General features: G+C 70.8%; 30 protein-coding genes and 2 pseudogenes (1 of these 32 running past the window's edge). 15 read left to right on the top strand and 17 right to left on the bottom strand.

Going from position 1 to position 44,176, the window contains the following annotated elements:
* Positions 1–98: 98 nt before the first annotated feature.
* Together ACFUNE_RS22800 and ACFUNE_RS22795 are read right to left on the bottom strand one after the other, a co-directional pair.
* Positions 99–2,057 (bottom strand): acyl-CoA dehydrogenase, encoded by a 1,959-nt coding sequence (locus ACFUNE_RS22800; RefSeq protein ID WP_383570924.1) that lies wholly within the window; start codon positions 2,055–2,057, stop codon positions 99–101.
* An 82-nt stretch (positions 2,058–2,139) separates the two neighbouring features.
* Positions 2,140–2,553 (bottom strand): hypothetical protein, encoded by a 414-nt coding sequence (locus tag ACFUNE_RS22795; RefSeq protein ID WP_383570921.1) that lies wholly within the window; start codon positions 2,551–2,553, stop codon positions 2,140–2,142.
* A gap of 296 nt (positions 2,554–2,849) precedes the next feature.
* Between ACFUNE_RS22795 and ACFUNE_RS22790 the strand changes: the two genes are divergently transcribed.
* Entirely contained in the window at positions 2,850–4,073 is a 1,224-nt protein-coding gene (locus ACFUNE_RS22790) for an alginate lyase family protein (RefSeq protein ID WP_383570918.1), read from the top strand.
* Between the two features lie 271 nt (positions 4,074–4,344).
* On the top strand, positions 4,345–5,787 hold the full coding sequence (locus tag ACFUNE_RS22785; RefSeq protein WP_383570915.1) for a glycoside hydrolase family 76 protein: 1,443 nt from the start codon (positions 4,345–4,347) through the stop codon (positions 5,785–5,787).
* A 229-nt stretch (positions 5,788–6,016) separates the two neighbouring features.
* Here ACFUNE_RS22785 and ACFUNE_RS22780 read toward each other — a convergent pair whose 3' ends face one another.
* Positions 6,017–8,251, bottom strand: a complete 2,235-nt coding sequence (locus ACFUNE_RS22780; RefSeq protein WP_383570912.1) for a serine/threonine-protein kinase — start codon at positions 8,249–8,251, stop codon at positions 6,017–6,019.
* A 240-nt stretch (positions 8,252–8,491) separates the two neighbouring features.
* Between ACFUNE_RS22780 and ACFUNE_RS22775 the strand changes: the two genes are divergently transcribed.
* Positions 8,492–9,679 carry a PP2C family protein-serine/threonine phosphatase gene (locus ACFUNE_RS22775; RefSeq protein ID WP_383570910.1) on the top strand — a complete coding sequence of 396 codons (1,188 nt, stop codon included), beginning with the start codon at positions 8,492–8,494 and terminating at the stop codon, positions 9,677–9,679.
* A gap of 124 nt (positions 9,680–9,803) precedes the next feature.
* Here ACFUNE_RS22775 and ACFUNE_RS22770 read toward each other — a convergent pair whose 3' ends face one another.
* Positions 9,804–11,369, bottom strand: a complete 1,566-nt coding sequence (locus tag ACFUNE_RS22770) for a DUF2207 family protein (protein WP_383570907.1) — start codon at positions 11,367–11,369, stop codon at positions 9,804–9,806.
* Positions 11,366–11,989, bottom strand: coding sequence for a LemA family protein (locus ACFUNE_RS22765; RefSeq protein ID WP_383570904.1), 624 nt, complete (start codon positions 11,987–11,989; stop codon positions 11,366–11,368). The genes ACFUNE_RS22770 and ACFUNE_RS22765 overlap by 4 nt, the downstream gene beginning before the upstream one ends.
* Positions 11,990–12,248: 259 nt before the next feature.
* On the opposite strand from ACFUNE_RS22765, the gene ACFUNE_RS22760 reads away from it, so the two are divergent.
* A complete protein-coding gene (locus ACFUNE_RS22760) occupies positions 12,249–12,422 on the top strand; it encodes a CsbD family protein (protein WP_383570901.1) in 174 nt (57 codons plus the stop codon).
* A 666-nt stretch (positions 12,423–13,088) separates the two neighbouring features.
* Here the strand turns inward: ACFUNE_RS22760 and ACFUNE_RS22755 are convergent.
* A complete protein-coding gene (locus ACFUNE_RS22755) occupies positions 13,089–13,529 on the bottom strand; it encodes an ATP-binding protein (protein WP_383570898.1) in 441 nt (146 codons plus the stop codon).
* Positions 13,530–13,703: 174 nt separating this feature from the next.
* On the opposite strand from ACFUNE_RS22755, the pseudogene ACFUNE_RS22750 reads away from it, so the two are divergent.
* Together ACFUNE_RS22750 and ACFUNE_RS22745 are read left to right on the top strand one after the other, a co-directional pair.
* A pseudogene (locus ACFUNE_RS22750) lies at positions 13,704–13,937 on the top strand (alpha/beta fold hydrolase); the annotation flags it as partial.
* A gap of 307 nt (positions 13,938–14,244) precedes the next feature.
* Positions 14,245–15,465: a metallophosphoesterase gene (locus ACFUNE_RS22745; protein WP_383570895.1), complete on the top strand. Its 1,221-nt coding sequence runs from the start codon at positions 14,245–14,247 to the stop codon at positions 15,463–15,465.
* A 157-nt stretch (positions 15,466–15,622) separates the two neighbouring features.
* Here the strand turns inward: ACFUNE_RS22745 and ACFUNE_RS22740 are convergent, their stop codons facing one another.
* From ACFUNE_RS22740 to ACFUNE_RS22730, 3 genes are all read right to left on the bottom strand, one after another.
* Complete coding sequence (locus ACFUNE_RS22740) at positions 15,623–17,482, bottom strand: NAD(P)/FAD-dependent oxidoreductase (RefSeq protein WP_383570892.1); 1,860 nt, start codon at positions 17,480–17,482, stop codon at positions 15,623–15,625.
* Positions 17,482–18,795 carry a diaminopimelate decarboxylase gene (gene lysA / locus ACFUNE_RS22735; RefSeq protein ID WP_383570889.1) on the bottom strand — a complete coding sequence of 438 codons (1,314 nt, stop codon included), beginning with the start codon at positions 18,793–18,795 and terminating at the stop codon, positions 17,482–17,484. The genes ACFUNE_RS22740 and lysA overlap by 1 nt, the downstream gene beginning before the upstream one ends.
* A 162-nt stretch (positions 18,796–18,957) precedes the next feature.
* Complete coding sequence (locus ACFUNE_RS22730; RefSeq protein WP_383570886.1) at positions 18,958–20,169, bottom strand: MFS transporter; 1,212 nt, start codon at positions 20,167–20,169, stop codon at positions 18,958–18,960.
* 346 nt (positions 20,170–20,515) lie between these two features.
* On the opposite strand from ACFUNE_RS22730, the gene ACFUNE_RS22725 reads away from it, so the two are divergent.
* From ACFUNE_RS22725 to ACFUNE_RS22710, 4 genes are all read left to right on the top strand, one after another.
* Positions 20,516–22,114 (top strand): alkaline phosphatase D family protein, encoded by a 1,599-nt coding sequence (locus ACFUNE_RS22725; RefSeq protein WP_383570884.1) that lies wholly within the window; start codon positions 20,516–20,518, stop codon positions 22,112–22,114.
* Positions 22,115–22,124: 10 nt separating this feature from the next.
* Positions 22,125–23,063, top strand: a complete 939-nt coding sequence (locus tag ACFUNE_RS22720) for a discoidin domain-containing protein (protein WP_383570881.1) — start codon at positions 22,125–22,127, stop codon at positions 23,061–23,063.
* 503 nt (positions 23,064–23,566) lie between these two features.
* Entirely contained in the window at positions 23,567–25,078 is a 1,512-nt protein-coding gene (locus tag ACFUNE_RS22715) for a DUF4246 domain-containing protein (RefSeq protein WP_383570878.1), read from the top strand.
* A gap of 282 nt (positions 25,079–25,360) precedes the next feature.
* Positions 25,361–25,792, top strand: a complete 432-nt coding sequence (locus tag ACFUNE_RS22710) for an ATP-binding cassette domain-containing protein (protein WP_383570875.1) — start codon at positions 25,361–25,363, stop codon at positions 25,790–25,792.
* Here ACFUNE_RS22710 and ACFUNE_RS22705 read toward each other — a convergent pair.
* Positions 25,713–29,477 (bottom strand): S8 family serine peptidase, encoded by a 3,765-nt coding sequence (locus ACFUNE_RS22705; RefSeq protein WP_383570872.1) that lies wholly within the window; start codon positions 29,475–29,477, stop codon positions 25,713–25,715. The two genes, ACFUNE_RS22710 and ACFUNE_RS22705, sit on opposite strands and share 80 nt — an antisense overlap.
* A gap of 401 nt (positions 29,478–29,878) precedes the next feature.
* Here ACFUNE_RS22705 and ACFUNE_RS22700 point away from each other — a divergent pair.
* Positions 29,879–30,090: pseudogene (locus ACFUNE_RS22700) on the top strand (MBL fold metallo-hydrolase); the annotation flags it as partial.
* A gap of 75 nt (positions 30,091–30,165) precedes the next feature.
* Here the strand turns inward: ACFUNE_RS22700 and ACFUNE_RS22695 are convergent.
* The 4 genes from ACFUNE_RS22695 to ACFUNE_RS22680 form a co-directional block, all read right to left on the bottom strand.
* On the bottom strand, positions 30,166–31,074 hold the full coding sequence (locus tag ACFUNE_RS22695) for a class I SAM-dependent methyltransferase (RefSeq protein WP_383570869.1): 909 nt from the start codon (positions 31,072–31,074) through the stop codon (positions 30,166–30,168).
* Positions 31,075–31,261: 187 nt separating this feature from the next.
* On the bottom strand, positions 31,262–32,365 hold the full coding sequence (locus ACFUNE_RS22690; protein ID WP_383570866.1) for an NAD(P)-dependent alcohol dehydrogenase: 1,104 nt from the start codon (positions 32,363–32,365) through the stop codon (positions 31,262–31,264).
* Positions 32,366–32,367: 2 nt separating this feature from the next.
* Entirely contained in the window at positions 32,368–33,807 is a 1,440-nt protein-coding gene (locus tag ACFUNE_RS22685) for an aldehyde dehydrogenase family protein (protein WP_383570863.1), read from the bottom strand.
* An 8-nt stretch (positions 33,808–33,815) separates the two neighbouring features.
* The gene (locus ACFUNE_RS22680; protein WP_383570860.1) at positions 33,816–34,583 is read right to left on the bottom strand and encodes a (5-formylfuran-3-yl)methyl phosphate synthase; all 768 of its coding nucleotides are present in this window, start codon (positions 34,581–34,583) and stop codon (positions 33,816–33,818) included.
* 586 nt (positions 34,584–35,169) lie between these two features.
* Between ACFUNE_RS22680 and ACFUNE_RS22675 the strand changes: the two genes are divergently transcribed.
* The 3 genes from ACFUNE_RS22675 (at position 35,170) to ACFUNE_RS22665 (ending at position 38,174) form a co-directional block, all read left to right on the top strand.
* Positions 35,170–35,703, top strand: a complete 534-nt coding sequence (locus ACFUNE_RS22675) for an EF-hand domain-containing protein (RefSeq protein WP_383570858.1) — start codon at positions 35,170–35,172, stop codon at positions 35,701–35,703.
* Between the two features lie 194 nt (positions 35,704–35,897).
* A complete protein-coding gene (locus tag ACFUNE_RS22670) occupies positions 35,898–36,551 on the top strand; it encodes a hypothetical protein (RefSeq protein ID WP_383570855.1) in 654 nt (217 codons plus the stop codon).
* Between the two features lie 357 nt (positions 36,552–36,908).
* On the top strand, positions 36,909–38,174 hold the full coding sequence (locus ACFUNE_RS22665; protein WP_383570852.1) for a DUF6357 family protein: 1,266 nt from the start codon (positions 36,909–36,911) through the stop codon (positions 38,172–38,174).
* 330 nt (positions 38,175–38,504) lie between these two features.
* Here the strand turns inward: ACFUNE_RS22665 and ACFUNE_RS22660 are convergent, their stop codons facing one another.
* Positions 38,505–40,382, bottom strand: a complete 1,878-nt coding sequence (locus tag ACFUNE_RS22660) for a hypothetical protein (RefSeq protein ID WP_383570850.1) — start codon at positions 40,380–40,382, stop codon at positions 38,505–38,507.
* A 162-nt stretch (positions 40,383–40,544) separates the two neighbouring features.
* Here ACFUNE_RS22660 and ACFUNE_RS22655 point away from each other — a divergent pair, with 162 nt between their 5' ends.
* Positions 40,545–41,549, top strand: coding sequence for a helix-turn-helix transcriptional regulator (locus ACFUNE_RS22655; protein ID WP_383570847.1), 1,005 nt, complete (start codon positions 40,545–40,547; stop codon positions 41,547–41,549).
* A 224-nt stretch (positions 41,550–41,773) separates the two neighbouring features.
* Here ACFUNE_RS22655 and ACFUNE_RS22650 read toward each other — a convergent pair whose 3' ends face one another.
* Positions 41,774–43,258, bottom strand: a complete 1,485-nt coding sequence (locus tag ACFUNE_RS22650; RefSeq protein WP_383570844.1) for a phytoene desaturase family protein — start codon at positions 43,256–43,258, stop codon at positions 41,774–41,776.
* A 97-nt stretch (positions 43,259–43,355) separates the two neighbouring features.
* Positions 43,356–44,176 carry the 3' portion of an ABC transporter ATP-binding protein gene (locus ACFUNE_RS22645; protein ID WP_383570842.1) on the bottom strand. It continues 1,033 nt past the right edge of the window, so 821 of the gene's 1,854 nt are visible here — the last part of the coding sequence; the start codon falls outside the window, past its right edge; its stop codon occupies positions 43,356–43,358.

Below are 44,176 nucleotides of genomic sequence, written 5' to 3'. Positions count from 1 at the left end.
GCTGTGCCCCACCCCTCCGGTGGGGCACAGCGACCGGCCCAGGCATTCGTGAGGCTCCCGGGCGCGCGTCCCGGCTCGGCCGGTCCGGTCGTGCCGGATCAGCCCACCAGGTCCGGCGCGCGCAGCATCTCGGGCGGGATGCCCCAGGCGTCGACGAACTCGACGGCGAGGGGCCGGATCTTGCGGCAGAGGTCGTTCACCTCGCGGCTGATCGCCTTGGACCGCTGGACGGTCAGCCGTCCGTGCTCCATGAACCAGGCCCGGTCCGCCTCGATCGTCGACAGGGCGAACAGGTCGCACAGCAGGCCCAGCGCGACCTTGTTGCCGCTCTCGGGCAGCGCACCCAGCTTGTCGACGAACGCCTCCAGCACCAGCCGCTCGACGTGTGCGTGGGCGACCGCGATGACGTGGTCCTGGACCTGCGAGAAGACGACGCCGGGATTGCGCTTCTGGTCGATCCCGCGCTTGAGGCGCCGGGCCACTCCGGCGAGCATGTGCTCCTCGCGGTAGCGAAGCATGGCGAGGTGGTACTCCGAGTCGAGCAGCCCTGCCTCCTGGTCCCACTCGTCACCGCCGGGCAGCAGGTCACGCACCCGTTCGAGCAGCTTGTGGGCCGACGTCTTCTCTATGACCGTCTCGACGGCGAGGCCGGTCACGTAGCGGACCATGCCGAGCTGGTCCAGGTCCTCGAACTCGCTCGCGTAATGGGTGAGCAGGCCCTTGGCCACCAGCTGCAGCAGGACGTGGTTGTCGCCCTCGAAGGTGGTGAAGATGTCGCTGTCACTCTTGAGCGCGGCGAACCGGTTGACGGCGAGGTAGCCGGCGCCGCCGCACGCCTCCCGGCACTCCTGGACGACCCGGGTGGCGTGCCAGGTCCCGAGCGCCTTGGTCCCGGCGGCACGTGACTCCAGCTGGCGCCGTGCGTAGGCGTCGTCCTTGATGCCGGAGAAGACCTCGTGCAGCTGTGTGCGCACGACGTCCTGCGCGAAGTGCAACGCGTACGTACGGGCGATGAGCGGCAGCAGGCGCCGCTGGTGGAGGCCGTAGTCGAGGAGCAGTTGCTCCTCCGCGTCCGGGGCCGCTTCGAACTGCCGGCGCCGCACGGCGTATTTCGTGGCGATCGCCAGGGCGACCTTGGCGGCGTTGACCCCGGCCCCGCCGACGCTGACCCGGCCCTGCACGAGAGTGCCGAGCATGGTGAAGAAGCGCCGGTTCGGGTTCTCGATCGGGCTCTCGTAGACGCCCTCGGCGGTCACGTCGGCGAAGCGGTTGAGCAGGGCCTCTCGCGGCACCCGGACGCCGTCGAACGACAGGCGCCCGTTGTCCACTCCGTTGAGACCCATCTTGCGGCCGTCGTCCTCGATCAGCACACCGGGCGCCACCTCACCCCCGGCCCGGATCGGCACCACGAACGCGTGCACGCCCTCGGACTTCCCGCCCACCTCCAGCTGCGCGAACACGACGGCCAGTTCGCCATGACGTGCCGCGTTGCCGATGTAGTCCTTGCGCGCCTGGTCGCCGTGGGTGGTGATGACGAACTCCTGGCCCGCGGCGTCGTACCTCGCGACGGTGCCGAGCGCCTGCACGTTGGAGCCGTGCCCCGTCTCGGTCATCGCGAAGCAGCCCATCAGCTGCCCGGTGATCAGGTCCGGCAGATACGCGTCGTGGTGGCGTGCGGTGCCCAGATGCAGGATCGCGCCGCCGAAGAGTCCGAACTGCACGCCGACCTTGACCAGCACCGAGAGGTCCCCGAAGGCGAGCGTCTCGAACGCGGCGATCGAGGCTCCGATGTCGCCGCCACCGCCGTACTCGCCCGGGAACCCCATGCCGGTCTGCCCCGTCGCTGCCATCTCGACCACGACCTCGCGCACCCGCTCACGGAACGCGTCGAAGCCGAGCTCGTCGGCCTCCTCGAGGACGGAGGCGTAGGTCGCCAGGTTGGTGCGGACGAGGTCGCGGATCTCGGCGTACTCGCCGTCGAGCACGTCCGTCAGTGCCCGGACGTCGACTTCGGGCTGCACGTAGCCGCTCGCAGCAGTGGATCTGTCGGTAGCCATGCACGTTCGCTACCCCGCCCGGGGACGATCAAGCAGGTACCCCGCACCCCCGGAGAGCGACGGTGTCCGCGACGCCCGGCGGTCAGGCCTTCTTCGGGCGGGCCTTCTGCCGTGCGCGTTCCTCGGAATCCTGCATCTCGAGGATGCGGAAGACATGGCCGCTCACCCGCTTGCGTGCGCTCCCGCTCACGAACAGGGCCGCGCCCGCCACGGCCGGCGGCACGGCGAGGGCGCCGAGCGCGAGCAGCTCCGGCCAGTCGCGCTCGGCGACGCACAGCTTGGGCGTGCTCTGGCTGTACGGCGTGGCCTCGCTGTCGTAGAACACCGGTGCGTCGCAAGCGATCTCACCGAAGGAGTCACTGTCCACACTGAACGGCATCAGCAAGAGGTAGCCCAGCCAGAGGAACAGGGCCGCTGCGACGGCCATGAGGCCGAGGCCCCAGCCCTGCTGCCGTCCGGCCCAGCGGTCGAATTCCTGGCGGGCGGTCCACTGCATGAGAAATCCCCGTTCGTCCTGTCCGGCTCGCTTGCTCCGGCGAGGATCGTACGTGCCCGGGGACAGCGGCACGAAGGCTTCGGCACTCCGGACCGGCCGGTCGTCGGCCGGGAACCACCGCGGGACCCGACGGGGGTTCGATCCGAGGGGCTCCCGGTCGGTGATGTGCGGTCACGCAGGTCTAGACCTTGACGCGCACATGGCATGCCGTTAGCTTCCTGAAGGCATCGACCATTCACGTCCGCAGGAAGTGTTCACATACAGGAACGTCCTCTCGGTAGAAAGGCACACCCCCCATGCGAAGCGGATTCCTGAGATCGACCCTGACAGCAGTGCTGGGCGGGCTGCTGGCCGGCCTCCTCGCCCTGCCGGCCTCGGCGGCGCAGCCGGATGCCGCGCGCGCGGCATCCGGCGCCGTTCCGGCCTCGCAAGCCGCCCCCGCCGCGTTCACCCACCCCGGCGTCGGCGTCAGCCGGGCCCAGTTGGACACCATGCGCAGCCGCGTCAACGCGGGCACCGCTCCCCAGGCAGCCGCCTACGGCCAGATGATGGCTTCGCGGTACGCCTCCCTCTCGTACACCCCCCACCCGCGCGCCGTCGTCGAGTGCGGTTCGTACTCGAATCCCAACTACGGCTGCACGGACGAGCGTGAGGACGCGATCGCGGCGTACACCCACGCCCTGGCCTGGTACGTCACCCGCAATGCCGCTCACGCCGCGAAGGCGATCCAGATCATGGACGCCTGGTCGGCCACCGTCCGGGACCACACCAACAGCAACGCGCCGCTGCAGACCGCCTGGGCGGCCTCCTCATGGCCCAAGGCCGCCGAGATCATCAAGCACGTCTACGGCAACTGGCCCAACTCCGGCCGCTTCGGCACCATGCTGCGCGACGTCTACTACCCGGAGATCCAGAACGGCTCGAACTCCAACGGCAACTGGGAGCTGAGCATGACCCAGGCCATCATCGGCATCGGGGTCTTCCTCGACGACAAGGGCATCTACGACAGAGCGGTGTCGCTCTACCGCAACCGGGTGCCCGCCTTCGTCTACCTCGCCTCGGACGGTGCCCTGCCGCGCACGAAGCCGGGAGACGGGCGCGACACCCGCGACGAGATCATCGGCTACTGGCACAACCAGACCACATTCGTGAACGGGCTCGCCCAGGAGACCTGCCGCGACTTCGTCCACACCGGCTACGGCATCGCAGCCATGTCCCAGGTGGCCGAGACCTCTCGCATCCAGGGCCAGGACCTGTATCCGGAGTTCGGTGAACGGATTCGGCACGCTCTGGGCTTCCACGCCACGTACGAACTGAACAGCCCGCCGTCCTGGCTGTGCGGAGGCAGCATCAACCGCGGGCTCGGCCCCGTCACCGAGGTCGGCTTCAACGCGCTGCACAACCGGCTCGGAAACGCCATGAGCAACACCGAGGCCTACACCCTGGCCGGGCGCCCGATGGGGACGAACAACCTCTTCGTGGCCTGGGAGACCCTGACCCAGGGGGACAACGCGTCCTGAGGCGTCACACGACGCCGGGCGTCGGGGAGCAGGGTGGTGCTGTCACACTCTGCTCCCTCATCGCTTCCGGGCCACTGGCGTGGCCTCGGCGTTCTCCGCTCGCCCGACACTCGGCGGCACGGACGTGCCGTCCGGGCTCCAGTCACGACGCGACCACCCGCCGTCGGCCCAATCCGTTGACGTGGCCATGCCGCTTGGCTAACTTCTGAGAGCGCTCTCCTGCACCCGCACGGCATCCCCCACCGCGACCAGACGTATCGGGAGCTCCCCCATGAAGTCACTGAGATTCACCTCGGCCGCCGCTCTGACAACGTTGTCTGCCCTTCTCGTCGGCGGGTTGCCGTCACCTCCCGCCGCCGCGGCACCGACGGCCGTGTGCAACAGGTACTGCGACGCACGGGACCCGGCGCTGAGCCCACAGGACCGTGTACCCGTCACCGCCACCGTCTCCTCGCGATCGGTCGCCCTGCACTTCGACGACACCGACGCGATGGGCTGGGCGTCCATCGACAACGGAGGGCCCGACGACCGGGTGTGGCTGGACCGGTCCATGGACGGCGGCCGGACCTGGGCCGCGGGGAGCCGCCTCGGCGACACCGCGGTGCCCTCCGGGGGGCGAGGCTGGCGCACCCAGATGTACAACGTCGACGACTGGAACACCCAGGGTGTCGGGGCACTGCGGGCCTGCGGGCAGCCGGCCGGCGGGGCCATCGCGTGCACGCCCTGGGCACGGACGACCTGGAACGCCGGCAGCCGGAGCACCGCGGCGGCCACCGCGCTGATGATGTCGTTCGACCGGAGCAGCAAGCTGTTCGGCGGCAACGGCTGGTGGACCGGCGCCAACGCGCTGACCGCGATCATCGACAACAGCCGGATCAGCGGCATGGGCAGCTACACCTACGCCGTCGCCGCGACCTACGACAAGAACATCAACGCGCAGGGAGGCCAGTTCCGCAACGAGTACCTCGACGACACCGGCTGGTGGGGCCTGGCCTGGATCGCCGCCTACGATCTCACCGGCGACCGCCGGTACCTCGACACCGCGCGGGCCGACGCGGACCACATGTACGCGAACTGGAACAACACCTGTGGTGGCGGGGTCCGCTGGAGCACGAACGGCAACTACAAGAACGCCATCACCAACGAGCTGTTCCTCCAGCTCACCTCGGCCCTGCACAACCGCATCGCGGGAGACACCACGTATCTGAACCGGGCGAGGAGTGAATGGGACTGGTTCCGCAACAGCGGCATGATCAACGGTGACCACATGATCAACGACGGTCTCGATGACGCCTGCGCGAACAACGGCCAGACGACCTGGACCTACAACCAGGGCGTCATCCTCGGCGCGTTGACCGAATTCCACAAGGCCACCGGTGACTCCGGCCTCCTGACGACGGCGCGCGGACTGGCCGACGCCTCCACGGTACGGCTCCAGACGGACGGCGTACTGCGCGAGCCCGGCGAGGGCGACAGCTGCACGGGCGACGGTCCGAGCTTCAAGGGCGCCTACGTCCGCGGCCTCGGCGCGCTCAACCGTCAGCTGTCCGGCCGCCCTTACGCCCCGGCCCTCACCCGCTGGGCGAACAGCGCCTACGACCGCGACCGCAACGCCCTCGACCAGTACGGCCCGCACTGGAACGGCGGGAACGGCACCACCGACTACGGCTGCCAGCAGAGCGTTCTCGACCTCCTCAACGCCGCCACCGGCTGACGAGGCCAGGACGCCCGCAAGAGGCGGGCGCGTCCGCCGCCACGTCTGCTGTACTCGACGGCCCGCCGTCCTGGCCGGCCCGGACGGCGGGCGGCCGACACACGACGGCCGCTCGCCGGCTCATCCGGGGGCCTGTGGGCGGCCTCGTCGCCGGCTGCGCGGGCGGCCGGGTGAACCGCCGGGACGACCGCACCGCCAGGAAGGCGGCCGGACTCCGGGGCCCGCCCGGTCAGCCCGACTTCGGCGGCTTCTGCGCGTCGAAGGCGAAGAGGGTGTTCTTGGCCGCGGCCACGATCACGGCACCCCCCGCGACGGTCACCCGCGGACTTGCGCCCTGCTCCCCCGTCAGGCCGTCGGCCTGCGGATCCGTCGTCCACAAGGTGCTGCCGTCGGAAGGCGACAGCGCGACGACCCGGCCGGTGGCCGAGCTGAAGTACAGTGCGTCGGCGCCCTCGACAGGGCCCGACGCCCCCTCCACGCCCGTCTGCCGAGACCACTTCTTCCGGCCGCTCGCGGGGTCGAGCGCCGTGACGAGACCGGTCTGCCCGCTCACGTAGACGGTGCCGTCCGCCATACCGGGCGTCCCCGCGTACGTCCTGGCCAGCCGGGAGTACGTGACCTTCCGTGAGTCCGGGTCGACCCGCGCCACTGCGTCGTAGCCGGCCAGAGCCGGTCCCTCCCGGTGTTCCTGAAGGAGTACGAGCCTGCCGTCGGCGACGCCCATCGGCACGGCGGGGCCGTCGACCGCGATGGGCCTGCCGAGTGTCCCCGAGGCGCGGTCGACCGCGTACAGGGTGGGGTGGCGCACCTCCAAGGCGTCCACCTCCGCGTGGGTCGCGCACATCGCGAGGAGCTGAGGGCCGACCGGAACGGGAGCGCACTGCGTATCCGCCGGGAACGGCGTCGTCCAGGTGACCTCACCGCTGTGCGCGTCCCGGGCCTCGAAGCGGGAGTTGGAGGCGTCGACCGTCACGACGGCGGAGCCGACCACGAGCGCGTCCTGACTCCGGCCCGTGACAGCCGCCGACTCGGCGCCGGACGGCACGGACCACAGCTCCCGGCCGCTGTCCGCGTCGATGGCCACCACCTCGCTGGGGGCGCCCTGCGGAGCGTCCTGTGCGGCGAAGCGGTAACCGAGGACCGTGTCGTCGGTGGCTCCCACCAGGTGCATGCCCTGGACGGGGACGCCCGGGCTCTTCGCCGTCCACACCCGCGAGCCGTCCCCGGGCCTGATACGGGTCGCGAGGACGCTTCCGCCCCCGCAGAACAGCGCGTCGCCGCGCGCGACACAGCGCAGCTCGTCGGGGATGTCCTCGCGACCGCCCGGCACGGTCGTGCGCCACGGCTCGAAGCCCGCCGGAAGTGCGGCACCCGGCGCCGCGACGCTGTTGCCGTCGTCGTTCCCCCCGAAGCCGCCCGCCGTCAGCGCGGCGACTCCCCCGCCGATCGCTGCCACCGCGACCGCGGTCGCGAGCACGGGACGCCAACGACGGCGCAGACGGCGGCCGACGGGGGTGCCGGTGCTCCCCGCACCGGGAGCGGCCGGGGCGGTGGCAGGGGCAGCCGGCGCCGGCGTGTCCGGCGTCGCGAGGTGCTGTTCGGTGATCATGTCGCGGGTGCAGCCCGCGCCGGCCCCGCCCGGGCCGGCTCCACCGAGGTCGGCAGGCAGGTCCCGCAGCAGCACCAGGAGTTCGTCCGCCGAGGGACGCCCCTCGGGCTCCTTGTCCAGGCACGATTCGACGACCGCGCGCAGCGCCGGCGGCACGGCGCCCAGGGAGGGTTCCTCGTGCACCACCTGGTACGCCGTCATGTACGGGCTGTCCGCGTCGAAGGGCCCGTGGCCCGTCGCGGAGTACACCAGCAGCGTCCCCAGCGAGAAGACATCGGACCGCGGCCCCACTCCGCGCGGCGCCTGCAACTGCTCCGGCGACATGAAGGGCGGCGTACCGATGACCCGCCCGGTCATCGTCAGTGTCTGCTGGTCCGCGGCGCGCGAGATGCCGAAGTCGATGACGCGCGGGCCCTCCGGCGAGAGGACGACGTTCGAAGGCTTCAGGTCGCGGTGGACGACCCCGGCCCGGTGGATGTCGCGCAGCGCCTCCGCCAGCCCGATGGCCAGCCGTCTCAGCTCCGCTCCGTCCAGCGGGCCCTCCGCGGCGATGCGCTGGGCGAGCGTGTGCCCCTCGATGTAGGTCGTCGCCATCCACGGCTGCTCGGCCTCGGGAGCGGCGTCGACCACGGCGGCGGTGAACGCGCCGCTCACCCGCCTCGCCGCCGCCACCTCCTGCCGGAAACGGATGCGGAACTCTTCGTCCCCCGCGAACTGCTGGTGGATCAGTTTGATCGCGACGGGCCGCCCCGAGCTCGTACGGGCCAGAAAGACCGTGCCCATGCCACCCGAACCGAGCCGCGCCTCGAGCGGGTAGCCACCGATCTCGGCTGGGTCACCTCCGCGCAGCGACACTCTTCCCGACCTCCCGTCCCCCGTGCACCTCTGTCACCACGGGCCTGCGTACCTGTCCTGCACACAAACTAGCCGCAGTGCAGTACGGCGGGGCGAAGCGGGTGACGAACAGGGAGCCCGGGCGTGCTCCCAGCCGCGCACGAGGAGGTTTGGAGGGCACTGCGGAACGGCGGGAAGAACGTATCGGGTGAGCTCGGCGAAACCCGGGGAATAAGTGGCGACAGATGATGGGAGGTTGCCATGGATGGCAGAGATCTGGAACTCGGCGAGCTTCTGGCCGCCGCTGAGTCCGCGCCGCCCGGGGAGTCCGTCGGCGTGATCGCGCACGATCTGCGCAAGCGCTTCGGAGCGGAGAGCGTGTCGTTCCTGTTCGTCGATCTCATGGGGCAGCGCCTGCTGCGCCTGACCGCACCCGCCGAGGGTGACATGACGGACACTGCGGAGCAGATCTGCTTGCAGGACAGTATTTACGACACGGTTCTCCGCAGCCAGCGCCAGCACGTGGAGCCGGACAGTCAGGGCGGACGGCGGGTGATCTCGCCGGTGAGCAATCGCGGTGACTGCATCGGTGTGCTGGAGGTGACCCTGCAGTCCGCCGACGACACCGTGCTCGGACAGATCAGCGAAGCGGCCCACGCGCTGGCTTACATCATCGTGACGGACCGCCGCTTCACGGACCTGTACCACGCCGGCCGCCGCACCACCCGGACCAGTCTGGCCGCCGAGATCCAGCATCAGCTGCTCCCTTCGGCCTCCTGCTGCGAGGCCCCCCAGTTCACCCTCGCCGCAGGTCTGGTCCCGGCGGACGACATCGGCGGTGACACCTACGACTACACCCTCGATCAGGACACGCTGCACCTGTCCATCACCGACGCCATGGGCCACGACACCGATTCCGCTCTGCTGGCCACGCTGGTCACAGCTGCGCTGCGCGGCGCCCGCCGCACGGGGTGCGACGCGCTGCACCAGGCCCATCGCGCTCACGAGGCCCTGCTGACCCACAGTCGTGGACTGGCCACCGGACAACTGATGTGCATCCGTCTGGAGACGGGCACCTGCGAACTGGTCAACGCCGGACACCCCTGGCCGCTGCGTCTGCGGGCCGGTGCCACCGAGGTCGAGGAGGTCCAGCTCGCCGTGAACCTGCCGTTCGGAGTCGCCGCGCCCACCTCCTACCAGCTCCAGGAGCTTCAGCTGCACCCCGGCGACCGCCTGGTCCTGCTCACCGACGGCATGCAGGAACGTGGTGCCGCGGTCGTCGACCTGGCCTCTCTCCTGGTCGACACCCGCGCCTCGCATCCCAGGGAAGCCGTCCGCGCCCTGACCACAGCGGTACTGGACGCCTGCCGGGGCAACCTCAAGGACGATGCCACTGTCGTCATACTGGACTGGCACGGCGCCGAGGGGCGCACCGGCTCCGCTGGATGAGTGGGGCTCCGGAGCCCCGACGGCGAACCAGCCGTCGGCACTGCTCTTCGGACTGCCGGCCCTCCCACCCGGGCAGGCTTCCGGAGCGCCTCACCACGGAGGCGCTCCGGAAGCATCCTGCTGCTCAGGACTTGCCCGGCTCGGCGGCCTTCGCCCGGTCGCCCTCCGGCATCGCGGCCCTCACCAGCTCCGCGGAGCGGACGGTGCGGGTGCCCCGGGAGACCCTCAGCCGCACCTGGGCGCCGGTCGCGATGCCCTGCGAGGCCGCGGGCAGCGCCCATGCGATGGTCAGGTCCGTCCTCCCCTCGTCCAGGGCCAGGAACCGAGCCGCGTTCCTGCCCTTGCGCGACTCCATCCGCAGCACCTCACCGGTGATCGTGTCGGGCTCCCGCCGTTCCAGACAGGCGAGTGCCAGGAAGTAGACCGCCACCGCACCGAAGACCGTGATCACCGCCAACTCGGCAGGAACAGGCCCCTCGTGGACCGCCGTGTCCCTGAACCATCCGTGGCTGCCGCTCGCGAAGTTTCCGGGCATCGTCGCCAGGAACGCGACGAACAGTGTCCACAGGCGGAACAGGTCGGCCACCACGAGGGCCAGCAGCGCCACGCCCACCCAGACGGCGCTCAGCACCACCCCCGGCCTGCGCAGCGAGCCCTCGTCGACCGCGACCACCCAGTCGGGCTGCCTCAGTACGGCGAAGGCGCAGAAGCCCACCGCGACCACGGCCGCCGCTGCCGCCAGATGCAGCAGCCGGCGCGTCGAGACACCGAAGCCGGGGCGCAGCCGCGGGTAGCGGATCCGCACCGGGCGCCAGGTCCCTCCGTACGAGGACCAGACGCGTCGCCGGTCTCCGGAGTCGAAGCCGAGGAGCCGGCCGGTCAGGGTGGTGACGCCGAGCGCGGTCCCGTACGCCAGATAGCGGTCCCACACCGTCACGGATGCGGGCGGCAGCTGGGCGAAGTCCTCGTGCGCCGTCAGCCAGGTTCGCAGTCCGGCCCAATGCCCGGCACGTTCGAGCCCCTTCGGTGTCGCCCGTTCGCCCAGGGACCTGCCGAGCAGGAAGATCAGTGCGACGAACGGAGCCGCGCCGACGCAGAGTGCGGCGCGCACGCCGTGCCCTCCCATGATCGCGGCCACGGCGAACAGCGCGCCAGGCCCGAAGGCCAGGAACATCAACGCGCTGACGAGCAACGGAGCGAACCGGTACCGGGACAGGCCGCGCAGCCGGGCGTCGGTGACGACCTCCCGGCGCAGCTCCGCGTTCCAGGCGGCGGCGCGCTTCTCGTCGCGGAAGGCGATCGCCCCGATGGGTGCGCCGCCGTTCGCCGCCCTGGCGGTGACGCGGTCCAGGACCCGCTGCTCGTAGGGCATCAGCACCGGCGCCGCCCGGCCGGCCTCGGTGACGTGAACGGTGCCGCGGGCCGGGTCGTCGCCCGGTTGCCGCAGCTCGACCAGTCCGCGGGCGGCGAGGTCCAGCAGGGTGGCCGCGGCGGCATGCTCAACGCCCCGCCAGTGATTGCCGAGCAGGGCGACCACGGCGGGCGGTTCGGGGTCGGTCCCGAACTCCTGGGTCGCGGGCTCCGGGGTGACCGCGCCGTTGCGGGTGGCGGTCAGCGCGATCCCGAAGGCGACGAGCCAGAGCACGATCAGGCCGGCGCCGCCCCAGTAGAGCTGTTCGGTGAGCGTCACGCGAACCTCACCCGGACGGCATCCTGCGCCACACCGGCGGCCTCGAAGTACTCCCGCCGCTCATGCGCGCCGCCCAGCCCGGCCACGACGTTCCCCGGGAAGCTCTCGAGGGCGGTGTGGTAGCTCTGCACGGCGCTGTTGTAGAACTGTCGCGCGTACGCGATCTTGTCCTCCGCCGACGTCAACTCGGCCTGCACCGTGCTGAAGTGCTGATCCGCCTTGAGCTCCGGATAGCTCTCCCCGAGCGCGAACAGCCTCCCCAGCGTCGCGGTGAGCGCGTCCTCGGCGGCTGCCCGGTCCGTGACACCGAGCCCGCCGCCCATGGCCTCCCCGCGCGCGGCGGTGACCGCTTCGAGAGTGCCGCGCTCGTGAGCGGCGTAGCCTCGCGCCCCCTCGACGAGATTCGGTATCAGCTCATGGCGCCGCTTCAACTGCACATCGATCTGCGCCCACGAAGCCTGCGTCTGGTTCCGTAGCCGGACGAGCCGGTTGTAGGTCCGAACGACCCACCACCCGCAGACAACGACGAAGACCACAACAACCGCACCCGCGATGACACCCACAGTGTCGCCCCCAAAGGCCGTGAAGATCCGGCCCCCCTGGCCGATCGACGTGATCATATTCGGCCGTCGACGCCCCGCACGGCTCGGGGAGCGCTCACCCCTGGGACCCGCGTGCCCGCGTCGGTGGTCCGCGTCAGCGGCGATCGTCGTCGACACACACACTGCTCCGCGATCAGGACCCATTCCTCCGATTCTCCGATTCCTCCGATGACAGACGAGCGCGGAGAAACTCGTCCCCCCCCGCGGTGTTTGCACGCGCTGTCATCGGTGACACGAGAGGTGTTCCGGATGCCGAGCAGAGAAAGGTGTGAACGACATGGCTGCCGATGAGAAGGCCCAGGCGAAGACCGAGCAGGCCAAGGGCAAGGTCAAGGAGGCTGCCGGCCGAGCGGCCGGGAACGAACGCCTTACTGCCGAAGGCAGGGCCGACCAGGCCAAGGGCGACACCCGCCAGGCGAAGGAGAAGGCGAAGGACGCCTTCAAACACTGAGCTTCTCCGCTTTGACCACCGACCGGGTGATGGGTCGTGAATGGCGAAGAGCGAGGCCCCCGAGCGCTGTTGATCGAGATCTCTGACGTCTCGATCACCTTGCTCGGGGGCCTCTTCGGTTACCCGTTCCTGCCGCACTCACGGGGATGAACGTGCAGGTCGTCGCTGATCCTGCCGGATGTCCGCTACGAACGTCCCATTCCGATAGGCCTTTCCGTTTCGCCCGCCCATCAAAATGGCCTGGGATCAATCCGTCACCATTTCCACTCGCACCGCAAGCTTCCGTAAATCAGCAACCTCGCCGGTGCTATTTCGTTTGTGGAGAGGGAGCAGGCACACCGGTCAGCGCCTGTCTCCGACATCACGTTCCAGTACAAGGAATCACCCATCATCGAACGCGGCGCCAGCGGCAGTGTGACGGCCACCTGCCCGGGAAGAATCGTCATCGGGACGAGTCACCGAAGATCGACGTGGGGGCCAGTAAGTTGCGGGCCCAGGGGCATTTCGCACCGCCGGTCGTGGTTGACGGTTCGACGTGTGTGGCAACGGCTCTGCCGGACCACGCAGGTCTCGGGCCACACCGTCGCGAGGCGTCCGCCAAATGGGACCGGGTCGCACTTCATCCCGGTTCTCCTCCCGCCGCAGCGGGTCACTTGCGCCCGGGAGTCAGCTGACGTCCCCACCGTGCTCGGGCTTCGCAGCACCCGGGGGTAGGAAGCAGGCGGTGACGGTCTTGCCCGACGCCTGCGGATGCGTGGCCCAGCCGTCGGCGAGCGCGTCGACGATGGCCAGTCCGCGCCCCCCGGTCGTCGTGTGGTCCTCGGGCTGCTTGGCGGGGGGCACGGGATCGGAGTCATGAACACTCACGTGCAGGCAGTGGCTGTCCCAGGTGAGGACCAGCTGCGCGTCGCTGTGCGCGTGCACGTGGGCGTTGGTGATCAGCTCGGAGACGCTGAGCAGGATCGCGTCCACCGTCTCGGGGGCGTCCTCGGCCCATTCCAGGGACGCCAGGTGCTCCCGCGTCCATCGACGGCCGGCGCGCACCCCTTGCGACACCGGGAACGACTGCGCCCATCCCACCGCGCGCAGCGACGTGTCCTTCGTCATCGAATCTCCTTCACTCGGCTCTCCCTTACCCCCTATACCCCCACCTTCGAGGCACACCCCGGTGCACCCACCCGTCGGCGTACCGGAGCCCGAAGCCGAAGCGGGATCGGGTCGGGATCCGGGGACGCCCGGGAACGTGCACCTGACCCGCTCCGAGAGGAGCACGCACCCGGACTGCTCGGCCGCTTCGACGCGGGTGCGATGCGTCATGTGGCCGCTCCCGTGCTCCTCCTGAACGGCGAGAAGGACACCGTCTTCCGTTCCGGCGAGCAGGCCTTCGCCCGCGCGCATCCGAACGCCCGCGTCGAACTGATCCCGCGGGCAGGACATCTCGCGAACTTCGACGATCCCGATGCCTTCACCGACGCTGTCCGTCGTTTCGCCCGGCAGCTACCCGCCGGCAGCTGACCGCACCAGGGCAACGGCGGGTGAGGGCTCCCCGAGCGCAGCGGGACCGTGACCGCTCGGCCCGACCGACCCGCGCGCTCGTCGCCGGACCGCAGGAACGAACCGAACCCGGGCGCACGGCCCCTGACGCGACGGCGGACAATGAGCTCTCCAGGAGATTCCGGCAGCTGAGGCCGGAGCAGAACCAGGCCAAGGACGGCGGATCACGTCCGGGCGGCCGCGGTGGCCGGTACGACGACTGTGCCCCGGCCACCACCCGGGTCCGCCAGGGGCACGATCCGCCGGACAGAACCTCAGGAGGGGTAGCGTGACCGAGACCGACAACACCCAATCCGCCGCCGGTGAAGCGCAGGCGGAACCACCGAGCCGGCTGCGGCGCGTGATGCGCTACATCCCCCTGGTCGCCCCCGTCCTGTTGTGGGCAGTGCCGTGCTGGGTTCTCCTGCACACCGGCCAGCACTGGCCGCTCCCCGTCGCGGTGATCGGCACCACGCTGTTCGCCCTCGGCCTGATGGGTATGCCGCTCGCGATGGTGCGCGGCCACGGTCGGCGCCAGCAGGACCGGGCGGCGATCGTCGGTGACACGCTGCTGGGCAGCATCTGGGTCCTGTTCACCTGGTCCGTCCTGCTCGGTGTACTGCTCCGGCTCGCCCTGACCGTGGCCGGTGTCGGTGACGGACAGGACCGGGCGCGCATCGTCACCTGGGCCGTCGTCGGTGTAGCCGCCGTGCTGCTCGCCTGGGGGTACGCCGAGGCCCGACGCGTGCCACGCGTGCGCCGGCTGGACGTGCAACTCCCGCGCCTGGGGGCCGGACTGGACGGCACCCGGGTCGTCCTGATCACCGACACCCACTACGGTCCGCTCGACCGTGCCCGCTGGTCGGCACGGGTCTGCGAGACGGTGAACACCCTGGAAGCCGACCTGGTCTGCCACACCGGCGACATCGCGGACGGCACGGCCGAACGCCGTCGCGCGCAGGCCGCCCCGCTGGGCACCGTGAAGGCGACTCGTGCCCGCGTGTACGTCACCGGCAACCACGAGTACTACAGCGAGGCCCAGGGGTGGGTCGACCTGATGAACGAGCTGGGCTGGGAGCCGCTGCGCAACAGTCACCTGCTGCTCGAACGCGGCGGCGACACCCTCGTGGTCGCAGGCGTCGATGACGTCACCGCCGAGTCCTCCGGACTGACGGGCCACCGCGCCCACCTCGCCGGAGCCCTCGACGGCGCCGACGCCGACCTTCCCGTCCTCCTCCTGGCCCACCAGCCCACGTTCGTCGACCGTGCGGCAGCCCACGGCGTCGATCTCCAGATCTCCGGTCACACACACGGCGGTCAGATCTGGCCCTTCCACTACTTGGTCCGCCTCGACCAGCCGGCCGTCGCGGGCCTCAGCCACCACGGCGCCCGCACCCTCCTCTACACCAGCCGCGGCACCGGCTTCTGGGGCCCGCCCTTCCGCGTCTTCGCCCCCAGCGAGATCACCCTGCTCGTGCTCCGCTCCCCCCAGCCGCCCGCCTCGTCATAGGGCCTCTCGTCCACCACGCGGGGTGCTCGGCCAGGTCGGCCGGGCCGTCGTCCGCACCGGCTCCAGGACTGTGCGCCCGTCAGCGCGCGGCGAAGCCCGGGAAGGGGGGCGCGGGGCGGCGCTCCGACGTGCGGACCACCGCTCCCTCGCCCCCGGTTCAGTGGGACGCTCCTCCGAGCCCGGCCATCGCGTTGAGAACGCGCTGGGTGCGGAGCGGGTGGTAGAGGGTGTGCATGGGGTGGCCGACGCCGCGCAGGGCGTGGGCGACCGCTTCGGCGATGACGGGCGCCTGGGCGAAGCCGCCGGTGTTGTGTCCGGCCGTGACGACGAAGGCCCCGTTCGCGGCAGCGCTCGTCTCGAAGATTCCGAGGTTCGAGGCGGTCCACGGGCGTACGCAGTGCTTCTGTGTCAGGCGCAGTCCGTCGCGGCCACCGATCTTCTCGTAGGCGTCGGGGAACAGCACCTCGACCGTGTCCGCGACGGCGGCGTGGATGTGCTCGACCTTCCGCTCGTCGATGTTGCGCGGATCGCTTCCCGTCCACCCGTAGCCGGAGCCGATCATCAACACGCTCTCCCCGGACTCGTCACGGCCGACGGTGATGTTCGCGTCCTCCGCCACGTGGCCGCGCCGCGCCACCTTCAGTGAGTGTTCGAGAGCCGGGGTGCCGTTCGGGACGGTGGCCCAGCAGCCGAGGACCCCGTGCACCTGCTGCAGGGAGGGGATCCGGCGGCGCAACGCGTCGTTCCCGGCACCGGGCGACACCACGTAGTGGTCGTAGATCAACGGGCCGTCAGCGGTCAGCACCCCGGTCACCGCGGACGTCTCGTCCCTCATGATCTCCTCGACCCGCAGGTCGAAACGCAAGCGCACTCCGCCTGCCTCCAGGTCGTCGAGGAGGCGGGCCATGAAGTCGTGCACGTTCACCGTGAAGCCTTCGACGACGATGCCGCCGGCGAAGGCGTGAGGAGTGGCCTGCGCCAGCGCGGGGAATCTCTCGCGCACCTCGGCCGACCCGTAGGAGGCGACGGTCGCCCCCACCGCGTTCTGCCGATGGCGGGCGGCCTCCAGATGGGACCCGTCCTGGTAGAGGCGCAGGATGTCGTGCCGCAGTTCCACGTCGTCGAACAGATGCGGCCGGGTGCGCAGCCAGGTCTGCCACAGCTCGCCGCCCCGCCTGTTCAGCCCGAGGATGTCCCCGTTGTACGCCCTGGCCAGCCAGGGCTGCACGCTCCGGAAGTCCCGCACCCACTGCCGGTCGTCCTCGCCCCCGTGGCGGCGGACGTCCCAGCCGGACCGGGAGGGGGGCCGGTCGAAGAGGGTCATGCAATCCGAATCCGCGGCCGACTTCGCGTGGTAGTCGTCCATTTCGGTGTAGGTGAACATGCGCGCGTTGCCACCGCCGCGTGAGGCGCCGTACGCGGCCCAGGGTCTCCCGGCCCTCGGGTCGGGTGCCGCGTCGACCATCGCGACGTCGTAGCCTTCCGCACGCAGCAACTGTGCGGTGACCAGGTTCACGACGCCACCGCCGACCAAGAGGACCGACGCCCTTCCGGGCGCGGCCCCCGACGGTGGCGCCGTGACCTGGGAGGGCTCCGTGAGCTGTTCCCTGTCCTGCGCGAACCGCTCGGCGACGGCAAGCGCCTCGAACAGGCTCGCGTCCTCGTCGACGCCGCCCCCGGAGTCCGGCTGCCGTGGGACGGTGTACATCGGAATGCTGAACGGAAGGATCGCCGAGGTCGGCCGCCCGTACATCGTCGGGAGGCGTCTGAGCGTGCCGTGGGACTCCGTGAGCCGAACGACCGCGATCGGCTGCTCGGGCATCGCTTCGCGCCAGAGGCGTAGAACCTCCCGCCCGATCGGGCGATCCGTGACGAGCACGTCCGGGCATATCTCGCTCAGCGCGCCCGCGAGGGTGCTGTCCTCCGCGGTGTGCAGATCCGTACGGCACAGAACGACGCTCCCGGCCAGTGACCCGGCCGCGGAGGGGGAAACGGGGACGGTGACCAGAAAGCGCACTATTTCTCCCCATGTCGGTCGGACGAGCCGGCAGCCGTGCTCTGCATCTCGGTCAGGATCGTGTCCGAGAACTGTTCCCTGCGTACGACGAGCCTGGACCGGCCGTCGCTGACGAAGACGACGGGCGGCTTGTCGAACCGGTTGTGCTGGTTGAACATCGAGTGCGTGTACGCGCCCGTGCACTGAACGGCCAGCACCTCACCGGGCGGCAGGTCGGGAAGCCGTACGCGGTCGATGAGTTTGTCCGTCTCGCAGTGCCGGCCGAAGATCGTCACCTCGTGCAGTTCCGCGTCCCTCAGCTCGGGATTCGACGGAAGCACGACGTTGTGCACCGACTGGTACATGATCGGTCTCGGGTTGTCCGAGAGCCCGCCGTCGACCGCCACGAGCCGGCGGGTACCGCTCCTCTTCGTCGGACCGACCGTGTACAGCGTGGTTCCGGCCTCGGCGATCACCGACCTGCCCGGCTCGACCCCGAACACCACGTCCGGGGCGCAATGGGGTGCGACCTGTTCACTGAAGACGGGCAGGAGGTCCCGTGCCCATTCCCCGGGCGACGGCGGGGAGGAAGCCCCGTCGTAGTTCACCCCCATGCCGCCTCCCGCGGTGATGCTCTCCGGCTTCCACGACGAGACGGGGGCGACCGCCCGGATGAACTCACCTACGTCGTGGAGGGCCTGCCGGTGATATTTGGTGTCCAGCACCTGGGCACCGAGATGGAAGTGCAGGCCGCGGAGCCGGAGGTTGTCCCGTTCGAGGACCTTCGCGACGGCTGCAGCCGCGTCGCCGCCCCGGACCCGGAGCCCGAACTTCGACTCCAGGCTGCCCGTCGTGTACTTGGGGTCGGCGTGGATGTCGATCCCGAGGTTGAGACGGATGTCGACGTCCTGGACATGACCGAGATCCCGGGCACGGCGATCGATGAGGTCGATCTCGTCCGAGCAGTCGATCACCAGGGACCGCACACGGCTGCGCACCGCGAGATCGATGTCCTCCCGGGTCTTGTAGTTGCCGTGGAACGTGATCTTCGAGGGCGGGGCACCGGCCCAGAGCGCGAGGCGCAGTTCGCCCGCCGACACGACGTCGAGACTGAGGCCCTCCTCCGTGGCGAGGCGCACCATTTCGCCCACCAGAAACGCTTTGGACGCGTAGGCGACGTCCACACGGGGCCAGTTCGAGCGGAACGCCCGTAGATAGGAACGGCATCTGTCACGGACGGCCGTCTCGTCGATCACATAGACCGGTGTTCCGTACGTCTTCGCCAGCTCCAGCGCATCGCATCCCCCGATCTCCAGGTGCCCACGGCTGTTCACGGTCTGCGTACCGTATGTATGCACTGTTTCCTCGCATGACTCTTCTCAGATTTCCGCTCGGCCGGGCGCCGCGCGGCACGGAACACCTCGCTCGCCGGCCCTGTCCCGGCAGTAGCCGCGGGGTCCGGTGGGGCAGGCGGCAACTGAATGCCCCACGCCGATTCATGTCGTGAAGATTTCTTTCCGCACAGCGGCATGGGTCGCGGCCGATATCAGGAGGGCGAATCCCGCGATGGCGAGCAGGGCCGCCGTGACGCCGCTGATCAGCGCGAGCATTCCGGCACTGACCGCGGATCCGAGTCCGAACAGGGCGAACTGTGCCGAGAATCCCTGGGTGTGCAGTGCGGCGGGGATGCTGGCTTCCAGGCTGATCGACCGCTGGGTGTTGAAAGGGGTGATGAAGAATCCTGACACTCCGACCCACACGGCGACCGACAGCGCGCTGTCGCTGAACGCCAGGGCGACGACGGAGGTGAGCACACCGATGAGCGTGAGAAGTGACTGGACGGTGATGTGCAGCGGAATGCGTCCCGCCGCCTTCCCGTAGCAGAGGGTTCCGGCGATGCCTGTTCCGGCCAGAAGGCTGACGAGGATTCCGGACCATGCCGGTGACGCCCCGGTTTCCGGCAGGAGGACGGGAAGCACCGAGACGATCCCCGTCACCGCCATGCCGACCGAAACGGAGTCGACGAGGCCGGGCCATGCCGTGCGGTACGACCACAGGGATCCGACTGCGGGCTCCGGGACGTCGGGCAGCGTCCCGCTCCTCCCTTCCCCGACCAGCGGGCCGAGGAAAAGCTGGACGCCGAGAAAGGTGACGGCCATGGCCACGACCTCCACCCACGGGAGGCCGGACAGGGTCAGACCGGCGATGACGACCGGCCCCAGGATCCAGCCGGCCTCCGTCATGATCGAGTCCCATGAGAACGCCAGGTTCCGCAGACGTGGATCGGCGTACCTGACGAGCACCGAGCGCGAGAGTCCGGGAATCCCTCCCGGCAGCGCGGCGCACAGTGCGGTGGTCACGGTGATCAGGACCAAGGAGAGCCGGAAGGTTCCGAACGCGGCCAGGGCGACGTGGAGGAGGAACGATGACGTCGTCATGATCATGACTAAACGTCGCGGGCGCGCGGCGCGGTCGATCAGCTTCCCGGAAGTGGTCGCCGTCAGCGCGCCGGTGAAAGCGTACACACTCACGAGGAACGCCCCGTAGGAATAGCCGCTGACGAAGGTGCCCAGGCTGATGAGGGCCAGCGTGGCCATGGGCTCGGTGATGCGGGCGAAGCACGTGCCGAGTGCCCACCGCCACCACCAGGGCGTGGCGAACAGTCTGGGCTTCGGATCGGGCCCGACCGCCAACGAGGTCGCATGCATCAGAGTCCTGTCGCTTTCGGTCGCATTACCGCGGCTACGGGGCCGGCGGAGACTCCCGCTCCGGTCCGGCCCCCCTGACCGGTCGCCTCGCCCTCTCCGGAGCATGGGCTCCGCGCAGTTCACACACCTCCTGCACGCCCGTCGTTCCGACCGCAACCCTTGCAGGCGAAGGGCCGCCGCGCGTCCGTGGTTTCCCGTACACGCGATACGTACGTGCGGCGTCGGACGGGCCGTGCGGACCGCCTCCCGGGCATGCCGGAGCCCTGAGGCAAGGCGTCGGCTCATCGCCCGTCGACGGATTCCCGTCGGACGCTCCGTGTTCACGGCGGTCCGCTGTGGTGAGTGGGTGACTTCCAGACCCGCTCCGCCTCCAGCGCTCACGGCAGCCACACGCCGACGGTTCGTCACCGTCACCGCTGCTGCCGCGGCTCTCGCCCTGTCCGGTGCCCTGCCCAGTGGCGGTGAAGCCTCCGCCGCTCCCGCCGCCCCCCTCAAGAACGACCCGTTCACCCTCGGCGTCGCATCCGGTGATCCCCTGCCCGACGGTGTCGTCCTGTGGACCCGGCTGGCCCCCGACCCTCTCGCTCCGTTCAGCGGAATGGACCGCAGGTCCTACCCGGTGCAGTGGGAAGTGGCCTTCGACCAGCGGTTCCGCAGGATCGCGCGGCGGGGCACGGCCCGCCTGGTCCCCGAGTTCAACCACACCGCGCACGTGGACGTCCGCGGCCTGGAGCCGTGGCGCGAGTACTTCTACCGGTTCCGCTGCGGCGGCTTCATCAGCCCGGTGGGACGCACGAAGACCGCCCCCGCCCCTCAGCAGCTGGTCCCGCGCCTCTCGTTGGCGTTCGCCTCGTGCCAGGCCATCTGGGAGGGCTGGTTCACCGCGCACCGCGACCTCGCGGCCCGCGACCACGACGTGGTGCTGTTCCTCGGCGACTACATCTACGAGTTCGGCATCGACCGGGGTGTCCGCCCGGGCGACGGCGACGAGCACAACACGCGCCAGGCGCTGACCCTGGACGACTACCGGCATCGCTACGCCTACTACAAGCTCGACCCGGACCTCCAGGCCGCCCACCGGTCCGCCCCCTGGATCGTGGTCTTCGACGATCACGAGGTCGTCAACAACTGGGCCGGCCTCGCCTCCGGCGACGGCACCACCCCGGACGACTTCCTGGTGCGCCGGGCGAACGCCTTCCGCGCCTACTGGGAGAACATGCCGCTGCGCACCGCACGGCTCCCGCAGGGCCCCGACATGCAGCTGTACCGCCGGCTGGGCTACGGGCGCCTCGCCGAGTTCTCGATGCTCGACACCCGCCAGTACCGCGACGACCAGGCCAACGGGGACGGCACCAAGGCGCCGAACGCCGCGACCGCCGATCCTGCACGCTCCATTCTCGGCTTCCCGCAGGAACGTTGGCTGCTCGACGGACTCGGCGAGTCACGGTCCCGCTGGAACGTCCTCGGCCACCAGACGGCCCTCACACTGCTCGACACGGCGTCCGGGCCGGGCGTCGCCGTGCCCATGGACACCTGGGACGGGTACAGCGCCTCGCGCGACCGGCTGCTCGGCGGCATCGCGGACCGGGGTGTCCGCAACGTCGTCAGCCTCGCAGGCGACCTGCACCGCAGCGTCGCGAGCGACCTCGCGCTCGACTTCCACGACCCGGACTCCCGCGTGGTGGCGACCGAATTCGTGGGCACGTCGATCTCCTCCGGTCTCGACGGACAGGACCTCGACGCCGGGGGGCGCGTGCTGCTCAACGAGAACCCGCACATGAAGTTCGGCAACTTCCAGCGTGGATACGTCAGTTGCGAGGTCACCCCGGACCTCTGGCTGGCCGACCACCGTGTCTGCGACCGAGTCACCGTCCAGGACGGCACGGTGAGCAGCCGGACCGTCCTCGCCGTCGAGGACGGCGTACCCACCGTCCACCAGGCCTGAGGAGCAGGACGTGAAGACCAGCACGGGCACCACCGCCACCGCGGCCGCCCTCGTCCTCGTCGCCGCCGCCACCCTCGCCACCGGTGGCTCGGCGCCCCAGGCGCACGCCGCCCCCGGCCCGCCGCCCGGGAAGTCCACCAGCACGGTATCCATCGGACAGCCGCCCGCCGCGGCGGCCCCGGGCGTCGTGCTGCTCTCGGCGTCACCGGCGACCCTGACCGGGTCCGAACTCCCCTGCCTGCCCACCAAGTTCGACGTCACCATGACCAACACCGGCGCGAAGGGCCTGTTCGCCGACGCGACGCTGACCTCCGAAGCTCCGGTCGCCCTGTCGGACCAGGTGTTCTCGACCTACCTCCCGGCCGCGGACCCGCACCGGCCGGTGACGCGGTCCGTGGCGGTCCGGGTGCCGCCGGGCACGGCGGCGGGAACGTACGACCTGACCGCGGCCAGGGGGAAACAGCGGGTCGTCGTCCCCCTGACGGTCCAGGACGTGCCCGAGCCGGGGCCGGGCGTCAACCTGGCCTACGGCCGCGAGGTGACCGCTTCCTCGACCCACGGCAACTTCACGGTCTGCGCCGCCGTGGACGGGGACAGCGACTACCGCCACTGGGGCTCCGGATACGGCTGGAACGACGGCGACAAGGGGGTCTTCCCCGACTGGCTCGCCGTCCGGTGGCCCGAACCGGTCGAGCTGGGACGGATAGAGACCGTCACCTACGGCACCCCTGAACGGCCGGCGGCGCTCCAGGGCATCAAGGACTTCGACGTCCAGGTCGAGTCCGGCGGTGAGTGGCTGACCGTCGGGTCCTACCGGGGCAACACCCTCGACCGGATCGTGACCACCTTCGACCCGGTCGCCACGGAAGCGGTCCGGGTGTTCGTCCGCGCGTCGAACGGTGCCGACTACGCGCGCATCCTGGAGGTGGAGGCGTACGCGCCGGGATAGGGCGGCCGTCTCCGCGTCAAGGGCACTCGTGCGCCCTCGGCCCTGCCGGGGCGCCGGTCCACCGACCACGGGGACAGGGCCCTGGCAGGAGGCCGGAGACGCGCGGACGGCCGATCGTCGGGTCGGCCGTATCGTGACGGTGTCCGAGAGCCCGACCGGTTCGCAGCCTCCCCTGCGCTCCGGCTCACCGCCGCAGGGGTCGAGCGTACGCACCTGATGGTGCGATGCACCGGGAATGCGGCGCACGGCGTCATCCCCGGACCGGTGATGCCCGGTCTCCTCCGGCCGGCTGAAGCACCTCTCGGCTGTGCCGCCCGCCGCGTCACCAACCGGATGTGCCCGACCGGACCTCACGGTCGGCATGGTTGACGTTCACGTGCGCCGCGGCGTCCGTCGAGGTGCGCGATCGCGTCGGCGACGGCAGGGACCACGGGTGCGGTGCGGTGTCGGCTCGCTGAAGTATCCTTCCCGCCACCGCGAACCGACTCGGAGGACCAAGAGAATTGAATGACCTGCCTGCTTTCCCGCTGCCCTTTCACATTTCCCGTTCCATATCGTTCGCGACACCCCGGACGCTGCGCGAAATCCAGATGATGCGGTGCAGTTCGCACATTCGGGCGAAGCCGGGATGGTTCGACAAGATGAACGATGCCGACATCGTCACCAGGTGGACCACCGAAGCGGTCGCGCAAGGGCTCACCGAAGCGCAGGTTCGTTACGTGCTCGCCGAACTCGTCCACTACGCGGCACTGCGGGACGGGCGAACCGGCATCGAGGTGTCCGCCGTCGACGGGGTGTGGCAGTCGGACACACTGGTCGACGACGAACTCGGGTCCCGGCTGCGCGAGGCGGTCCGAATTCTGGAACAGGTCCCCGAAGCGGAGCAGGACTGGCATCCCGGATCCGACGGCCAGGTACTGGATCTGGTTCATCCCTCACTGTTCTGTCTGGTGAGAGAGGTGAGCGACGCACCCGAACGGGCCTGGCAGAGCCCGTCGACGAACCGATACTCGACCTACGAATTCTCGCAGAGATTCCAGTGGCTGCCCACGGACATCGACGTACGTCCCGACGGCCACGTCGACCTCCGTTCGTATGTCAACAACGTCCACCCCGAGGCTCATCACGAACTGACCTCGGTACTACCGGACTTGTTCGCGCGATTTCGCCCCCTGTTCGAGAACGTGCTCACCGATCTGCGCCATCCGCGGCCCCTGCGGATCGAGGCCGATCCTTACGGGTGGTACGACTCGGAGCCGGAGTATCCGGACAAGTCGTCCTTCAGCGATGACGGGGCCCACGCAGAAGCCCTCCGTGCATGGGAGGAGGCCCACGACGGCTGGTGGGAGAACCGCCGCCCGGTCATCCCGGACGCCCCGGCCTTCACCCCGCCCGAGCCGCCCGGTGAATCCACCCGGGTCGACCTGCGCGGCCGCCGCCTCCAGGTCATCGTCAAGCTCGCCACCATTCACCTCACTCCGGACCAGCCCGATTACGCCGGCGGTTCCTGGCACGTCGAGGGAATGCTGAACGAGCGGATCGTCTCGACCGGCATCTACTACTGGGACAGCGAGAACATCACCGAGAGCCGGCTGAGCTTCCGGGCCGCACTCGACGACCCGCACTACGAACAGAACGACGACAACGGCCTGCGTGAGGTCTACGGCCTGGAGGACGAGGACGCACTGAACCAGCCGCTGGGATCGGCATCGACCCCACCCGGCCGCTGCCTGGCGTTCCCGAACATCCTCCAGCACCGCGTCGGCTCGTTCCGCCTCACGGACCCCACCCGCCCGGGACATCGCAAGATCCTCGCGTTCTTCCTGGTCGACCCGTCGGAACGGATCGTCTCGACATCCGATGTGCCTCCGCAGCAGCCATGGGCGGACACCTCGACCATGACGCTCGAACAGGCCCACACCTTTCGTGAACAGCTCATGAAGGAACGCAAGTTCTTCGTCGACGAGCACAACGAGCAGCTCTACGAACGTGAGTTCTCCCTCTGCGAACACTGACCCGGAGGCTTCCCCGATGCCTGCGTCGGCGGGCAGGTGAAGGCGTACGACGGGCCCGGAGGACGTCGAGCGGAACGAGTTCACGGCTGCGGTGTCCGCGCCCCTGGGAGCGCTCAGGGGCATCGCCCCGCTGACCGCCGGTGTGATTCGGCAGGACACCGATCGACCGGGAATCCTCTGGCGGGGCACACCGACTGCCCCGGTTCGGGGTTCGGTTTCCCGAACCCCGAACCGGGGGCTGCCACGATCGATCCTCGCGCCGTGCCCGCCCAGGACGAGGGTATGGCTCAGATGAGAGCGGACATCGGAGCTGAGACCGCCGCCCGGGCGGCGGACCTGCACCGGGAGTACGGGCGCGGGACCGCGACCGTGCGCGCGCTGCGCGGGGTGTCGGTGGCCCTCGCGCCCCGCACGTTCACGGCGGTGATGGGGCCCTCGGGCTCCGGCACGACCACCCTGCTGCACTGTCTCGCGGGGATGGACCGGCCCACTCGGGGCTCCGTCTGGTGGGGCGGCACCGAGGTGTCCCGGCTCCCTGAGCGGCGGCTGGCGGAGCTGCGTCGCAGGCACCGCCGACCGGTCCGCAGTCCACCCGGGGAAGGGCGCCTGGCGGACCGGTCGGGGTGGGGTGGCCTCAGCGCACGGCGTAGGCGGCTGTCACGGTCTGGACGACCGAGTTGCCGTTGGCGTCCGTCAGCTCGGTGCGCAGCGTGACCGGCTTGCCGGCCGCGTCCGCGTGGTTCACGGTCGCGGTCCAACGACCGCCCTGCTGCGCGGTGGCGGCCGCGGTCCAGGTCTCACCCTCGTCGTACGAGTACGAGACCTTGGCCGCCGTGAGCCTGCCGGGCGTGTAGCCGGCGTGGCCCGAGACGCTCAGGCCGATCTTCTGGCCGTTCTTCGCCGTCAGGGTCTTCATGCCGTCCGAGGGCAGGTCGTAGCCCGGGAAGAGCAGCGGAACGCCCTGGGAGTACGCGTTCTCGTCCCGGTGCGAACGGAATTTCCAGGTGGTCCGGGTCAGGGTCGACCGCTTCCACACGGCGGCGGGCTGACCCGACTTCATGGTCGTCATGGTGAGTTCGTAGGCGGCGTCCTCGGACGGGACGGTGAACACCCCGGACGGCCAGCCGGATTCACCGATCACCGTGCCGCCACTGCTGAGCCGCATGCTGCCGAGGTCCCCGAAGGGCCCTTGGAGGCCTCCGTGTTCGCTGTCGCTCCAGAAGCCAGGAGCCACGCCGATCAGGTTGTCCTGGCGTTCGGCGGCGAGCTGCTCCTTGCCCTGGCTGTCGCGGGGTGCGGACGGGACGAGGATGCCTCCGTACCACTTCTCGGTGCGGTGCGAACCGGCCCGGTAGGTGCGCACCCGGTCGACCATTGACTCGCCCCAGGGGAAGCTGGAGGAGAGCGAGCGCTGCCAGGAGCTGTCGCCCGCCGAGTAGTACTCGGTGCGCGTGCTCGGGGCGGCGACGCTGTCGAAGGCGCCGACGCCGAACGTGGCGCCGTAGGGGCGGGAGGCCAGCAGCGTCTCGGCGAAGTCCGCCCGGACGCCCATGGACTCGTACGCGGACTCGACCGTGCCGAGCGTCCTGTCCTTGACCTTGTACGTGCGGTCCGACGTGACGGTGCCCGTCTCGGGGAAGGCCAGGTTGTAGACGAACGGGCTGGCCGCAGTGGCCTTCCAGCTCAGCTTCACCGGTCCGGCGGCCAGCGAGGCGGCCAGGCCGGCCGCCTCGTCCGCCTCGATCCCGAGCGAGGGCAGGGGCGCCGCCCCGTATCCGACGGACGGCTTCCAGGGCCCCGCGGAGGGGCGGTGCGCGATGATCGCGACGGCGCCGGCCGCCTCGGCGTCGCGCGCCTGGGTGACTACGCGGCCGTCGTCCGGGACACTGACCAGTACGATCTTGCCGGAGACGTCGGCGGCCGCCAGTTCGTCGGGCGTACCGGTGCCGGCGTCGACGAGCGCGGCCTGCCCCGTCCCGTCGAGGTTGACGGATCCGCCGGACGCGGGGGTGGGGTGCAGTGCGGCGCCCCCGACGACCGCGAGCTTCTCGATCTGCGGGGCGTACGCCCGCCAGAAGCTGTCGAACTCGAAGCCGCCGTCCCGGGCCTTGCCCTGGATGTCGACCAGGTAGTCCTTGATGAGGCTGCCGCCGGCGATGGACCCGGCGTGCAGCCAGACGTCGTCCCAGCCGCGGCCGAAGGCGAGGGTGGCGCCACGGGTCTCGGTGACCCTGTCCTCGGTCTTCGGCTTGATCCGGTGTGCTTTGCGGGCGTCGAGCACCAGGGTGGTGTCCTTGGTGACGCTCAGCTGCGGCCTGGCGAGGTAGCCGACCGACTCGGCGAGGCGTCCGGTGGCGTCCTCGAGGTCGGCCGAGACGATGAAGCTGGAGACGAAGTAGGCACCCGGCCGCACCTCGTACACCTGGTCGGTCGAGCTGTCGTTGAATCGTCGCTCGCCGGTGGCGGTGTCGGTGCCGATGACGTCGAGCGAGGACGAGCCTGCGGCGGGTCGGCCGTTGCGGTCGATCAGCTTGACGCGCAGGGTGACGGTTTCGGCCCCGACGTACAGCGAGAACGGGGTGGAGACCTTGACTCCGCCGGCGGCGGTGGCCAGAACCCGGCCGGTGACGTCGCCGTACTGGCTGTCCCGCAGGCGGGCGGTCGGATCGAGCTTCAGCGGGACCTCGGCCGTCGCTCCCGCGGGCACGGTGACGCTCCTCGCGCCCAGTGCGGCGACGGAGGACCGGACGGCCGAGCCGTCGTTGCCCGTCACGCCCTGCAGCGTGAGCGACAGCGTCACCGGCTTGCTGCCGGTGTTCGTGTACGGGATCCGGACGGTGGTGCGGTCCGTCCTGTCCTGGGGCCAGTTGAAGGTGCCGCCCTGGACGGCGGGTGCGCCGGTGAGCGTCGCGTCGATGGCGGCCTTGACGTCGAGCCGGCCACCGCCGGTCTCCCGTACGTCACCGGGGATGTCGCTCCTGGCGGACGACACGAGTGCGGCCTTGACCTGCTGGGCCGTCCAGCCGGGGTGGCGTTCCTTGACGATGGCGGCGGCGCCGGCGACGTGCGGGGTCGCCATCGAGGTACCGGACATCGACCGGTAGGCGTAGACACCGCGGCCCCCTGCCGCAGCTGCGGAGATGTCGACGCCGGGGGCGGCTATCTCGGGCTTGAGGGTGTGCGAGACGATCGCGGGCCCGCGGCTGGAGAACGGGGCGGTGGTGTCGTCGCGGTCGACCGCGCCGACGGTGAGCACGCTGGGGGCGCAGCCAGGGGAGGAGACCGTGTTCAGGGTGGGACCCGAGTTGCCGGCCGCGATGACGAACAGGGTGTCCTCGCTCTTGCCGAGTTCCTCGGCGGCCACGCTCATCGGGTCGGTGCAGTCGGTGGGGGTCTGGCTTCCCAGGCTCATGGACACGACGTCGGCCTTCTGGTCGACGGCCCACTGCATGCCGGCGATGATCCAGGACGAGTCGCCGGAGCCGCTGTCGTTGAGCACCTTGCCGACGAGCAGGTCGGCGCCGGGGGCGACCCCCTTCTTCTTCCCGTCACTGGCCGCTCCGGTGCCGCCCACGGTGGAAAGCGTGTGGGTGCCGTGGCCCGCGCGGTCGTCGGTGGTGTCGGAGTCGGTGAAGTTCTTCGACTCGGCGATCCGGCCCTTGAGATCGGGGTGTTCGGCGTCGGCGCCGGTGTCCAGGACGGCGACCTTGGTGCCCTTGCCGTCGTAGCCGGCGGCCCAGGCGAGATCGGCGCCGATCTGCTCGGTGGAGCGGTCGAGGCTGGCCTCGACCTTGCGGTCCAGCCAGAGCTTCTTCAGTCCGGCGGTGGAGCGGGACCGGGGGTTGGTGACGTCCGACCAGAATCCGGCGGCCTCCTTCTTGCCGGCCTTGAGCGCCACACCGTTGACGGCCGGGAGGGCGAGGCCGCGCTCGGCGCCGCGCGGGGTGGCGGCCGCACCGCGTGCGGCGTTCCCGGAGTAGGTCGCGATCAGCGGTACGGAGTGCGTGTGTGCGTCGTCGTACCCCTGGCGGATGAGCCCGGTGACGTTGAAGAGCTCCTCGTCGACCGTGCCCTCGGCGAGCGACTTCACCGCGGTGTCCGGGTAGACGTACAGGTCCTTGCCGGAGCGGCGGGTCTGCACGAGGGCGACGGTGCCGTCCTCACGGGCCAGGGCGGTGGCCGAGGCGTTGCCGGAACTGTCGGTGTTCACCAGCACCTTGTCGCCGGTGACCAGCGTGACGGTGACCGGTTCGTTCCCGTCGGCGGCGGCAGCGGCACTGCCGGTCAGCGGTCTCTTCGTGATCGCGTCGCCCTGTGGCGCTGCCACGGACGGCGCGGTCATCGTGACGGCGAGGACGGCGGTGGCCGCCCCCAGTGCCGTACGCGATATCGGACGCATCGCTCTCCCCAGGTAAACCGGCGCAGAAAGGCGCAAAAGTCTGCGTTCCGGGCGTTGTCGGTGCTGCGGTGACGACACATTCGCAGAGCGACGGGCGGTACAGGGACGATGTGCCACGGCGGCTTTACGCCGTGGCCGCTATCCGCCACGACCGATCGGCCGGGCAACGCCGCACGACAGGGGGCAAGGCGGCCGGACGAGTCCGGGGGCCGTAGTCGATCTACAGAGCGCACAGGGCGTTCGTCACAAGCGCGCGGGCGTACGCGGCGTCCAGCCGGCCAGGGCGGAAGAGGACGCGGTACATGATCGGCGCCACGGCACGGTCGATCAGCAGCTCCGCCGGGCACCGGCTCCCCCCGCTGCACCGCACGGGCCACCGCGGCCTCGATCCGCTCTGCGGCATACGCACAGGCATTGGAAACGGGAAGCGGCGCGCCGACCCCGCCTCGCACAACCTGATGCGGCTACGGCCGCGGGCTTCGCGCCGGAGAGCATTGGCGTCGTGATCCTGACCCACCTGCACGCCGACCGCATGGGGCGGAACACACGACTTCGCCGCGACCTCCTGAACCAGCCGATCGCGAGGCGCGGCCGGAAGCCGCGGCCGCCCCTGACGCAGAGGACGACGGCACCCGTACGCAGGGTGCTACGGCGGGGGCCGGGCGGCCGCGGTCGCCCGGCCCCGGCATCACGTTCCGGGCTTGTTCGCGAACACCCACCGGTTGCCCGCCAGGGCGTCGTTCTGCTCGGGCAGCGGTCCGCGTCCGTGCCGGCGAGTGAAGTCGAAGGGGGTGCGGACCTCTGTGGACCAGCCCCTGCTCACCAGATCGCTGACGGAGTCGGGCCGCGGCTCCCTGTCGAACAGGTCCAGCAGGTCGATGCCGATCTGGTGTGCCGTAGCGGTGTAGAGCGGGCTGTCACGGTACTCCAGCATGTTCTTTTCGAGCTTGACCTCGAATGCCAGAGCGCTCCCTGCCGTGCTCAGCCGGCCCACCACATCGATGAGGTGCGTCTCGGCGGCCGGCGGCAGGTAGAACAGCAGCCCCTCCGCCAGCCAGACGCTCGGTGCCGTCGCGTCGAAGCCGGCGTCGGCCAGAGCTCCGGCCCAGTCCCCGCGCAGATCGATCGGGATGGGTACGCGCGCTGCCTTCGGCGTGGCCGACAGCCCGTCGAGCACCTCGTGCTTGAACGCCAGCACTTCCTTCCTGTCGATCTCGAAGATCACGCAGCCGGGAGGCCAGTCGAGCCGGAAGGCCCGTGAATCCAGCCCCGCCCCGAGCAGCACCACTTGGCGGGCGCTTCCCGAGCGCACCGACCGGAGGACGAAGTCGTCCAGCACCCTCGTCCGCAGACCGAAGTAACGCGCGAAACGTCCCCACAGGGGGTTCGCGTCCCCGTCCGGGACCTGTTGCATGCGAACCGGCCAGCCGGCGGACGCAGGTGCGGCGAGGACGAAGTGCTCCGCATAGACGTCCTGCGCCAGGGTGTCGTGGCGATGGGTCTCGATCGCCCGTGCTGCGGCGACAAGGAGAGCGGTCACCCCCACTCCTCCTTCCACGCCTTCCACACCGATGTTGGGATGCGTTGTGCCGACCACGTTTCCTCCGTTGGCGATTCGGGACACGAACAGCGAGGGATGCGGATGATGGATCGAAGACGGACACGCGGCAACTCCGCTCAGCGCCCCTTGCCCCCGCCCCCTGGTGCACTTCGATGGCCTGATGGCCATCAGATATAGCTCTACGAGAGGTGATCGGCGGGCGAGAGGCGGCCGAATGCCTCGCTCATCGTCGCCTCCCCGTCGGAATCAGGACGGGCTTGACCACGCGGCCCGCCTCGCAGTCGCGTTCGGCCTCGTTGATGTCGGTGAGCGGATACGTACGGATCAGCTCGTCGAAGGGAAACAGCCCCGCCTGCCACAGCGCGGTCAGCCGTGGAATCAGCAGTCCCGGCACCGCGTCCCCCTCGCAGATGTGGGAGATTCTCCTGCCCCGGTCCAGCGCACCTGGTTCGAGTGGCAGTGCGGTGCGGAGCCGTGCCACCAGACCGAGATGGCCTGTCGGGCGCAGAGCCCTGAGAGCGTCGTTGATCAACGGGGCGGATGCCGTGGTGTCCAGGGCGTAGTCCGCGCCGCCGTCGGTCAGTCGCCTGATGCGGCCGGGCAGGTCGGGTGATGCGGCATGGAGCGGGGCAGCGCCGAATCGTTCGGCCAGGGCCAGTCGTCCGGGGTGCCGGTCGACGGCCACGGCCACTGCTCCGGAGGCGGCCGCCGCCATCACCGCGGCCAGGCCCACCGCTCCTGCGCCGAGGACAGCGATCGTGTCACCGGGCCCGGCACCGAAGGAGTTGAAGACCGCTCCGGCTCCGGTGAGGAATCCGCAGCCGAGAGGTCCGAGCAGTTCGACGGGCAGCGAGGGGTCCACCCGTACGGCGTTGCGGGCCGGGACAACCGCGTACTCGGCGAACGAGGACTGGCCGAACCACCGGGGAGCCAGTCCGCGCCCGGCCGCGTCGGTGAACCGCGCGGCGTTCTCCTTGCGCCCTCCGAAGAGGTTGAGGGATCCGAAGGAGTCGCAGTAGGCGGGGGCAGCGCCCATGCAGTTCCGGCAGTGGCCACAGGAGTCGAAGCTCAGCACGACGTGGTCGCCGTTGCTCAGGCCGGTATGCGGACCGCCGGTCTCCGCCACGACCCCGGCCCCCTCGTGGCCCAGCACCGCCGGCAGCGGTGACCAGCCCGCCGAACCCCGGACCGCGAGATCGGTCCGGCACATCCCGCAGCCCGCGATCCTGACCAGGATCTCGCCCTCGGCCGGTCCCGAGTGCAGAAGCACCTCCTCGACGGCGAACCGGCTCTTGTGCGAACGCAGCACCGCCGCATCGAACCTCACCGTCACGCCTCCTGCGGGCTGGGCTCGACGAACGGGCTGGGCTCGACGAGCGGCCGGTGCACGACGAACGGTCTGAGGTTGCCGTAGAGCCCCCACGGCCCGCCCGCGACGCCGACACCGCTCTCCTTGGAGCCCGCGAAGGGCTGGGCAAGGGACAGTTCGGCGTGGTGGTTGATCCATGCCGTTCCGCACTCCAGCCGGTCGGCCACCTCCTCGGCCCGGTCGAGGTCGGTCCCCCACACCGAGCCTCCCAGTCCGTAGCCGGTGCCGTTGGCCGCCTCGACGGCTTCGTCGAGGCTCTCGTAGGGCAGCACCGGCAGGACGGGCCCGAACTGCTCCTCCGTCACCACCGGGCTACCGGGCGGGACATCGGCCAGGATCGTCGGGGCGAAGAAGTAGCCCGGCCGGTCCAGCCGGTGGCCCCCGGCGACGGCCCGGGCGCCGTCGGCCAGGGCCTGCGACGTGTAGTTCTCGATCCGGGCCAACTGGGGGGCGTTGTTGACGGGCCCCAGTTGCGTACCCGGGTCGAGGCCGGCTCCGACGACGGCGGTCCTCGCCCGCTGCCCAAGGGCCTCGACCACGTGCGAGTAGAGCCGGGCCGGGACGTAGACGCGCTTGACCGCCATGCAGACCTGCCCGCAGTTGCGGAACGCCGCCCAGAACAGCCTCTCAGCGATCCCTTCCACATCCACGTCCTCCAACAGGATGGCCGCGTCGTTGCCCCCCAGCTCGAGGGTCACGCGGGCGAGTGAGGCCGCTGCACCCTGCGCGACGGCCCGTCCGGTGGGAATCGAGCCGGTGAAAGTCACGTGGCGCATCCCCGGATGGGAGGCGAGGCGTGCGCCGAGGGGTTCGTGGCCGGTGACGATCGTCAATACGTTCTCGGGGAGGGCGGTCGAGAGGACGGATCCCAGCAACCGTGTGGCGAGGGGCGTGAAGGGGGATGGCTTGAGCACCACCGTGTTGCCTGCGGCGAGTGCGGGCGCGAACTTCGCCGAGGCGAGCTGGAGAGGGAAGTTCCACGGGGTGATCGCGGCGACGGGCCCGAGCGGTCGCCAGCGGACCTCGCTGCGTACGGGGCGGCCGTCCGTGATGGGCTCGGGCCGGGGAACCAGCTCGGCGAAGTAGCGCATGCGGGCCGCCGTGCGGGCGATCTCCGCGTACGACTCGCTGAGTGGTTTGCCCTGCTCACGGGTGAGCACGGGAGCGATGTCCGCCCCGGCCGCCTCCACGGCGTCGGCTGCCTTGAGCAACGCGGTGGTGCGCGCGCCGGCGTCGGCCCGCCAGCTGCGCCAGGCCTCGTGGGACCGGCCGACGACGGCATCCAGCTCGTCCGGCTGCTCGTCGGGAGCCTCGTCGAACGCCTCGCCGGTGGCCGGATCGACAACGGCGAATCGTTCTCCGGGGGTTGGGCACGTCGTCGGGGGCCGGTGCGCGGCCATGCCGGCGGTCAACTCGCCGCCGCGACGGCAGCCGTCTGTTCTCGGGCGTGCCGGTCCATCTCCGCCCGGAAGGCTGCCACCAACTGCGGACGGATCCTGCCGGTGTTGCGGTCGCCGCCCTCGCAGACAGCCCCGCGCACCCCCACGATGTCCGTGCCGATGCGGTTCAGTACTCCGAGGTCTCCCGCCTTCACGCTGCCCGCGAGGGCGGCGAGCAGACCGGCTTCGTGGGCCCGCCGTACGAACTCGGCGCAGACCTCCGGCGGAACGTGGTCGAACAGCCGTGTTCCGTCCTTGACCGCGGTGTCGAGCATGGCGGCGTCGGATCCGGAGCGCAGGGCGATGTCGGGCAGGGCGAGCGGGTTGACGCAGCCGATCCGGTGGGCGTCGGCGTACCCCGACGCCACGACGAGGGCATCCGGTCGATAGTCCTTCACCGCCCGGACGACCCCGCGCATGACGTCGATGGCCTGGTCGGGCGTCGTGCATCCGTAGAGGCCGACCTTGATGTAGGTGGCTCCGGAGACGGCCGCACCGAGTGCCGCCTGGGCCACGGTGCCGGGCTTGTACGGTACGTCTCCCACAGTGGCGGACACCGGCTTGTCCGCCGGGACCGCCTCGCGGATCTCCCTGATGACCCACGGGAAGTTCGCGCCGAGCGAGCCCTCGTCGGGCCTCTTGACATCGACGATGTCGAGATGCTCCGCCGCCTTCGCACAGTCGAGGGCCTCCTCGACGCTGTCCGGGGAGATGAGAAGCAGCAATGTGGTCTCCATCCACCGCGTATCCACCTGCCCAGGAAGCAGGTGCGCGGGATCGCTCGGATTTCATGCGGTCTGCTCATCATCAAGGCCGCCCGTAGCCCCCGGTAGGGCGCGCGGAGACGGAACGGGGTGCTGTCGGCCGGCCCAGCGCGCCGTGCGCGCCGTAGCGATCGCCCCCGCATGGTGTGCAGGTTTCAGAAGCAGTTTTCCGCGACGGCCCGGCAGGGCACAGCACGTGCGGCTGGTCCCCGGCGGACCGACCGACGACGTGGGCAGGCCGCCGCCCGAGGAGGAGGCGCGGGACGCGACGCCGGCCGGGCGGCGCAGGACCGGTTCATGCCGGAGCGGCACCGTTTTCATTCCTTCTGTTGAACACCCGGTTCTGCCGGGGACACAGGATTTCCGCAGGCCACATAGTGAGAGTGCGACGACCGAACGGCCGGCCCGCCCGGAGGGACGAGGGCTGCCTGCCTCGTCCTGCACGGTGTTCGCCACACCTGTCTGCGGCTCACCGCCACGCCGCCGGACCCTCGCGCACCGAACGGCGCGGCGTGCACGCACGGTCGTCCACTTCCCTGATCCGACGAAAGGCAAGACCATGCGAATCGAAGCGGTGAACCGTGTGAAACTCGTTTTCACCTTGTTCGACGCCGACGGCAACGGGGTCCTGGAATCCGACGACTTCCATCTGATGAGCAGCCGGGTCGCCGCAGCCGTACCCGGAGCCGACGAGGCACGGAAGCACGCCATGCGGGCCGGCTTCACGCGCTACTGGAACGCGCTGGCCGGCGAGCTCGACGCCGATCACGACGGCCGGATCACCTACGACGAGTACCAGGCGTGCGTCCTGTCTCCGGAGCGCTTCGACGGAGCGATCGACGAGTTCGCGGCCGGCTTCGCACGCCTCGGTGACCTGGACTGCAGCGGTACCGTCACGCGGCCGGTGTTCATCGACATGCTGAGAGGGGTCGGCTTCGACCTGCCGAACATCCATGCCCTCTTCGACGCCTTCGAGCCCGATGAGGCCAACCGCATCAGGGTGGATGTCTGGGAGGCCGAGATCAAGAACTTCTACGCCCCGGACAAGGGCGGCATCCCCGCAGACCTGCTGGCGCCCTCTCCTGCGGGCTGATCCGCCCCTGCCCGGCGGCTCGCTCCACAGGGGTGAGCCGTCGGGCCCCGGGCCCAGTCCATGCGCTTCCGGCGCACGGGACGCGGCTCCGGTGGCTGTCGGCTCTTCCGGCGATTCGGCGGCGATGAACGCCAGGTCCGTCTGCTGCGATGCGACTACGCTGGTGGGGTTGTCACATTGAACGAAGGACGCACATGGCTCGCCCTTACAATCCCGGACCGAAACAGTTCACCTTCGTTGCCGGTGACGGCGACGACCAGCAGGTCTCCGTGGGCGACCCTCAGGAAGCGTACGTGGCATTCTCCGCGTTCTTCCGGGAGCGAGATTCTGACACCTACACCATCGACGATGTACCGGCGGGCCAAAGACTGGTGCTCATGCCCGGTCAAGGTGTGATCGCCCGGTTCGAAGATGCGGACAAAGCCCGGTTCACATGCCTCAAGGTCGACAGGGCCAATCGCTACCTGCCGAGCGCGATGCTGTTCTTCGAGAACGGATATGCCGGCCTCGATCACTTCGGCCAGTGGTTCTCGGACCTCGCCGACCTCGACACGTCACCGGAGGCTCGCGGTGCCACCCGCGCCGCCACGATCACGACCGAAGCCGCGGCAATCGAAGAAGTCGCGCGTATCTGGGCCGATTCGGGGATAGTCGACCCGAGCGACCAGTACTACGTCTTCTTCGATTCGCACGATGTCGGCGATGACCGAGCTGAACGAGCCGAACTGCTCAAGTTGATCGAATTCCTCGGTCTCGAACGAGTCGACACCCCGGCTGAGGCTGCCGATGGCGAAGTCTGGGTGCGTACCGATACGCGCATCGACGTCGAATGTGAACGGTGGTCATGAACCGGCGGTTCGGGACGGGGCTGCGGCTTCTTCGTCGTGCTCGTCGCGGGCCCGCGGCCAACCGTGCCCAGTGGATGCCGTGCTGGAGATGACTCGCCTACGAGTCGACCGGTGATGCTTGCGCATTCCTCCGGCGGTGCGTGGTCGACGGTTGGTCGTCCGGCCGCCTCCTGACGAGATCGGTGCCTGATCGAGGTTGCTCGTACACGGACTCGGCGGACTTCCACTCCGACGTCCGACCGGACCACGACGGCCTGCTCGTGCCGGGCGGCGCTGGTGCGCACGACAGCGGCGGGTCAGCTCTGTGCAGGCGGGGGCAGGACGCGCTCGTCTCGCCCGATGGGGAAGACTGAGTCCATGAGAGACATCGTTTTCACGCGCATGAGCGGCTGGATCCCGAACGTGATCCGCGAGGACGGTGAGCTGAAGCTGTCGCTCGGTGCCGGGGCCGACGCCAACCATGAGCCTCGCACGTTCACGTTCTCGATCGGGGAACCCCATCTTGCGGTGATCCAGGAGGACCTGCCCAGACACCTGCTGCTGTGGAGTGCGGTCCTACCGCTGTGCGAAGCCGCCGGAACGCGGGGCCGGCTCGACGAGAACGCTGCCGTCGCGCTCCTGGACCCGATCCTGCTCTCCCCGCCCTCGGACGTCGACGCGCTCTTCCGGCGCATCCGGTGGGACAGGAGTCGGCTCATCGCCCACGGAGCTGACATCGAGCTGCTCGAGCGCGGTCAGGTCTGCGCGGCGATGGGCGCGGCAACAGAGACGTCCCACGGGAAAAGAGCTCAGGAGTACCACGCGAACCGCCGTCGCGCCGAACGCGGAACAGTGCTCGGTCCGCTCGACGCCGCGGTACTGAGGTACACGGGCCAGTACCTGCACGGCGCGACGATTCCCAAGCGGACACCCGAAGCCGTCGACCCCGCGCTGCTGCCGGAGGTCATGCGTGTGATCGCCACCGCGGAGCAGGCGTGCGCCGGGATGCGGATCGGCCGCGACCCGCGCCGGGGCAAGCGGGCCACGGACAAACACGCCTGGGACCGGATGGCGACGGCGGTCGACGCGGCCGTGCGCCGTGCACACCCTGAGCTGGTCGACGACGCGGTGCGTACGGTGAGCTTCCTGATGTGCTCGGAGGCCACGGAACGCACCAGGAGTACCCCCGAGGAGGACGACGAGGAGACTGCCGGCGACCACGCAGCCTTCGGCGAGGGCGCGAGGAAGACGATCCTGTCGTTCACCGACGACAAGGGCGCCGAGAAGAAGTGGCTCCATGGTGGTCCTCGCACTGCCGCTGCGGAGTTCTGGGAGTTCGTCGGCGATCGCTCTGCCGGGGACAACGAAGTGTTCACCATCGAGGACGAGGAGATGGGTGAAGGCATCCAGCTCCACTTCTACGCGGATTCCATCGCCCGGATCACGACGGTGCACAAGGGCGAAGGCGGCGGGTCGGATCCGGAGTACCGGGTCGAGTACAGCCTGGTCGACGGGATCAGCGGATACCGGAAGCTGGTGAGCACCTTCGTCCGGGGCGGCTGCGCCGCACTCGCACAGCACGGCCCTTGGATATCGGACAACGCCGAGTTCGAGCGCGCGCGCCGGCAACGCGACGCCAAGTAGTACGCCGGTGCTCGCCCTCACGGTGCTACCCGCCGCCCGGGGGCCCGGACGGCCCCGGCTCCGACGGTCCACCGCGACCGCCCGCCGTGTGAACACCGGGCGCCGCCGCTGGCTCCTCCTGCCGGCCCGCCGGTCCTGAACCGGCCTGACGGCTTGTGTCGCCCGGCTCATCGCCGGGAGCGGACACACCTGCTGCGGCATTGTCCCGGGTCCCCCACAGGGGCCGGGCTTCCGCCCGAGCATCTCGATCAGGCCAACGCTTTCACGTGGACGGCTGGGCGGCTGGGGCCGAAGCCGTCGCGGACGTCCCGCGCCACCGGTGCGCAGGACTCAGTCCGCCGCCAGCCGTTGTCCGAGAAGGTCCAGTCCGTGCCGGAGCCGACGGAAGTAGGTGGCCCGGCTCATGTGGAGCCGGAGTGCCAGTTGCTGATGGGTCTGCCGGCGCCCGAGGTAGTAGTGCAGCAGGATCTGCCCGGCTTCGGCGTCTTCGAGTTGGTCGCTGTCCGCAAGGGTGGCCACCCCGTCCCGCAGCGCCTTCCGCAGGTCCTCCGCCGTCTGCGTGGCCGGGGAGCGCAGCAGCGGGCTGTGTGCCAGCCAGGCGAGGTCGGAGAGGTGCGCGAGGGCCTGTCCCACGTCGTGGCCGGTGGCCGAGGGGCCGCCCGGCCCTGGCACGAGGGCGAGCCGCTCCACCCACTCGGTGATCGCGTCGTGTCCGAAGTCCTGGCTGTAGATCTCCGGTTTCCGGCCGCACCGGTAGACGTCGTCGGTGGTGGTGCCGTGCTGGTCAAAACGTAAGTTCGTCAGGAGCTGCTGGTAGCGCGGGCTCGGCGTGGAGACCGTCAGCAGCAGGCTGTTGGCCATGACGTGGTGCAGCAGGTTCCGCAGCAACCGCGCGTGCAGTCCACGCTCCGGGCAGTAGGCGGCCCCGAGGACCAGGGACCGGGCTCGCTGACCGCCCATCAGCCGGTCGGTGTGCTGCTGGAGCAGGGGTTCCATGCTGCCGACGGTGCGGTCGGCGACGCGGACCAGGCCCATGACGCCCACGGCCCGGCCGTCGCGGTCCCGGGCCATCCGGAAGCCGGCGGGGTCGTCGTGCAGCCACCGTTCCACCAGGCGTTCCGTGCGCCGGGTGTCCATACCCCCCTGGCTGGCCCACTGGTGCATCAGCCCGCCGATGTCGTCGGCGTCGCCCGGGGTCGCGGTCTGGATCGCGCCGTCCCCGGCGCTCGCCGGGAACAGCGTCTCGCGTACGACGGTGTCGTCGATGAGGGCCATGGTTCCCTCGGCGAGCCGCCCCCTGCGGGCGACGCTCGCCTCCGCGGCGAGCTGCTGCCTCCGATGGGTGTGCGCACGGGACCGTAAACCGTGGTGGGCGGCGGGCTGCCGCCACCGGTGGGCCTGATCGAACACGGCGCGGAACGGTTCCAGTACGGTCAGACCGAGTTCCGTACGCGTCACGAGACTGAGCCGGCCCAGGGTTTCGAAGAGCTCCCGGCTCTCTTCGAGGAGCTCCCGGTCCCCGCCCCAGACGGTGGCGAGCTTGTCCAGGGCGCGCTGCCACCCGTGGGCGAGCCGCTCGCGCGAGAGCCGCTCGGTGATCTCCTGCACGACCTGGTCGGCGACGGCCCCGGGGGCGTCCGGCGAGGCTCCCGCGTGCAGGGCCCGGCAGGCGGCGCAGGCGATCAGCGGGTTGCCCCCGGCCATGCGGACGGCCAGGTCCCGTGCCACCGGGTCGGCCAGTTGGGCGTCGGCCGCCAGCCGGGCGATCCGCTCGTCGGACCATGGTGCGGTCTCGATGACAGCCGCTCCCGAGAGCGTCCAGCCTGGCTGGGCCAGTAAGGAACGCCGGCTCACCACGAGCAGGGGCGCGGCGGGCGCTTCGCGCGGGAGCCGCGCGTACTCCAGCGCCGCGAGGGCCTCCGGGCCGTCGGCGCCGTCCAGCACGAGCGGCCGGGTGGTGGACTCGGCGAGCGCCGTCCGCACGGCGTCCGAGGCGTCGCCGCGGGACAGGTCCAGCACGCGTGCCGGCGAAAGACGTGACACCAGCCAGGACTTGCCGCTCCCGAGCGGCCCCGTCAGGTTGACCAGCCGGTGGCGTTCCATCGCCCCCCTCAGCACCTCGAGTGTCCCCCGAGCCGGTGCACCGGTCGCCGCCGCCTCGGTCATGAGGTCTCCCACCACGCTTCCCGCGGGCCCGTCGTCGATCACGGCGACACCCTATTGACCGGGCTTCGCGACGAGAAGACCGCACACCGGATCGGCCTCTGAGACTCCTGTGAGACCGCTGTGGGACTCCAGCGCCCCGGGGCGCTGGCTAGCGTGGGTCGGTGATCGCACGGGGCGACCGGACGGGACTCTCAGGGAGGCCACATGAACACCAACAGCATGTCCGTACTCGGTCTGACCAGCGCCGAGGAGGACGTCTACCGCCACTTCCTGCGGAATCCCGGAACACCGGAGGGTGAGGTCCCCGGGACGTCACCGGGCGAACGGGAGAGCGGAGTGCGGGCCGTCGCGCGGCTCCGGGAGCTGCGCCTGCTGCACGGGGACGACGCGGACACCTGGGCCGTGGATCCCGTCGTCGCCGTGCCGCGGCTGGCCGGGGAACAGCTGGACACGGCGCACCGGACGATGCGTCAGCTCGTCGACGTACGACCGATTCTGCGGTCCCTGCGGTATGAGAGACCGGTGCCCGGAACCGCCGCTCCGGGAAATGGCGCCGCCGCCCTGTTACGGCTGGAGGATCTGCGGGAGGTACGGGCCCGGGTGGGCCAACTGGCTTTCGGCGCACGGTCGGAGGTGCTCGCGGCCGACCCCTGCGACGCGTCTACGCCGGAGAGCGCCGGCTATGCCCGGCACCTCGACCTCGGGCGGCTCAGCAGGACGGTGCGCGTACGGGTCCTCGTGCGGGTGACGGCGCTCGCGGACGCCGGGAGTCTCGACCGGATGCGGCACCTGCATGTCGGCGGGGCGGCCATCAGGGTCGCGGATGAACTGTCCGAGACGGTCCTCGTCTACGACCGGCACGCGGCGCTGGTGCCCATCGACGCCCGCGACACCGGGCGCGGCGCCCTGTACACCGAGGAGAGCGGGCTGGTGAGCAGCCTGGTCGGCCTTTTCGAGCGGCTGTGGGCCACCGCGACCGACTTCGCCGACCTGGTGACCGCGGACACGGAGCAGGTCGCCCGGCTCACCGACACCCAGCTCCTGGTGCTCACCGCCATGTGCGCCGTCAGCAAGGACGAAGCGGGCGCCCGTCGGGCCCGCATGTCCCTCCGCACCTACCGGCGGCACATCTCCGACGTACTGAGTCTGCTGGGCGCCTGCAACCGGGCCCAGGCCGCGCTGCTCGCGCGGGAGCGCGGCTGGGTGTGAGTGCGGCAGGGTGCGAGCGCGGCAGGGTGCGAGCGTGCCGCCCCCGCCGGGTGACCGTCGGACCGGGCTGACGCAGGGACCGCCCGCCGGGACGGTCCTGGGTGGGGCCCCCCCCACTACCCGGGGGCCCCCCCCGCGGGCGCCCCCGGGGCGGGGGGGCCCCCGCGCCCCCCCCCCCCCCCGCCGACGACCGGGCCCGTGCGCGACGGCTCCGCCGCAAGGTCTCACCCAGCCGCCGCTCCGTCCCGGTCGGCGGCCCCTGCCTCGGTCCGCCCCAGCGACGGCACATGCAGGCCGAACTCCCGGCGCAGGGCGGCCCGGGCGGCCAGCAGGCCGCACATCCCGTGCACGCCGGGGCCCGGCGGGGTGGCGGCCGAGCAGAGGTAGACCCCCGGCAGAGGGGTGCGGTACGGGTCCCAGCGGGCGACGGGCCGGAGGACGGACTGCCGCAGACCCAGGGCCCCCGTCGCGATGTCCCCACCGACGTAGTTGGGGTTGTAGCGGGCCAACGCTGCCCCGGAAACGCCGCGTTCGGCGACCACGGTGTCGGTGAAGCCGGGGGCGTACCGCTCGATCGCCGCCCGCACCAGCGGTAGCGGGTCACGGGTGGAGCCGTGCGGGAGGTGCGCGTACGCCCACACCGGACGGCGCCCGGGGAGGGCACGCCCCGGGTCGGCGACCGCCGGGTCCACCACCAGCACGAAGGGCCGTTCGCCCGACGTGCCCCGGGCGTTGGCCGTCTCCTGCCGGAAGACCTCCCGCGCCGTCCCTCCGAGGTGCACGGTCACCGCCCGGCCGACGCCGGGGGCGGACCAGGGGATCGGTTCCGAGACGAGGAAGTCGGCCTTGCCGGCCGCCGGACCGTAGCGGTAGCGGCGCAGCGCCCGGGCGTAGCGAGGGGGCAGCCGGTCCCCGGCGAGGGACGCCAGCGCGGTGGGAGAGAGGTCCAGGAGGACCGCCCGGACACCGTCCAGTTCCCGCAGGTCGGTGATCTGCCGGCCGGTGTGCAGGACGCCTCCGTGCGCCCGGATGTCGGCGGTCAGGGCGTCCGCGATGCTCCGGCTGCCGCCGCGCGGTACCGGCCAGCCCGGTCCGTGGGCGAGTTGTGCCAGCAGCAGCCCGACGGCGGCGCCGGGCAGCGACGGCAGCGGGCCGGTCAGGTGCGCGGCGGCACCGGCCAGCAGCGCCCGGGCCTCCTCGCCGCGGAAGGCGAGCGGCCCGAGCCGGGTCCCGTGGAGCAGGACCCGGCTCAGCAGAGCCGGGGCGGCCCGGAGCCCGGGAGGGCGCCGCAGGTCGGACAGGAGCAGCCCGGCCAGGTCCGCCCCGTGCGCCAGCAGGGGTTCCATCAGCCGGCGCCAGCGCGCTCCGTCCGGTCCGAGCCCGGCGCAGGTCGCGTCGAGGTCGTGCCAGGCCAGGGCGGCCCGCCCGTCGTCGAGGGGGTGGGCGTAGCTGATCTCAGGGCGGAGCATGTCCACCCGCTCGGCGAGGCCGAACTCCCCGAAGAACGGGGAGGACATGCCCATCGGATGCACCGCCGAGCAGATGTCGTGGACCACGCCGGAGTCGAACAGGTCGGCTCCGCGCAGTCCGCCTCCCAGGGTGTCGGCGGCCTCGTACACCTCGACACGCAGCCCGGCCCGGGCCAGGACGGCCGCGGCGGCGAGGCCGTTCGGACCGCTGCCGACGACGGCCGCGTCCGCTCCGCTCACCGGGGGCGCCCCGAGCCGCCGGCGGACGGCCGGCCGTCGCGAGGACCGGGCGGGCGGTACCGGGTCCCCGACGGCACGGCTCGGGCGGGTGCGGGGATCATCCGGCCACTCCCGCGGTGGGCTGCCCGGACGGTACGCCGGTGGCCGCCTCGGCGGCGGCCGCGGCACGGGCGCCGTCCGCGAACTGCGCGGCGGCCAGCCGGCCGTAGAGAGCGTCGTCCCGGATGAGTTGCGGGTGGGTGCCGACGGCGCGCACCCGGCCGTCGTCGAGGACCACGATGCGGTCGGCCTCGACCACGGTGGAGATACGGTGCGCGATGGCGACGACCGCACAGCGGCGGGCGATGCGCCGCAGACTGTCGCGCAGGGCCGCCTCCGCCTCGGAGTCGAGGTGGGCGGTGGCCTCGTCGAGGAGGATCACGGCGGGCTTCTGCAGCAGTGCCCGGGCCACGCAGAGCCGCTGCCGCTGGCCTCCGGAGAGGCCGATGCCGTGGTCGCCGAGGGGTGTGTCCAGGCCCTCGGGCAGGGCGGCGACCACGTCGGTGAGCCCGGCGAGTTCGACCGCCTCCTCGATGTCGGTCTCGGTGGCGTCGGGTGCGGCGTAGACGATGTTCTCCCGGAGGGTGCCGCGCATCGCGGCGCTGTCCTGCTGGACGTAGCCGACACCGCCGCGGATCTCGGCGGGTGACAGGTGCGCGATGTCCTTGCCGTCCAGGAGCACAGCTCCCCGCCCGGGGCGGTAGAACCGCTCGATGAGCTGGAAGACCGTGGTCTTGCCGGCGCCGGAGACGCCGACCAGTGCGGTGAGCCCGCGCCGGGGGACGGTGAAGGAGACCGCGTCGAGGACGGGCCGGTCGCCGTAGCCGAAGCGGACGTCGCGGAATTCGACGGCCGGGTGCCCGCCCTCCGGAGCGGGCG

The organism is Streptomyces sp. NPDC057287 (assembly GCF_042667905.1).
Lineage (GTDB): Bacteria > Actinomycetota > Actinomycetes > Streptomycetales > Streptomycetaceae > Streptomyces.
Note: the sequence above shows the minus strand (reverse complement) of the source record. Positions and strands in the feature narration are given on the sequence as shown.

Bases quoted from the DNA above. Each gene is read 5' to 3' on its own strand.
- ACFUNE_RS22670 (WP_383570855.1), top strand. From the start codon at position 35,898: ATGGCTCGCCCTTACAATCCCGGACCGAAACAGTTCACCTTCGTTGCC.
- ACFUNE_RS22800 (WP_383570924.1), bottom strand. From the start codon at position 2,057: ATGGCTACCGACAGATCCACTGCTGCGAGCGGCTACGTGCAGCCCGAA.
- ACFUNE_RS22765 (WP_383570904.1), bottom strand. From the start codon at position 11,989: ATGATCACGTCGATCGGCCAGGGGGGCCGGATCTTCACGGCCTTTGGG.
- ACFUNE_RS22790 (WP_383570918.1), top strand. From the start codon at position 2,850: ATGCGAAGCGGATTCCTGAGATCGACCCTGACAGCAGTGCTGGGCGGG.
- ACFUNE_RS22665 (WP_383570852.1), top strand. From the start codon at position 36,909: ATGAGAGACATCGTTTTCACGCGCATGAGCGGCTGGATCCCGAACGTG.
- ACFUNE_RS22680 (WP_383570860.1), bottom strand. From the start codon at position 34,583: ATGGAGACCACATTGCTGCTTCTCATCTCCCCGGACAGCGTCGAGGAG.
- ACFUNE_RS22730 (WP_383570886.1), bottom strand. From the start codon at position 20,169: ATGCATGCGACCTCGTTGGCGGTCGGGCCCGATCCGAAGCCCAGACTG.
- ACFUNE_RS22785 (WP_383570915.1), top strand. From the start codon at position 4,345: ATGAAGTCACTGAGATTCACCTCGGCCGCCGCTCTGACAACGTTGTCT.
- ACFUNE_RS22775 (WP_383570910.1), top strand. From the start codon at position 8,492: ATGGATGGCAGAGATCTGGAACTCGGCGAGCTTCTGGCCGCCGCTGAG.
- ACFUNE_RS22795 (WP_383570921.1), bottom strand. From the start codon at position 2,553: ATGCAGTGGACCGCCCGCCAGGAATTCGACCGCTGGGCCGGACGGCAG.
- ACFUNE_RS22705 (WP_383570872.1), bottom strand. From the start codon at position 29,477: ATGCGTCCGATATCGCGTACGGCACTGGGGGCGGCCACCGCCGTCCTC.
- ACFUNE_RS22655 (WP_383570847.1), top strand. From the start codon at position 40,545: ATGAACACCAACAGCATGTCCGTACTCGGTCTGACCAGCGCCGAGGAG.
- ACFUNE_RS22755 (WP_383570898.1), bottom strand. From the start codon at position 13,529: ATGACGAAGGACACGTCGCTGCGCGCGGTGGGATGGGCGCAGTCGTTC.
- ACFUNE_RS22710 (WP_383570875.1), top strand. From the start codon at position 25,361: ATGGCTCAGATGAGAGCGGACATCGGAGCTGAGACCGCCGCCCGGGCG.
- ACFUNE_RS22675 (WP_383570858.1), top strand. From the start codon at position 35,170: ATGCGAATCGAAGCGGTGAACCGTGTGAAACTCGTTTTCACCTTGTTC.
- ACFUNE_RS22685 (WP_383570863.1), bottom strand. From the start codon at position 33,807: ATGGCCGCGCACCGGCCCCCGACGACGTGCCCAACCCCCGGAGAACGA.
- ACFUNE_RS22760 (WP_383570901.1), top strand. From the start codon at position 12,249: ATGGCTGCCGATGAGAAGGCCCAGGCGAAGACCGAGCAGGCCAAGGGC.